This window comes from Mesorhizobium sp. M1423, assembly GCF_040317575.1.
Classification (GTDB): Bacteria; Pseudomonadota; Alphaproteobacteria; order Rhizobiales; family Rhizobiaceae; genus Mesorhizobium.
Map to the genome: position 1 here is coordinate 114765 of NZ_JAMYKU010000014.1, position 57079 is coordinate 171843.

Sequence of the window (57079 nt, forward strand, 5' to 3'; positions counted from 1 at the left end):
TTTATTCAGCAAACGGTAACCATCGAACCTATTGTTTTTCCTCCTCGTTTTTTGAATCGGCGACATCTTGATGCCCTCGGCCGCAAATCCAGGCGAGGGCGGTCCGGATAACGCTCCGTTTACTATGGCGGCAATTGCGCCGGTTTTTCGCCGCCGGTATCCCGATATTTGCAGCCGGCCGGGGGACGATCGGCCCAGCCTTATCCATTCCTTAAACGCTGGATGCGAGTTTCGGATCGACAAAAGCCACCTGCAAAGCAGGGCCGTTCACGACCGGGTGCGTTGAGTTGAGTGCGATCAAGGCCAGATACGCCGAGTTGCCGGGCGCGATAGCCGCCGGTTGCGAACGGATGGTTCATCCGTCCGTCCTCGGCCAGGATGACCGCCGCCGCCACAGCCGGTTCATTGGCGTCATGCTGGCGGCTCCTTTCTTCAGCGCAGGTGCAGCCGTGACGCTGGTCACGTCGGGCATGGGCGCGGCCGTGACTGTGGCTGCGATCTTTGCCGCGTTCGGCCTTTGCTGGTTCGCCGCCCTGCTGATGGCTGCATCGGGTAAGATCACCCTGGCCGGCCAACTAGCCTTGGTCGTGGGCAGTGTTGCCCTGGGTGCCCTTATCGCTGCCGCCGGCGGTGTGGCCTCGCCGGTTGCCGTGCTTGCGGTGGCGCTGCCGTTTGAAGCCTGGTGGATCGGCCAGTCGCGCCGTGCCGTGATCTGGGGCGCCATATCGGCCCTTGTCGCAGTCTTGCTGCAGCCTTTCGCCGGTTCCGTCTTGCCGCTCGGCCAGACCGAAATCGCCGCATGGCACTGGCTGGTACCACTGGCCTGGGCGCTCACGCTCTTTCCGCGTGTCGCTCCACTTCGTGGCGCCGCCAACGCACAGCTTGATCCTGCCGACAGCGACCGGCTCGAAGACCTGATCGACGCCGTCGTGCTGCGAATAGCGGCGCATGGCGAGGTTCTGGACGCCTCGACCAAGGCGCGCACGATCCTGAGGCTGCCGCCGGAGCTGCTTTTCGGTACCGGGCTTTTCGATCGCATCCATCTGTCCGACCGCGTCCCGTATCTCAGCGCGCTGGCCGATATGCGCGATGGCGCCCTGTCGCGCCGGCTCGACCTTCGCGTCCGGCTGCCGCAGAACAGCGGCGTGACGGCCGACAATTACCGGCCGTTCTCGCTCGAGATGATGCGCGCGCCGGGGCAAGACACTGTCTTCACGCTCGTTCTGCGCGAGAATGATGAACTGGCCGGACTGCGCCAGGAGCTTGCCGCCGCCAATGAAGCGGCTGCCTCGGCCGAGGTGGCGAAGGGACGCTTCCTTGCCGTCGTCAGCCACGAGCTGCGCACTCCGCTCAATGCCATCATCGGCTTTTCCGATATGCTGCTGCACGAGATGTTCGGCAGCTTCAAGGATCCGCGCCAGAAGGAATATGTCGGCTTGGTAAGGGATTCGGGCCAGCACCTGCTCGCCGTCGTCACCTCGATACTCGACGTGTCGCGGATCGAATCGGGCGCCTATGCGACCGAACCGGAACCGTTCCGCTTCCACGAAGCGGTCGAGATGTGCCAGTCGATGATGCGCCTGCAAGCCGAGGCAAAAGCCATTGATCTGCAGGCCCAGATCGCGCCGGACGCAGGCGAAATAAATGCCGACCGGCGCGCCGTGCAGCAGATCCTGATCAATCTCGTCTCCAACGCGATCAAGTTCACACCCGAAGGCGGCAACGTCGTGATCGGCGCCAAGCGGATCGGCTCGCGGCTGCATTTCTGGGTCCGGGACACCGGCATTGGCATCGCCGAGGAAGATTTTGCCAATCTCGGCAAGCCGTTCATGCAGATACAGAACGACTATACCCGCCGGTTCGAAGGCACCGGGCTCGGGCTTTCGCTGGTGAAGGGGCTGGTGGCGCTGCACGACGGCACCATGTCGATCGAAAGCATGCCGGGCGAGGGCACCACGGTAACGATCAGCCTTCCCGTGAACGGCCCGACGGGCCACTCGGCGGAGAAGACCGGCGTGGTGCCGATGTCCGCGGCCAAAGCCAGAGCGGACGGTGGCAAAGGGGAGAGCAATGGGTCGCTCCGCAAAACAGCCTAAGGCGGTCAAACGCCGCGGCAATGCCTTCGAGCACGGAGCGATGGCTCTGGGCAGCCTGATCTCGCGCAATCCAGTTGTGGTCGGCGGCTCCACCGCATTCCTGGTGACGCTGTTCTACGTCTCGGCGAACGCTCTTTGGTACCAGCCCTTTCCGCACGCCGGCGCGTTTTTCCTCACCAGGAGCATCGAGCGCTTTCCCCGGGCGGACAGCGACGAGCCCGAAACCACCATCAACATCGTGCGTCCGGCGGCTGCGCCGATCAAGAGCGACCCGGTCGTCGAGCAGGTCCAGGGCATATTGAAGGATCTCGATTTCTATTCCGGCACCGTCGACGGCATTCCCGGACCGAATACGCGCAAGGCCATCCAGGCCTATCAGCAGAAGGTCGGATTGAATGCCTCCGGCGAGATCGACAGCACTCTGCTGGATCAACTGGGTGCCACGCCGACGACCGCGGCCGTTGTGCCGCATCCCGTGCCGCGGCCGGTCGAAACGGCCGCTGTTCCAGCCGCCATTCCAGCGTCCGCACCGGCAAATGCGGCGGCACCTGATCCCCGCATCGTCAAGATCCAGGCCGGACTGAAAGCTTTCGGCAATGACGACATGCAATTGGACGGCGTCGTCGGCGCACGCACCAAGGCCGCGATCAAGGAATTCCAGGCGCTTTTCGGCCTGCCCGAGACCGGCGAGCCCGACGAGATCGTCTACGTCAAGATGCGCGAGATCGGCCTGACCAACTGAGGGTCGTGACGGCCGCACGCCGGTCGCTCGGCAAAGACCGGTTACAGTCTTCCGGCCAATGCTGTAAGGACCGCCGCATGGCCAGGAATTCTCCATGCGGGTAACCACCGATCTGTGGGTATCGGCGCTGTTGCGTCGGGTTTTCAGCGCCGGCGGCTTTGCCGCCGTGGTCAAGCGCGGCGCCACGGAAGCCGGCGCGGTTTTCGTGCTGGCGCGTGGCAGGCTGGGGGAGATGGCGCTATTCGGGCCGGCGCCGCAGACGAGCTACGATTCGGCCAGGCCGGACGACCGTTTTTTCACCCGTCTCGGCGAAGGCGGCGATGCTGCCATCTTCGACGCGCGGCTGGAGCGCGAGAAGAAATTCGATCCTGATATCTGGGTGGTCGAGGTCGAGGCGGGCGCCATTCCCGTCGAGGAGCTTATCTCGGTCAAGTCGCCGTAACTTTTCAGACGCGACGCGCCTTTGAGACAGCGGCAACATCGGCGCTGTTCGGCTTGCGCAGGTCCGCGTTTGCGGCGACGCGCCCGGGCTTGCGAACGATTTTCGACACGGTGTCGGCCTTCCAGCCGCGGAGCCTGTCCAACGCCGCGTCGCGGTGTAGCAGGCGGTAGCGGTCGAGGAAGATGCGGATCGCCTGCGGGTGCGGGAACTCGGTCGGATAGATGGCGGCCGTGATCAGGAACGCCTTGTCTTCGCTAAGGTCGAGCGCGCGCAAGGCGGCCAGCAGCGGTGTGTAATTTTGGCTCGTGGTGAGCGTCCGCGCCGTTGAAAAATCGACTTCGAGCGCATCGGCGAGCGCTGTCTGGAAGAATGCCGCATTGCCGGTCAGCGCGGTCTCGCGCAGCTTGACATAGGTTTGCGGCTCGACGAACGGACCGATAGCGGTGCCGCTCTCGGCGCGCATCATGGATCGCAACCGGCGGCGTACTGTTTCGGCGGCATCGGAAGCCTCTTGCCTGTTGGCATCGCTCGCAACCACTTCGGCGTTTTCGGACGCGGCTTTGGCGGTTGTTTCCGGCTGCTGTTGCGACCGCACCAGCGTCGGCCTTTCGAGCACTTTGATGAGATCCGCGATCGTTTGATTGAGATCCTTGCGGCGGGCAATGGCACGGGCATGCGGCAGCCCGTGGCGCCCGATCAGCGCGATCAGGTCGACGTCGCTGAGGGCACGCGAGCGGATGAGCAGCGGAGCGGCGATATCGACCCGCTCCTGGCAAAGCCGCCGCACCAGCGCGGCGGGTGCATATTCGCATTCGGAAAGGGCTGCCGCGACGTAGCGGCGCGATTCGACCGAGACATTGTCGAAAAGCGGCAGCGTCAGGTCTTCGAGCTGCGCGATCTCGCGGCGTGAAGGTCGGGTGAGCGAACAGAACGCCGACACCGCGGCGCGGAACAGCCTCTCGGCCTTTCCCGATTCAGCTCCTGCTGCGATTTGCCTGAAATCCGAAGCTGACACGAAGGATACGCCCGACACTCGACACGATCTGGACTGCGCTCTGCCGGGCTGTACCGGTTTCGCGTTTCCCAAGAACAAAGATCAATTTAGCGGCGATCCGTTAGCGCTCCGTTAACCTACTGTCTCCTTAATCGACTATGGAGGCGTTGCGTTGTGCTCCGGGGCAACCGAGAGGAATACGCGAACCATGGGCATGGTACTGTCTTTCGTGCCGCGACCGGCGGCAACCAATCGAGCACAACAAACCGCGGGAACGCCGGCGGCGGTGATCATCTTTCCCGGGGTCCGCTACGAGCAGCGGCCGCTGACCGGCGAGACGCGGCCGGTCGGCCCCGATAAGCCGGGACCTTCGGGGACATTGCCGGTACCGCATCACTGAGCATCGGAAGCGGTTTAAAAATCCTGCAGTTCGCAGGAACTCTGTTCGAGAAACCGCGAGACGATCGGCTTCCAGCTGTCGTCGGGCACGAACGAGCGGATGACGAACATGCCTTCCGCTATCGGCGCTTCGACGAAGATCGCCCCTTGCAGTTCCGCGGGAAGATTCTTGCGGACCTCGATCATCTGCGCCGGCGTCAGCACCACGGTGTCGAGCACGCCTGCGGTCGCGCTGCGGTCGTTGAACGAGTAGATGTTGTGGCCGCCGCGGTCATAGACCGATATCGACCAGAACGGCACCTTTCCCGGCGCCTTGACCCGCACCATCCCCTCGGCAAGGTCGAAGCGGCAAGCCGCCGCATAAAACAGCGGATCGACCGATTTCACCACCGGCGCGCCGCCGGCTTCCGCGTCGAGCCTGGTCATCTTGTAGAGATCCGAAGCCATGGCCAATCGCGACCAGGCGTCGCGTTCGGAAAACTCGGGGACGAGCAGCAGCACGATGATGTGCACGATGCCGCCGCCAAGCAGGCCGAGCAGCACGGCATGCAGCAGGCTACGCATTGCAGCCGACCTTCTGGATCTGCGGCAGCGTGACGTCCGAGAGGCCGGTGCTGCTGGCGATCGGCGTGTCATAGAACGTGAGCACGAAGTACATCCCGCCGGCGCCGCTGGTCAGCAGCCAGTTGTCGGGCGCCGGGCGGCTGCCGACGGAAATGATCACCGAATTGTCGGCCTCGCGCAGCACTTGATAGGACTGCAGCGCAGCCAGCCTCGGCTTGCCGGTCTCGATCACGCCAAGCGACCGATCTGCGGCATAGAGGGTCCAGAACCGGGCCGTGGGAAAGCCGCCCGTAATCTTGTAGGCACATTGCCGCTTGAGTTGCTCGCCGCCGGAATCGCGCTCGGCGATGAAGGACAGTCCTTCCGCCTGTCCGAGCGCCAGCACGCCTTCGCGCGCCACGCGGGCCTTCGAATAAGGATCCGCCGTCGGCGTGCCGATATCGGGGAAGGCGGTCCATTGGCCGATCCTGATGGCGCCGACGCCGTCCTGCAGCTTCAGTGCATACCAGACGCTGCCGCCACCGCCGACGACGGCGATGGCAAGCGAAAGCAGTGTCAGGAAGGCATTCTTGAGCATGAGGAGCCGGGGAACCGAAGGCCGGGGACTGAAAGACTGTCGCTCGGGATATCGCGGTGCGGGGGCTTGTGGCAAGCGGCCCTGTGGAATTGACCGCTCAGAGCGCCGAGAGGGTCTCCGGTGCAGCGGGCGCGTCGAGCACGGGTGCCGCCTGGAACAGCTTGGTGAGTTCCTTCAGGGTCTGGGTGGTCCGGCTGGACAGCACCGGCGGACGCTCGGCGGCGGCATCGGCTGCTGCCTGTTCGGCGCTCTTCTTTTCCGCTTCCTCGGCCTTGGCAGCGATTTCGGCATCGACGAAGGGGTGATCGAGGCCAGGGATCGGTCTGAGGTCGATATTCTGGTGCGCATAGAGCATCAGGCGCTGCCACACCATGGCCGGCAGCGTGCCGCCGGTCATCTTGTTGGTCGCGGTGAAGTCGTCATTGCCAAGCCAGACGGCGGCCGTGTAGTTGCCGGTAAAGCCGACAAACCACGCATCACGATAGGACTGGGTCGTGCCGGTCTTGCCGGCGATAACGATGTTTGGAAGGGCCGCGCGCCGCGCCGTGCCGATCATCGGAACCGCTGCCAGCATGGTGTTCATGTATTTGAGCGCCTGCTCCGACAGCACCCGATGCGGCGGCGGCGCATCCTTGGCGAAGTCGTAGACCACCTCGCCGGTGCGGGTGAAGAGTTGGCTGACGCCATGCCGGGTTCCGGCAAAGCCGTTCTGGGCGAACACGCTGTAGCCCGTCGCTTGGTCCATCACGGTCATGCCCGATGTGCCGAGCACCATGGTCTTGTGTGATTCCAGCGGCGACTCGACGCCCATTGCCTTGGCCATCGCCTTGATCGGCTTGATGCCGAGATAATCCTTGGCCAGCCGCACGGGCACGGTGTTGATCGATTTGGCCATCGCCGTGATCAGCGTGACGTTGCCGGCCGACCCGCCATTGTAATTGTGGGGCGACCAACTGCCCCAGGAGATCGGTCCGCCGGAAACCACCGAATCCGGCGTGAAGCCATGCTCCATCGCCGTTGCATAGACATAGGGTTTGAAAGAGGAGCCGGTTTGGCGAAGCGCCTTGGTGGCGCGGTTGAACTGGCTGGCGCCGTAGTCGCGGCCGCCGACGATCGCCCTGACCGCGCCGTTGGTCTCGATGACGACGATCGCGCCCTCGGTGACGTTGTATTCCTTGCCGAACTGGCGGAGGTGGAATTCCATCGATTCTTCGGCCGCCTTCTGGATGTTGGCGTCGAAGGTGGTGTGGGCGACGAGCGAGTGCTGGCCGCTTTTGGCGGCGATTTTCTTGACCTCTTCGAAGGCCCAATCGAGATAATAGTCGGGGCTTTTCTGCTCGCCGCGATCAACGATTTCGGCCGGGTGTAATCTTGCCTGCAGCACCTGGCCTTCGGTCATGAAGCCGGAATCGACCAGGTTGGACAGCACGACATTGGCGCGCGCCCGGGCGGCGGGCAGGTTTATGTGCGGCGCATATTTGGTCGGTGCCTTGAACAGGCCGGCCAGCATCGCCGCCTCGGCAAGGTTCAGGTCCTTGACGCTCTTGCCGAAATAGAAATCTGCCGCCGCCTCGATGCCGAAGGTGCCGCCGCCCATATAGGCGCGGTCGAGGTAAAGCTGCAGGATTTCCTTCTTCGACAGATTGGCTTCGAGCCATAGCGACAGGAAGGCTTCCTTGATCTTGCGCTCGAATGTCCGCTCATTGGTCAAGAACAGGTTCTTGGCCAGCTGCTGGGTGATGCTCGAGCCGCCCTGGACGACGGAATTCGCCCGCACGTTCTCGAATATGGCCCGCGACAGGCCAAGCACGTCGATGCCGTAATGGTCGAAGAAGCGCCGGTCCTCGGTGGCCAGCACCGCCTTGATGACATGGTCGGGCATCTCGTCGACCGGCACCGAATCGCGCTGGATGATGCCGCGCTGGCCGATCTCGTTGCCGTAGCGGTCGAGGAAGGTGACGGCGAAATCGCCCTGCGTGCGCCAGTCGCCGGCGGTTATCTGAAAGGCCGGCAAGGCCAGCGCCAAAAGCACAACGATGCCGCCCGCACCGAGCGTAAATCCTTCACTCAACAGTTCAATCATGCCGCGGCGCCAGCCGCCGACGCGGAAACGCCGCGAGAAGATGGTCGCCGCTTCCCAGAACTGACGCGCCCTGAAGCCGATTTCGTAGACCGAGGAATCGATCCACGCATCCACCGCCAGCAGCCTTGCGGCGATCGGACCTCTTCTCTTGCGTGGTTCCAAAGGACTAGCCATTCCAGGATCCGGCTGCGGCGATGCCGCCGACTGAGAAACCGCATGCCGGCAATTTCACGGCGGCGCACCTTTCAAGACTATTCGTCCATTTTGGTGCTGCCTACAAGGGCGATGAAGGTAAGGACGATGAAGATATAGCGGACGGTTCGTCGAGGGGAAGACGGCTCCTGCGAGGCGTCAGCGCAGGATGTTGGCTACCCTGCGCGAGTAGGTGGTGCCGTCGAGTTGGGCGAGCATGAAGGCCGCCACGTCGGCACGCGCCAGCGTCGGCAGCAGCGACGCCGACCGGATGCCGTTGCCGTGGCGGAATTCGCCCGTTGCCGCTCCATTGCTCAACTTGGGCGGCCGCACGATGGTCCAGTCGAGCCTGGATTGAACGATCAGGCTTTCCTTCACTTCGTGGTCCGCCACCTCATGGCGCAGAACCAACGGTACGATGACGCCGCCAAGTAGCGGCCCCAGTTGCCGCCGCTCGGAGATAAGCTTGACCGCACCATGCAGGCACTGACGGCGCTTGTGCGTTCGGGCAAGAATCGCATTCAGCTGGCGCTGATCAGCGACGAGACGCGATAAGGGTCTGGTGCCGCGCTTGCGCGGGGTGCCGAGGATTGGCAATCGTCACATGGGACGCTTGTCCGCGATCTTTTTCGGGTCGCGGCCTATCGTGCCGGCGTCGGCTTTCCTGTGCTTGTCGGCAAGCCTGCGAATGCGATCGAAGCGGCTTTCCTCTGCCACTTTGGTCTTCGTGGCTGCATTTGGCTTCGGGACGAATGCGATCATGGATCGATCTCCTTGCCGATGGCGCGCGCCGGGGAATATCCCCCGGCGGCTGTCTTTCAGGCTTGTTTCCGGCAGCGGCTGGTCAATAGCCCATGCCGCCGGGCGAAGCAGCGGCTTCCTTGGCTGAAACGTCTGTGATCATGGCCTCAGCAGTGATCAGTAGCGCCGCAATCGAGCCCGCGTCCTGCAGCGCCGTCCGCACCACCTTCGCGGGGTCGACGATGCCGGCCTTGATCATGTCGACATAGACCTCGTTCTGGGCATCGAAGCCCTGATTGTGGTCCTTGCTGTCGGCGAGTTTGCCGACGACAATCGAACCTTCGACGCCGGAATTCTCGGCGATCTGCCGGATCGGCGCTTCGAGCGCTCTCGACACGATCGAAATGCCCGCCGTTACATCGGCATTGGCTCCGGTCAGCCCGTTCAGCACAGCCTTGGCGCGCAGCAACGCGACGCCGCCGCCGGGAACGATGCCTTCCTCGACGGCCGCGCGGGTGGCGTTCAGCGCATCGTCGATGCGGTCCTTCTTTTCCTTGACCTCGGATTCGGTGGCGCCGCCGACGCGGATGACGGCAACGCCGCCCGCCAGCTTGGCGAGACGTTCCTGCAGCTTCTCCTTGTCGTAGTCGGAAGTGGTTTCCTCGATCTGCCCCTTGATCTGCTGGACGCGCGCCTGGATGGTGGCCTTCTCGCCGGCGCCGTCGATGATCGTGGTGGTGTCCTTCTCGATCAGCACGCGCTTGGCGCGGCCGAGCATGTCTATGGTGATGTTCTCCAGCTTGATGCCGAGATCCTCGGAAATCATCTGTCCGGCAGTGAGCACGGCGATGTCTTCCAGCATCGCCTTGCGGCGGTCACCGAAGCCAGGCGCCTTGACGGCCGCGACCTTGAGGCCGCCGCGCAGCTTGTTGACGACCAGCGTCGCCAGCGCTTCGCCCTCGACGTCCTCGGAGATGATCAACAGCGGCCTGCCGCTTTGCACCACGGCTTCGAGGATGGGCAGCAGCGCCTGCAGATTGCCGAGCTTCTTTTCGTGGATGAGCACGTAAGGGTCCTCCAGCTCGGCGCGCATCTTCTCGGCATTGGTGACGAAATAGGGCGAGAGATAGCCGCGATCGAACTGCATGCCTTCGACGACGTCGAGTTCGGTTTCGGCGGTCTTGGCCTCCTCAACGGTGATGACGCCGTCATTGCCGACCTTGTCCATCGCCTTGGCGATCATGGCACCGACGCTGGTGTCGCCATTGGCGGCAATGGTGCCGACCTGCGCGATCTCGCCTGAGGACTTGACCTTCTTGGCTCGAGCCTGGATTTCCTTGACGACGGCGGTGACGGCAAGGTCGATGCCGCGCTTGAGGTCCATCGGGTTCATGCCGGCGGCAACGAATTTGGCGCCCTCGCGCAGGATGGAAGCGGCAAGCACCGTGGCGGTGGTGGTGCCGTCGCCGGCGAGGTCGTTGGTCTTCGAAGCCACTTCGCGCACCATCTGTGCGCCCATGTTCTCGAACTTGTCGGAAAGTTCGATTTCCTTGGCCACCGTCACCCCGTCCTTGGTGATGCGCGGCGCGCCATAGGCCTTGTCGATGATGACGTTGCGGCCCTTAGGGCCGAGCGTCACCTTGACGGCGTTGTTGAGGATTTCGACACCGCGCAGCATGCGGTCACGCGCGTCGGTGGAAAATTTGATTTCTTTGGCAGACATGATTTTTTCCAGTTCGGTTGGTTGTGGCAAGACGCTTGCAGCGCGCCTGAATCAAAGCTTGGAGCATCCTTTGCGCGCCCGGCAGGGCGCGCGGCATTCCAATCAGGCGGCCTTCTTGGTAGCCACGCTCTTGTCGATGATACCCATCTCGCTCTTGTCGATGATGCCCATGATGTCGGCCTCCTTCATGATCACAAGGTCCTCGCCGTCTATCTTGACCTCGGTGCCGGACCATTTGCCGAACAGGATGAGGTCGCCGGCCTTGACGTCGAGCGCCATCAGCACGCCGCTTTCGTCCCGCGCGCCCGGCCCGACGGCGATCACTTCGCCTTCCTGCGGTTTTTCCTTGGCATTGTCGGGGATGATGATGCCGCCCTTGGATTTGGTGTCGCTTTCGGCGCGCCGAATGACGACGCGATCGTGGAGTGGCCGGAATTTCATGGGGACTCTTTCTGGGGCCGGCTTAGGCGGCCGCCCCTCTCTATAGGCGCCTTGGCACTCGATTGATAGGAGTGCCAAAAAATATTCATGGGGTATGTCAAATATTGAATGAATTATTTTGCCTGGCTATCCCTTGGTGTTCGGGCATTGCCGAATATTAATGAAATTGAATTTCTGTCTTTGAACACCTATTTTATGGTGAAGTTCACACTCACGACTTTCGCTGCAAGGGAGATTTTACCGATGGCCGAAGGCAATCAGAACATCATGGAAAAAGCTCAGGCTCGCTTCATGGAAAATCAAAAGAAAACGGCGGAGCGGAACAAAGCAACTGCCGAATATCTCTCGGAGGCCAAGGCCAGGGCTATCAAAACGGCAAGATTGAGGGAATTGCGACTGGCCAAGGAAGAGGCGGATCGCGCGGCGGCAGCTCTGAATCCGGTCGCCCCAAAGAGGAAGCGGGCGCCGCGGACAGTCAAGCAGGCCGTATCCGTATCGAGGGAGGCCAAATCATGAGCCTGACATTTCCCAATCCCAGCCGCAGCTACGACGAGGCAAGCAAACGCATCCGCTTCGTCGGCCATGACGGCATGTTCCAGATTTCCTTCTCTGTCGCAACCGATGCCATCTCCAAAGTGCAGCCGGGAACGGCGGCCTCGGAAGCTACCTATCTGGCGGCCTTCGACACGGCTTCCACCTCGATCCACGATGTCGCCAGGAATGCCTATGCCCGCACCCGCAGGAGCATATATGTGCTGACTGCGGCCGATTTTCGCTAGATCCGTCGCGATCCGTCCACAAGACGCTTTCTCGGGGCTTCCGATCCGCCTTCGCCCGCCGCGATGTCACGACTGTTCAGCCGATCGACCATCGCGTGCGCATCGCACGTGTTCATGCCGACCATGGATTGCTGCTTGAGCTCGACAGGCTGGCCGGTGAAGACGTAGAAGACGGTCCAGCTGTGAGGACGTCCCATACGCAGCGCGTAGCGGTTTGCCATCTTGGCATCCTTTAGTTTCCGCCCGATCGATGAATGTCGCTCGGTCAGGCTTGGGCGACGAAGAATATTGCCGCCAGGACAAGCACCGTCCACAAAACGACGAACAGCTTCAGGGCCAGGCTACCGTGCGCCGAGAGCAGCTCCCGAGTGCGGTTGACCAAATTCTTGATGGTCATCGACATGGTCGGCGCCGCAATCGCGACCGGCCGCGCCCTGACCCCAAGCTTTCCGAAAACAGGCAGCAGCGATGGCTCGCGCACGAAAACGACCTCGAATGTTTGGAAACCAGACATCTTCATAGCATCGTTCTTCGAACGCCCTGCACGCCAAATGAATTCGCGTCACCCTCAAGGGCGTCCGTGACGCGAAAGGCCGCGGCGTCGCGGGTTCCAGTAGCAGGGCTTATTCCCGAGATCATGAAGGTTCATAATCCGTATGAGACGCGCTGATTCGCGCTTTGCCGGGATGCCGCCATGCAACGCAGCTACGCAGCAGGGAGGTCGACGCGACGGGCGAGGGGAAAGACAATGACCGCGCCACCCGTCGAATTGCAGAAGGCCATATTCGAGGCAGTGAATGGCGATCCCGATTTATCGGCGGCACTGGGCGACGCAAGATTGTTCGACCGTGCGCCGGAAAATGTTGCGTTTCCCCACATGACCTTCGGCCGCACCAGCGTTTACGACTGGGCTACGGGCACGGAGAACAACGCCGAGCAGTTGCTGACGCTGCATGTCTGGTCGAAGTCCGAGGCCAGCAAGGAAACGCTCGACATCATGGACCTGGTCAGCGCCCGCTTGCGAGATGCGGCACTCTCGCTTGGCGAACATCGCCGCGCCTATCTCAAGCTCGAATTCGCCGAAGCCCGCTACGACGAGGACCTTTCGGCCCATCACGGGCTGCTGCGTTTCCGCGCCATGATCGAGGATGAGGGCTGACCGCCGGGCACTTTCCGTAAGAATCGGGCAATTTTGTTCTTGCTTTGTGCCGGCAGCTATGCTACTAATTTCACTATGGTGCTGATTGGCGCCAACGACCCGCCGCCGAGCGGGTTTTTTTGTTTCAGGTCGGTTCGCCTGAACCTGCCTTCGGTTGCCGGATCGATTGTCCCGGATCGATTGTCGAAGTCGGCGCACACCTGAAGCGATTGCCTTCTCCGCCAAATGATGCCGGTTGTCGGCGAAGGATCGGAGGGCTAGGTTAAACTTTGGCGATTTCGCGAGACGGGCGGCGAGATGGCAATCCGGTAATCTCGCGCTTCAGGGGTGTGGCGGGCATGCATTCGAGCGTTCACCGTTCATATCACGTTCAGCACCAGCGCGTTAGAACGCTGACCATGAACATCCTTTGCTCCCACTTCCGGACCGCGGCACTGGCGCTCTCAGCCGCCGGTCTGCTTGCGTCGCAGGCGATGGCGATCCCCGTTGTCGTGCCCGAGCAGCCCCAACCGGTCGTCCTCGCCGCCTCGGACTGCTATGCGATCGGCCAGCAGGTGGCCGAGCAGAATGGCGGCACCCTGGCCAAGGCCTCGCAGTCGACACGCGGCGGCCAGCCGGTCTGCGTCATCGTCGTGCTGGTTCCGGGCAAAGAAGGGCAGCGTCCGCGTCGCTCGGAGATCGTCGTTCCGCTGAACTGAACCGTGCCGTTTCCCAGTCTGCCGGAATCGGCCTATATCTGAACAGCTTCAACAGGCCTCCCGCATGCGCGTACTCGTCGTCGAAGATGACAAGGATCTCAACCGGCAGATCGGCGACGCGCTGGTCGATGCCGGCTATGTCGTCGATCGCGCTTTCGACGGCGAGGAAGGGCACTTTCTCGGCGACACCGAGCCCTACGATGCCGTCGTGCTCGACATCGGCCTGCCGCAGATAGACGGCATCAGCGTGGTCGAGCGCTGGCGCCGTGGCGGCCGCAAGATGCCGGTGCTGATCCTGACGGCACGCGACCGCTGGAGCGACAAGGTTGCCGGTATCGACGCAGGCGCCGACGACTACGTCACCAAACCTTTCCACATCGAGGAAATCCTGGCCAGGGTGCGGGCCTTGATCCGGCGTGCCGCCGGGCATGCCTCGTCGGAGCTGACCTGCGGACCGCTGCGCCTCGACACCAAGGCCTCCAAGGCCGACGTCGATGGTGTTCCGCTGAAGCTGACCTCGCATGAATTCCGCCTGCTTGCCTATTTGATGCACCATATGGGCGAGGTGGTGTCCCGGACCGAGCTGGTCGAGCATCTCTACGACCAGGATTTCGACCGCGATTCAAACACGATCGAGGTCTTTGTCGGACGGCTTCGCAAGAAGATGGGCATCGACATGATCGAAACCGTTCGCGGCATGGGCTACCGCATGCGTAAGCCGGAGGCGTAACGCGGAACCGCTGCCTACAAAACCCGCCGTCTCGAACACGCCGTCGCTGCGGTCATGGCCGCGTTCGCTGGCGTTTCGCGTCATCGCCTTTTCCACGGTCTGGGCGATCCTCACTCTGGTCGTCATCTTCACCTTGATCACCACGCTCTATCGCCAGGCCAGCGAGCGCGGTTTCGACAGCCTGCTCTCGGCGCATCTGTTCAACCTGATCGGCTCGGTCGGCGTTTCCGAAAGCGGCCAGTTGACCGGCGCTCCCGACCTTGGCGATCTGAGGTTCTCGGAGCCGAATTCCGGCTGGTACTGGTCGGTCGAGCCTGCCTCGGAAGGCGTGCACGGTGATCTCCATTCGTCGTCGATGACCAAGGCGATCCCGTCGCCAAGCGTTGCCGAGGTGCCCTTCAATGCCAGCTTCCAGCGCAGCTATTCGGCGGACGGCATCGACGGCGAGGAACTGGAGGTGTTCGAGAGCGAGTTCGTCCTCGATGCGAAAAACCGCGCCGCGCGCTTCCGTGTCATGGGCAACCAGACCGAGCTCGAGCAAGAAATCGCCACCTTCCAGCAGCGCCTTTTGACCTATCTGTCGCTGTTCGGCATCGGCATGATCGCCATCAATGCGATTGCCATCCTGCTCGGCCTGCAGCCGTTGCGCCGGGTCAGGAATGCGCTTGCCATGGTGCGCGAAGGAACCGCGCAACGCCTCGACGGCCGTTTCCCGGCTGAGATCGAGCCGCTTGCAAACGAGACCAATGCGCTGATCGAGAACAACAGGCGTATCGTCGAGCGGTCGCGTACGCAGGTCGGCAACCTCGCGCACTCGCTGAAGACGCCGCTGGCCGTGCTGCTCAACGAGGGGCGGGCGCTGGGTGGTCCCAAGGGCCAGCTGATCGCGGAGCAGGCCGCTTCCATGCAAAAGCAAGTGGATCACTATCTGCAACGTGCCCGCGTCGCCGCGCAGCGCGACAGCGTCGTCTACCGGACGCCGGTGGCGCCGCTGGTCCAGCGCATGGTGCGGGTGCTGCAGAAGCTCAACCCGCAGACGGCGCTGTCGCTCTCGCTGCCGGCCACCGACATCGTCTTTGCCGGCGAACGCGAGGACCTGGAGGAGCTGCTCGGCAATCTGCTCGACAATGCGATGAAGTGGGCAAGAAGCGCGGTCGCCGTTTCCGTCAAGCCCGTCGCCGGCGAGGAAGGCGCAGCCAATCTGTTCGAGATTAGCATCGAGGATGACGGCCCCGGCATTCCCGACGACAAGGCGCGCGAGGTATTGCAGCGCGGACGGCGTCTCGACGAGACAAAACCGGGCAGCGGACTCGGACTTGCCATTGTCGCCGACCTTGTCAACGAGTATGGAGGCGTTCTGGCGCTGGAACGATCCGTCATGAGTGGATTGAAGGCGATGGTTCGTTTGCGGAGCCTTCAGTAATGCTTTTCCAGGCGGCCGGCTGCGGCCAAATTTCCGACAAACATCGACATTATGGCCGCGCCAGCCTGCTGACAGCGCGGCGGTCCAGCTCAAGAAAGCCGGTATTGGCATGAAGATTCGCATCGCGCTCGTTTCCGCTCTGCTCGCCGTCTCCGGCTGCACGACGCTCGGCAAGGGCCCAGCCGTTACGGTGACCCCGGCCGCTACGCCTCCCAGCGGCGCCAAGGTCGGAACGACGATCATCTCCGCCATGGGCGGCGGCCTCGTCGGCGGCTCGATCGGCGCCGGCTTGAGCGAGACCGAGAAGCGCAGCGCGCTCGAGGCGGAATACAAGGCGCTTGAATACACGGCGAGCGGCCAGAAAGTGGCCTGGAAGAGCGACGGTTCGGCCCATCGCGGCGAAGTGGTCGCCGCCCAGCCCTATCGCGTCGGCTCGCAGGACTGCCGCCAATACACCCATACGGTGTTTACCGGCACCGCTGGGGCCACAGCGCGTGGAACCGCTTGTCGCAATGCTGACGGCAGCTGGACGCCGCTGACGTAGCTCGCCCGGGCCGTTGGTACGCCGATCCCGGTCCGGCACTATCGATCGGAGCGGTCCCGCCAAAGCGTCGCAGCACGCTTGTGTTGGCAGGGCAAGGGTCTCGTTCTATTGGAAGAGCCATGCTGTTCTGGGTCATAGCCGCAATCCTGACGCTGGGTGCAAGCCTGGCGGTGCTGCTGCCGCTGGCGGGCGGTTCGAAGAACGCGTCCGCTGCCGGCAATCACGACCTTGAAGTCTATCGCGACCAGCTGGCTGAGCTTGACCGCGATATGGCGCGTGGCCTGATCCAGCCAATGGAGGCCGAAGAGGCACGCACCGAAATCGCCCGCCGCATCCTTCGCCTGAGCAATGCCGGCCAGGCCGACGCGACGGCGACGCAGCCGTCGCGGTCGACAAGACTGGTGGCAACGGCTGCCGTGCTGGTGGTTCCGCTGGTCAGTTGGGGCCTCTATGGCCAGCTCGGCTCACCCGACCTGCCGTCGCAGCCGCTCAGCGAACGCCTGGCCAAGAACCCCGCCGACAGCTCGGTCGACGAACTGATAGCCCGCGCCGAGGCGCACCTGGCGGCCAACCCATCCGATGGCCGCGGCTGGGACGTGCTGGCGCCGATCTATCTGCGCATGCAGCGATACGCCGATGCGGTGACCGCCTATCGCAACGCCATTCGCCTCGACGGCGACAGCGCCGCCCGTCAGGCCGGTCTTGGCGAGGCGATCGCCAATGCGGCCGGCGGCATTGTCTCAGCCGATGCGCAGGCAGCGTTCGAGGCGGCGTTGAAGCTCGATCCGGCCAACCCGAAGGCCACGTTCTATCTCGCCATGGCCATGGCACAGGAAGGCCGCATAGCTGAAGCCACGGCGGCCTGGCAAAAGATGCTCGCCGCCTTACCGCAAGGCTCGCCGTGGCGCGGCGCCGTCGAGCAGGCGCTCGCTGAATCCGCCGCCCGCAACGTCGCTTCGGAGGCGCCCGCGAAAGGGCCGAGCGCCGACGATATCGATGCTGCCTCCTCGATGTCGCCGCAGGACCGGCAAGCCTTGATCAGCACCATGGTTGCCGGCCTCGACGAAAAGCTTCGGCAAAATCCGCGCGACGAGGAAGGGTGGATGCAGCTCGTTCGTTCCTATGCCGTGCTGGGCAAGACAGATCAGGCGCGTGACGCACTCAATCGCGGTATCGCCGTCTTTGGCGCGGACAGCGACCAGGCCAGGAAATTCACCGCCTTTGCCGCCTCGCTCGGCGTGACGGCGGCGGAGTAGACGATGACGCGCAAGCAGAAACGACTGTCGGTGATCGCTGCGGGGCTGGCCTTCCTCGGGGTTGCCACCGGGCTGACCTTCTATGCGCTCGGCCAGAAGGCCTCCTACTTCTACATGCCGGCCGATCTGGCCACCGCCAGCCTTCAGCCGGGCCAGCGTATCAGGCTCGGCGGCCTCGTCGAAAAAGGCACAGTAGAGCGTAGCCAGGGCGCCACCGTCGCCTTTTCGGTGACCGACAACCAGAAGGACGTCAAGGTTACCTATACCGGCATTCTTCCCGACCTTTTCCGGGAAGGGCAGGGCGTGATCACCGAAGGCTCGTTCGGCCCTGACGGAATCTTTGTCGCCGACAGCGTGCTCGCCAAGCATGATGAGACCTATATGCCCAAGGAAGTGGCCGACGGCCTCAAGGCCAAGGGCGTCTGGCAGGAGAGCAAGAGTGACTAGAGAGGTTCCGCAAAAGTGTTCCACGGTTTTGCGGCAAGAACCTGCGGCAAAACCTGGCGAGCGCGGCGACAATGGTTGAAACCGGACATTTCGCCCTGGTCCTGGCGTTTGCGCTGGCCCTGGTGCAGACGGTGGTGCCGCTGTTCGGTGCGCGCACCGGCAACCACAAGATGATGGCCGTCGGCGCACCCGCCGCGCTGACCGGCTTTGCCTTGACAGCGCTGTCCTTCGTGGCGCTGGCGACCGCGTATGCAGGCTCCGACTTTTCGGTGGAGAGCGTCTGGGAGAACTCGCATTCGCTGCAGCCGCTGATCTACAAGATCACCGGCACTTGGGGCAATCACGAAGGTTCGATGCTGCTCTGGGTGCTGATCCTGACCTTCTTCGGCGCGCTTGTCGCCGTCTTCGGCGGCAATCTTCCGGCGACGCTCCGGGCCAATGTGCTTGCGGTGCAGGGAGCGATCGGCGCTACTTTCTTGCTGTTCATCCTGACGACGTCGAACCCGTTCGTCAGGCTCAATCCGGCGCCCATCGAGGGCCGCGATCTCAATCCGATCCTGCAGGATCTCGGCCTCGCCATCCATCCGCCGCTGCTCTATCTCGGCTATGTCGGCTTTTCGATATGCTTTTCCTTCTCGGTCGCCGCCCTCATCGAGGGCCGCATCGACGCATCGTGGGCGCGCTGGGTGCGGCCGTGGACGCTGGTCGCCTGGATGTTCCTCACCGGCGGCATCGCCATGGGCTCCTACTGGGCCTACTACGAGCTCGGCTGGGGCGGCTTCTGGTTCTGGGATCCGGTCGAGAACGCATCCTTCATGCCGTGGCTGGCGGGCACGGCGCTGCTGCATTCGGCGATTGTCATGGAAAAGCGCTCGGCGCTGAAGATCTGGACGCTGCTGCTGGCGATCCTGACCTTCTCGCTGTCGCTGCTCGGCACCTTCCTGGTGCGCTCCGGCGTGCTGACCTCAGTCCACGCCTTCGCCACCGATCCGACGCGCGGCGTTTTCATCCTCTGCATCCTGACGCTGTTCATTGGCGGCTCGCTGGCGCTGTTTGCCTTGCGCGCCTCCCGGCTGACGGCCGGCGGCCTGTTTCACCCGATCTCGCGCGAAGGCGCGCTGGTCCTCAACAATCTTTTCCTGACCACTGCCACCGCCACCGTGCTGGTCGGCACGCTCTACCCGCTCGTCGTCGAATCCCTCTCTGCCGACAAGATTTCGGTCGGCGCGCCGTTCTTCAATCTGACATTCGGCCCGCTGATGGTGCCGCTCTTGGTCGTCGTGCCGTTCGGGCCACTGCTCGCCTGGAAGCGCGGCGACATTTTCGCGGTCGCCCAGCGCCTGATGGCGGCTTTCGCCGCGGCGCTGCTCGCCGTGCTGGTGACCGCCCTGTTCATCGATGGCGCTTCGGTGTTGGCGGCACTCGGTGTCGGCCTTGCCTTCTGGCTGATCTGCGGCGCGCTCACCGATCTCGCCGTCAAATCCGGCTTCGGCACCGTCGCGCCCGCCACCGTGCTCAGGCGCTTCGCCGGCCTGCCGCGCTCGGTCTTCGGCACAGCGCTTGCGCATCTCGGCCTCGGCCTGACGACGCTCGGCATTGTCGGCACGCTCTGCTTCGGCACCGAAAAAATCCTGTCGATGCATGCCGGCGAGACCGTCGAACTGTCCGGCCACACCCTGCGCTTCGAGGGGCTCTACCCGGCCCAGGGGCCCAACTACAGCGAGGATCGCGGCCGCTTCGCCTTGCTTGGCGCCAACGGCAGCATCGCTGGCGAGATCACCTCGGCCAAGCGCTCATACCCGGTGCGCCAAATGACAACGACCGAATCCGGCATCAGCACGATCGGCTTCAGCCAGCTCTATCTTTCGCTTGGCGACGAGGGCAGCGATGGCGCCGTGGTCGTTCGTCTGTGGTGGAAGCCGCTGGTGACGCTGATCTGGGGTGGCGGCCTGGTGATGATGGCAGGTGCGGCGATGTCGCTGCTCGACCGCCGCCTGCGCGTCGGCGCGCCGTCGTCCCGCAAGCCGGCGGGCGCCGTGCCATCGGCGAGCCCGCCATGAGCCAAAGGGTCACGCTGGCCTCGCTGGTCCTCTTGCTGGCGCTGTTGTTCGCCGGCGCCGCGCAGGCGGTCAAGCCCGACGAGGTGCTCGCCGACCCGGCACTCGAGGCGAGGGCGCGCGCTTTGTCGGAAGGCTTGCGCTGCATGGTCTGCCAGAATCAGTCGATCGATGAGTCCGATGCCGACCTTGCCCGTGACCTGCGCATCCTTGTGCGCCAGCGCCTGGTCGCCGGCGATACCGACCGGCAGGTGATGGACTATGTCGTTTCGCGCTACGGCGAATTTGTGCTGCTGAAGCCGCGCTTCAATCTGCGCAATGCCTTGCTCTGGGGCACGCCAGTTCTTCTGCTGCTCGTTGGCGGGACGTTCATCCTGCTGGCCGCTCGCTCGCGCCGCTCGACAGCGACCGCTGCCCTGACCGCGGACGAGAAGGCGGCGTTGGACGCGATACTCCGCCGCGATTGATCGATACATTACGAAAGTTTCATGTACCGGAAATGGCGCCGTAATGTGCGGCTCTCTATTTCCTTTGTCGAGGATGCCAATCAAGGGGCGTCCCTTGAAAAGAGGATACGAGAACCATGAATGTTGCCCCCAATTCATATCTTCGCACCCGCAAACGCCTGCTGGCCGCAGCCGCATCCCTGGCCATTGCCGGCGCGATCGGCTTTGGTGCTATTGCCACCGGGACAGCCCCGGTTCTGGCCGACGCCGTGCGTGTCGAGGCACCGCAGGTCCCGAGCTTCGCCGATGTGGTCGAGCGCGTTTCGCCGGCGGTCGTCAGCGTGCGCGTCAAGGCCAAGATCCAGTCGACGGCCGATGACGGTTCCGGCCAGATGGACGACGAGGACGGCCTAGGCAATCTTCCCGACAATCCGCAGCTGCGCCGGTTCTTCCGCGAATTCCGCGGCTTTGGCGACCAAGGCGGCGACCAGGGTCCGAACGGAATGCGCCGTTTTGGGCACCGTGACCGCAACAACGACCAGCCGCGGCCGGTGGCGCAAGGGTCGGGCTTCTTCATCTCCGATGACGGCTATCTCGTCACCAACAACCATGTCGTCGAGGAAGGCACCGCCTTCACCGTGGTGACCAATGACGGCAAGGAACTCGACGCCAAGCTGATCGGCACCGATCCGCGCACCGACCTTGCCGTGCTCAAGGTCAATGATGGCAGCAAGTTCACCTATGTCGACTTCGCCGATGATTCCAAGGTTCGCGTCGGCGACTGGGTGGTGGCGGTAGGCAATCCGTTCGGCCTCGGCGGCACGGTTACCGCAGGCATAGTTTCGGCCCGCGGCCGCGATATCGGCGCCGGTCCCTATGACGACTTCATCCAGATCGACGCCTCGGTGAACCGCGGCAATTCGGGCGGCCCGACCTTCAATCTCAACGGCCAGGTCGTCGGCATCAACACCGCGATTTTCTCGCCGTCAGGCGGCAGCGTCGGCATTGCCTTCGATATTCCCGCTTCGACCGCCAAGCAGGTCGTGCAGGATCTGATGAAGAACGGCACAGTCCAGCGCGGCTGGCTCGGCGTCGAAATCCAGCCGGTCACGCCCGAAATCGCCGAGTCGCTTGGCCTTGGGTCCGGCAAGGGCGCGCTCGTTGCCAGCGCGCAGGACAACAGTCCCGGCAAGAAGGCCGGCATCACTGCCGGTGACGTGATCACTCAGGTGGACGGCAAGGACGTTGCTTCGCCGAAGGAACTCGCCCGTCTGATCGGCGCTTACCCGCCCGGCAAATCGGTCGATGTCACGGTGTGGCGCAACGGCAAGAGCGAGGCGGTCAAGGTCGATCTCGGCAAGCTGCCGTCGAGCGACAAGCAGGCCTCGGCCGACCAGCAGCCTGCACCCGCGCCGAAGACCGATACGCTGGCCGATCTCGGCCTGACCGTCACCAAGTCCGACAACGGCAAGGGTCTTGTGGTGACCGATGTCGACCCCGACAGCGATGCCGCCGATCGCGGCATCCAGCCCGGTGACGTCATCACCTCCGTCAATTCGACGGAAGTGACCGGCACCGGCGACATCGACAAGGCGATGGCCGACGCGGTGAAGTCCGGACGCAAGGCGGTGCTGATGCAGATCACCCGCGACGACAGCAACCGCTTCGTCGCGCTGCCTGTCGCCAAGGGCTGACGACCGGTTCGACTTTTCCGGTGCGGCGGTTTTCACACCCCCGAGCCGCCGCACGGGAAAGCACGGGGCCTGAATACGTTAGTCAGTCATCGTGTTCCGCCCCAGCGGCAGCGGGCTTCCGAAAGCCCGCTGCCGCTCGAACGTGTCGGTCAAAGCGTGAAGCGGTTTTAGGCTACGACATGCTAAAACAAAGACTTACCGCGTATCCCTGAATCACTTTGTTCGCGATACGCCATGGAGACGGCCACGATGCATATGCCGGCCACTCAATCTTCCAGCGAAATCGCGTATAACGGTTCTATGAAGATTCTCGTCATAGAAGACGATCGCGAGGCGGCCGACTACCTGCAGAAGGCGTTCGCCGAGGCCGGCCATACCGCCCATGTCGCCGGAGACGGCGAAACCGGCTTCGCACTCGCTGATTCCGGCGACTATGACGTCATGGTCGTCGACCGCATGATGCCGCGCCGCGACGGCCTGTCCGTCATTGCCGGGCTCAGGTCCAGAGGCAATACGACGCCCGTGCTGATCCTGTCGGCGCTCGGCGAAGTCGACGACCGGGTCACCGGTCTGCGTGCCGGCGGCGACGACTATCTGACCAAGCCCTACGCCTTTTCCGAACTGCTCGCCCGCGTCGAGGTGCTGAACCGCCGCGCCAGCGCCAGGGAGGCAGAAACCGTCTACCGGGTCGGTGATCTCGAACTCGACCGGCTGTCGCATTCGGTGCGGCGCGCCGGGCGCGAGATAACGCTGCAGCCGCGCGAGTTCCGCCTGCTCGAATATTTGATGCGCCATGCCGGCCAGGTGGTGACGCGCACCATGCTGCTCGAGAACGTCTGGGACTACCATTTCGATCCGCAGACCAACGTCATCGACGTTCATATCTCGCGGCTGCGCGGCAAGATTGAGAAGGGCTTCGACAAGCCGATCCTGCACACGGTTCGCGGCGCCGGCTATATGCTGAAAAGCGGCTAGAACCCCATGGCCCTTTCCGTGCCGGCCATCATGAGGACGACGGCAGCGCGGCTTTCAGCGCTTTATCTTCTGCTTTTTGCGCTGTGCGCTGTGCTGCTGGTCTTGTACATGACCTCGCTCTCGGCGCGCATGCTGACTGCCCAGACGCAGGAGACGATCAACGACGAGGTACTCGGCCTTGCCCGCGCCTATCAGCGCGGCGGCCTGCCGGTGCTGGTCCGCGTCGTCGAGCAGCGCTCCCGCCAGCCCGGCGCCAATCTCTATCTGATCGCCGATGCCAACGGCCAGATCCTGACCGGCAACGTGCAGAGCCTGGAGCCGGGCGTGATTGAGGCCGAGGGCTGGACCACCGAACCGTTCTCCTACCGCCGCTTCGGCGAGGGCGAGCTCGAGCGGCAGCGCAACCCGGTCTCCGACCCGAACGAGCCCGCGCAGAACGAGGTCCAGGCCGAAGGCGAGAAAGGCCACAACGCCATCGCCCTGGTGCTGCGCCTGCCCAACCAGATGATCATGCTGGTTGGCCGCGACCTCGGCGAGCCGGAGCGCTTTCGCGCCGTCATTCGCCGCGCCTTGATGCTGGCGCTCGGCATGATGGGCGTCGGCGGGCTGCTGATCTGGTTCTTCGTCGGGCGCGCTGCGCTGAAGCGCATCGACAGTGTGTCGGAGGCGAGCCGCCGCATCATGGGCGGCGATCTTTCCGGCCGGCTGCCGGTCACCGGCGCCGGCGACGAGTTCGACCGGCTGTCGGAAAACCTCAATTCCATGCTGGCCAGGATCGCCACGCTGAACGAGGGACTGAAGCAGGTCTCCGACAACATCGCCCACGACCTGAAAACGCCGCTGACCAGGCTGCGCAATCGCGCCGAAGCGACGCTTTCCGGCAAGCACAACACCAGCGACTACCGACAGGCGCTGGAAGGAACGATCGCCGAATCCGATCAGCTGATAAAGACCTTCAACGCCATCCTGATGATCTCACGGCTGGAGGCCGGCTATTCCTCCGAAAGCACCACCAGGGTCGACCTGGCCGCTGCCGTGCACGACGTCGTCGAACTCTACGAGCCTGTGGCGGAAGAGGCGGGTGTGACGCTCGAAACCTCGGTACAGGGTGCCTTCGCCGTCAACGGCAATCGCGAGCTGATCGGCCAGGCGCTGTCCAATATCGTCGACAACGCGATCAAATATTCGACCGACTCGACCTCCAGGCCTACGGTTCGCGTGACGCTGGAGCGTATCGATGGCGAGATCAGGCTTGCTGTTTCCGACAACGGCCAGGGCATTCCCGACGATGTCGACCGCGCCAGGGTGACCGAGCGTTTCGTGCGGCTGGAAAAGAGCCGCTCGCAGCCGGGTTCCGGCCTTGGCTTGAGCCTCGCCAAGGCGATCATGACGTTCCACAATGGACGGCTTGCGCTTCTGCCCGGCAATCCCGGATTGTCCGTCGTCATGAGTTTTCCCGGGCGGGAGGATCGCTGATGGTGGCGAGGATGGCAGCGCGACGCCGCGAGACGGACTGGCTTTTGAAGCCGGCGGTAAAGCTCGTTCCGCTGGATGCAAGCCGCGCCAGGCAGGAATTGGCGGAGATCGCCGACGCCGCGCGGCAGGAAGAACTGCCGCGACTGGCGAAATTTCTCGCCGGCAAGGGGGTCGTCCAGGATTTCCTCGCCGCCGTTTTCGACCTGTCGCCGTTCCTGCGCGATACCGCGCGCCGCCGGCCGCGGATAGTCGATGCGCTTTTCGACGAGACCATCGAGGCGCGGCTGTCATCGATCTGCGCCGCGGTCGACAAGGCAGCGCGCGCAGAGGCCGTCTCCGAAGGCAGCCTGATGATGGAGCTGCGCCGATGCAAGGCGGAGGCGCATTTCCTGATCGCCTTGGCCGATCTCGCCGGCGAGGCCGAGACCTCGCTGACGGTGCGGCGACTGAGCGATCTTGCCGACGCCTGCACGCGTGCAGCCGTCGATTTCCTGCTCCGCGACGCGCATGAGCAAGGCAAGCTCAGTTTGCCGGATCCGAAAAATCCGGCGCAACGCTCGGGCTGGATCCTGCTCGGCATGGGCAAGCTCGGTGCGCATGAGCTGAACTTCTCCTCCGACATCGACCTCGTCGTCTTCTTCGACCCCGATGCGCCTGCCGTCGTCGATCCGCTCGATGCCACCGAGCTGTTTTCGCGCCTGACCCGCCGGCTGGTCCGCATTCTCCAGGACCGCACCGAGCACGGTTACGTCTTCCGCACCGATCTCAGGCTTCGTCCCGACCCCGGCTCGACGCCGCTGGCGATCCCGGTCGAGGCGGCGCTGCGCTACTATGAGGCGCGCGGCCAGAACTGGGAGCGCGCCGCCATGATCAAGGCGCGCCCGGTGGCTGGCGATCTTGCCGCCGGCGCCGCGTTCCTGAAGGAACTGCAGCCCTATATCTGGCGCAAATACATGGACTATGCGGCGATCGCCGACGTCCATTCGATCAAGCGCCAGATCCACGCCCACAAGGGCCATGGCGAGGTCGCGGTCAAAGGTCACAACGTCAAGCTCGGCCGCGGCGGCATCCGCGAGATCGAGTTCTTCGTCCAGACCCAGCAACTCATCGCCGGCGGTCGCTTTCCCGAACTGCGCGGCCGCGAGACCGTGCCGATGCTTGGCGAACTCTCCGCGCGTGGCTGGATCACTGCCGATGCGCGCGATGCCCTCACCAGGCAATACTGGTTCCTGCGCCGCGTCGAGCACGCCATCCAGATGGTTGCCGACCAGCAGACGCACATCCTGCCGGAGGACGAAGAGGGGCTGGAGCGCGTCGCCCGCATGCTGGGCTTTGCCGATGCGGCAGGCTTTGCCGAAGCGTTTCGCGCGGCGCTGCACCAGGTCGAGCGCCACTATGCAGCGCTGTTTGAAACCGCGCCGGAGCTTTCGGCAGGCATCGGCAATCTGGTCTTTACCGGCGACGTCGACGATCCCGACACCTTGCAGACCCTGAAGCGGCTCGGCTTCCAGCGGCCGAGCGACATCTGCCGGGTTATCCGCGGCTGGCACTTCGGCCGGTATCGCGTCACCCGGTCGGCGGAAGCGCGCGAGCGGCTGACCGAACTGACGCCGGCGCTGCTGCAAGCCTTCGGCCAGACGCGGCGGGCGGACGAGGCAGTGATCCGCTTCGACGAATTCCTTGCCGGCCTGCCTGCCGGCATCCAGCTGTTTTCGCTGCTGCATTCGAACCCGGCTTTGCTGAAGCTGATGGCGACGATCATGGGCGCGGCACCGCGGCTGGCCGCCATCATCACGCGCCGGCCACATGTCTTCGACGGCCTGCTCGATCCGGCGCTGCTGAGTGAACTGCCCAACCGCGCCTATCTGTCGGCGCGTCTTGCCGCCTTCCTCGAAGGCGACAGGGCCTATGAGGACGTGCTCGACCGACTGCGCATCTTTGCTTCGGAGCAAAAGTTCCTGATCGGCGTCAGACTGCTTGCCGGGTCGATCGATCCACCGCGCGCCGGCCGCGCTTTTTCCGACCTCGCCGATCTGACCATCGAGGCGGCATTGCAGACGGTGACGGCGGAATTTGTGCTGCGTCATGGCCGTATTGCCGGCGGCAGGGTCGCACTGCTCGGCATGGGGAAGCTCGGCAGCCGCGAACTGACGGCAGGTTCCGACGTCGACCTCATCCTGCTCTACGATCACGACGCCGATGCCGAGGAGTCCGACGGCGACAAGCCGCTTGCCCCGTCGCATTACTACAGCCGACTGACGCAGCGGCTGATCGCCGCCGTTTCCGCGCCGACGGCCGAGGGCGTGCTCTATGAGCTCGACCTTCGCCTGCGGCCGTCCGGCAACAAGGGGCCGGTGGCCACCCATGTCGACGCCTTCAAGAAGTATCAGCGCCAGGACGCCTGGACATGGGAGCACATGGCGCTGGCGCGAGCCCGCGCGATCGGCGGCGATGCCGAGCTCTGCCGCGAGGTCGAAGGGGAAGTTGCCGCAGTGCTCGCTCTGCCGCGCGATCCAGTCAAGGTGATGGCCGAGGCATCCGAGATGCGCGCCATGGTCGACAAGGAGAAGCCGCCGCGCGATACCTGGGACATCAAGCTGATCCCGGGCGGCCTCATCGATCTCGAATTCATCGCCCAGGTTGCGGTGATTACCGGAAAGATCGAGGCAGGCCGCAGGGCCACCGGCACGGCTGACATCCTGTCGCGCCTGGCGCCGGATTTCGCCAGCGCCCAGGTCAGGCAGGAACTGGTGGATGCCTATTCGCTCTGTCTGGCGCTGACCCAGATAATACGGCTTTGCCTTACCGGCGCGTTCGAACGCGACGACGTTCCGCCAGGGCTTTCGGATCTGCTTCTGGCGGTCACCGACCTGCCGGATTTCGGTGTGCTTGAAGCGCACCTCAAGGAGACGTCGCAGAAGGTCAGAAAGGATTTTGACCTTTTGCTTCGTGCGAAACAACCGTGACGGCAATCGGCCGAACGGGCGAGAGCATCGGAGCCAAAAGTGGCGACCTGCTTTGGGAGCTTCCGATGCTCAAACAAGGAGATAGAGCGGGGATTGAAGATCTGCCGCTCTAGCATCGGGGGTGACGATGCAACAGGAGAAGACCATGAGAAAGACGACCAGACTTGCACTCGTTTTCGCAGCCCTGGCCGGCGCCGTCGGCACCGCTGCCTATGCAGACGAGCACTCCGGCGCCGGGCCGCGCGAGGGCATGATGATGCGCCTCGGTAAGGTCATGAAGGACAATGACGGCACCATCACCTTCGACCAGTTCTCCGACGCCATGAACGCGCGGCTGAAGAAGATGGTCGCCGACAATGGCGGCAAGCTGACCGTGGCACAGCTCGCCGACGCGCTGGAGAAGGCACGCTTCGAGCAGATGGCCAGGCGCATCATCGCCCGCTACGACACCAAGGGCGACGGCACGCTGACCGCCGACGACGTCACCAGCCGCCAGAAGAAGGTGTTCGCCATGCTCGACCGCGACAATGACGGCAAGATCGAGAAGAACGAACTGCCGAAGGGTCCCGGCCGTCACCACCAATGGGGCGGCGACGGCAATGACGGCATGCAGTGAGAATTAATAACCTCTCCGGCGGCGCGAGCCGCCGGAGACTTATTTTGTCGTTTCAGGCAGCGGCCTTGACCGCCTGCGCGGCTTTCTTGATCGGGATGCGTACCGAGACGATCGTGCCGACGCTTTCGGTCGAGCGGATCTTCAAGGCGCCACCCTGAAGCTCGGCCAGCGAGCGCGAGATGGCGAGGCCGAGGCCGGAGCCGGCATGGCTCTTGGAGAACTGGTTTTGCACCTGTTCGAACGGCCGCCCGAGCTTGCTCAGCGCCGCCTTCGGGATGCCGCAGCCATTGTCCTCGATCGTCAGGATCAGCGCGCTGGAAATGCTGCGCGCCCTGACCGAGATGTGGCCGCCTTGCCCGGTGAACTTCACGGCATTCGATAACAAATTGATGAGGATCTGCTTGATCGCCCTGCGGTCGGCGAACAGCGTCAGCGAATCGGCGATGCGGGTTTCGACGGTGATCGATTTTTCCGCCGCCTGCAGCGAAACGACGCGAACCGTTTCCCTGATCAGCGGGCAGAGATCGATTTGTTCCTGATCCAGCGCGAACTGGCCGGCCTCGATCTTCGACATGTCGAGGATATCGTTGATGACGCCGAGAAGATATTTGCCGCTGCCGTTGATGTCGGTGGCATACTCTTCGTAGCGCGGCGAACCCAGCGGCCCGAACAGGCCCCGTTCCATCAGTTCCGAAAAGCCGATGATCGCGTTGAGCGGCGTGCGCAACTCGTGCGACATATTGGCCAGGAATTCAGATTTGGCCCGGTTCGCCGCTTCCGCCCGCTCGGTTTCCTTCATGTATTTGCGATTGAGCTCGACGAGTTCGCGGGCCCGTTCTTCTTCCGCCCGACGGGCAAGGCTGAGGTCGTGGATCGTTGCCATCAAACGGCGCTCGCTGTCGACCAGCTTCTCCTGGTGCAGCTTGATCTGGGTGATGTCGGAGCCGACCGAGACGGTGCCGCCGTCCCTTGTCCGCAATTCGTTCACCTGAAGCCAGCGGCCGTCGGCAAGCTGGCGCTCGAAGGTCACGCCCCCCTGCGGTCCGTTGGTATTGGCAAGCCGCCGCTCCGAGGCGAACGCCAACATGCGTTCATCCAGCACGGCGCGCGGGGCGCCCGGCATCACGTCGCGATCCGACAGGCCGTTATCCTGCTGGTATTTGGAATTGCACATGATCAGGCGCTCGGACGAATCCCACAGAACGAAGGATTCGTTGATGTTTTCGATGGCTGTCCTCAGGCGCAGGTCCGCGGCTTCGGAGCGCAGCGCCAGGTGCCGCTGCTCGGTGACGTCGACGGCGATGCCGATCAGCTGGATCTCCGGGGCTTCCGGGTCGATAACCTGTGCTCTTGCCCGCATCCAGACCCATTGCCCGTCGGCATGACGCATCCGGAACACCTGGTCGATGTGGTCGATCTCGCGCCCGACGATCCTGTTGGCGAGTTCAAACAAATCGCCGTCCTCGGGATGGATGATTTCGTCGACTTCGCCGAACGACAGCATCGTGTCGCAAGGCTCGTAGCCCAGCATGTCGTACATCGAGCGCGACCAGTACATCTTGCCGCGCACCATGTCCCAGTCCCACAGGCCGCAGCGGCCGCGCACCAGCGCCATGTCGATGCGCTGGTGGGCTTCGAGATAGATGCGGTCGGCGGCCTGGGCGCGCGCCGCCTGGCCGAAATAGGCGTAGAGGATGATGATCAGCACGCCGGCCGTCAGCACAAACAGCGTGACGTTGAGCGAGACCGTCTTGCGCCAGGTGTCAAAAACTGCCTCCTGCGGCACAAAGGCTGCCGCGGCACCCCTTCGGCCATTCGCCAGGCTCACCGCCGCGTACCAGTCCTGTCCGCCGATGCTGACCTCCATCACCCCGGCGCGGTCGCCGAACATGAACAGCGGCTGCCCGCCCTGCACGACGCCATCGAGCGATCGCCCCTCCCAGTGCGTCGACTGCGGCGATACGGCAATGATCTTGAAGGCGCTGTCGGTGATCGCCAGTACGTGGCTTCGGCCCATCGCGCCCTGACGGCCGGTTCCCTCCAGCAGGTCCTGGATCGCGCCGGGCGTCGAAACCATGGTCGCGTCGGCAGCGATCGAACTGGCCAGTTGGCCCGCGGCCAGCGCAAGGATCGCCTTGGCGTCGCGCTCGATCTCGTCGCGCTCGTTCATCAGCGACAGAAAGCGCAATACTGCAATGATCAACAGAAAGATGATGATGAGGGCCGGTATCGATCGCCGCAACAGCGGCTCGGCTGCCAGCAGCCGTCGGTAGGCAGGTTCGGCGATGAGCCGCGTATTGCCGGCGAGACCGTCGCTTCGCGCCTCGCGTCGCTCAAAAGCCGTCCCACCGGGCGCGCCCCACGCGTCCGCCTTCGCCATAAATGGCACTCCCCGATTTTCAATCTGCTTGACGATCCGGCAACGCCGCACTTCCGAATCGTCTGTAAAGAATCAAAGGTGATTCGCCTTGTCCAGAGGCGCGGCGAAAAAAGATTAAAAATCGACTAAAATAATGCGGTTTTCGGGCGAGACGCCATTGTGGTGGTGAGCCGGCGCGTTGTCAGGCCAGCGTGCGCTCGACGATGTCTCGCAAATCGGCCGACAGGTTCTCTGCATTGGCGATCGAAAGCAGCGCCTCCCTTGCCTTGGCCTGCCGCACCGGTTCGAGCGACCGCCAAGACCTGAGCGCCGTCGCCAGCCTGGCGGCCACCTGCGGGTTGCGCTTTTCCACCTGCAGCACCGTTTCGACGAAAAGCCGGTAGCCCTCGCCGTCGGCGCTATGGAAGCCGGTCTGGTTGGCGCTGGAAAACGTACCGATGAGTGAGCGCACCCGGTTCGGGTTGGCCATCGAGAACGTCGGGTGGCCGGTCAAAGCGCGCACCGCATCGACGGTTTGCGGGCCGGGCACACTGGCCTGGATCTGGAACCATTTGTCCATGACCAGCGCATCGGTTGCATATCTCGCCTCGAAATCGGCCAGCGCCTTGGTCGCCTCCGGTGAGCCGTGGTGACGGTGCGCAAGCACGGTCAACGCCGCGGCCCGGTCGGTCATGTTGGTCGCCGACTGGAAGTGCCGGGCAGCGAGTTCCGCGCCTCCCGGCAGCAAGCAGAGATAATCCAGCAGGACATTGCGCAGTGCACGCCGCCCGGCACTGGTCGCATCCGGGCTGAACGGACCATTGTCGGCGAGCCGATCGTAAAGTTTGGAGAATATCTCGCTGTTGGTCTCGGCGATCGCAACCACTAGCGCCTCGCGCGCCGCGAAAATGGCGTCGGGGTCGATGTTCTTGCCAATGTCGCGGGCGATATCGGCCTCGCCGGGCAGCGCCAGCGCCAATGCCCGATAGGCGGGTTCGAGTGCTTCGTCGCCGGCTATCTTGCCCGCAAGCTCGGTCAGCCGGGCGCTGAACTCGGGTTGCCTGTGGTCCAGGATCTGACGGAAGGCTGCAATCAGGGCATCGGTCAAAAGCGTGTTGAACGCCTGCCAGCGCGAGAAGGCGTCGCTGTCATGGCCAGCCAGAAAAAACTGGTCGTCGGGCCGTTGCTCGACCGAAAGCGTCACCGGCGCCGAAAAGCCACGGTTGAGCGACATGGCCGGACGCTCGGCAATCCCGGAAAACCTGACGACATGGCGACGTTTGCGGATATGGATGACACTGTCCTCGACGTTCGCCCCTTCGACGCCGCTATGCGCTATCGCCTCGCCACCGGCGCCAACCAGGCCGAAGGCAAGCGGAATGTGCATCAGCCGCTTGCGGCTTTCCGCCGGTGTTGGCGGCACCGACTGCTCGATTTCGAGCGTGAATTCTCGCGCCGCCGGATTATATGCCGAACTGACGGTCAGGTTCGGCGTACCGGCCTGATGGTACCACAGCGAAAACTGCGACAGGTCGCGACCGGAGACGTCTTCGAACACCTTGATGAAGTCTTCGATCGTCGCCGCCTGGCCGTCGTGACGTTCGAAGTACAGGTCCATGCCGGCGCGGAACGTCTCGGCGCCGAGGATGGTATGGATCATGCGCACGACTTCCGAGCCCTTTTCGTAGACCGTCGCCGTGTAGAAATTGTTGATCTCGCGGTAGCGGCGCGGCCGCACGGGATGCGCCAGCGGCCCCTGGTCCTCGGGAAACTGATGGGCGCGCAGCGTACGCACCTCGGCGATGCGCTTGACGGCGCGCGAGCGCTGATCGGCGGAGAATTCGTGGTCGCGGAAAACGGTCAGGCCTTCCTTCAGGCAAAGCTGGAACCAGTCGCGGCAAGTGATTCTGTTACCTGTCCAATTGTGGAAATACTCATGGGCAATGATGGCTTCGATATTGGCGAAATCGGCGTCCGTCGCGGTTTCCTGGTCGGCCAGCACATACTTGTCGTTGAAGATGTTGAGACCCTTGTTCTCCATCGCGCCCATATTGAAGTCGGACACGGCGACGATGTTGAAGACATCGAGGTCGTATTCGCGGCCGAACGCCTCCTCGTCCCATTTCATCGAGCGTTTCAAGGCATCCATGGCGTAGCCGGCGAGCCTCTCCTTGCCCGGTTCGACATAGATTCCGAGCTCGACGTTGCGGCCAGACAGGGTAACGAAACTGTCCGAGATCTTGCCGAGGTCGCCCGCCACCAGCGCAAACAAATAGGACGGCTTGGGGAACGGGTCGTGCCAGACCGCATAGTGCCTGCCGCCGGCAAGTTCGCCGCTGCCGGCCGGGTTGCCGTTGGACAAAAGCAGCGGCGCCTCACGGCGCTGAGCTTCGATGCGCACCGTATAGACCGACAGGATGTCGGGGCGGTCGAGGAAATAAGTGATGCGGCGAAAGCCTTCGGCCTCGCACTGCGTGCAATAGACGTCGCTGGAGCGATAGAGGCCCATAAGCGCTTCGTTCCGCGCCGGCGCCAGCACGGTTTCGATTCTCAGTTGGAAGCGCCTTGCCGCAGGGGGGCTGACGATTGTCAGTTGATCGGGCGTGGCGAGAAAATCCGCAGGGCTCGTTTCCTGGCCGTCGATGGCGATGCTGCTGAGCGTCAGCCCGTCGCCATCGAGCACCAGCGGCACTGATGCCGCAATCCCGTCGCGGCGTTCGACCGCCAGCACGGCGGTGACATGCGTTGCTTCAGGTGAAAGGCGGAAAGTCAGGCTGGTTTCCGGAATGAGATAATCGCTGGGGCGATAGTCTTCGAGCTTGAAGACCTGGCCGGTATCGGTGCGCATTCCTTGATTTTTCCTGTCGATCCGGGAGTGGCGGGCGGGTCCGCTGGTCCAAATAAATTGAAGTCTGCGCTCTTTACACGAAACACTCCCTCGACAAAACTGCAGCGACGTCTATTTCAGGCGATCATTTCCCAAGCATCATCGCGAGGCTTCCATGACCGTCGTCACGCCGAAATTCGGGATGGGCGCCTCGGTGCTGCGTCGCGAGGCCTTCAAGGGCGCCGGGGAGGCGAGTACGATCGGGTCGACGCGTGCCGCGCTCAATGAGGTGACCGACGCTCTCTATAGCGCCTACGGCATCAGACATATCGACATGCCCGCAACGCCGGCGCGCATCTTGGCGGCGATCCAGGAAGCAAAAGGGGCGTGACAGCCGAACGGGACTTGCCAGTGCTTGCTGCCGGCGACCACGCCGGCGAACACAGCACGCTAACCGGGATCGTGCTCAAGATCGTATCGGTGGCGGTCTTCGTCGGCATGTCGTCCTGCATCAAGGCGGCAGGCACGGTGCCGGCGGGCCAGATCGTCTTTTTCCGCTCCTTCTTTGCCATCTTTCCGATCATCGCCTTCCTCGCCTTCCAGGGGAAACTCGGCACCGCCTTTTCGACAAAGCGCCCGCTCAACCACATTGCGCGCGGTGTTGTCGGGGTTTGCGCCATGGGGCTCGGCTTCTTCGCGCTGACGCGGCTGCCGCTGCCCGAGGCGATTACGCTGAACTACGCGCAGCCGCTGCTGGTCGTGGTGTTCAGTTCGATCTTCCTCGGCGAAGCCATCCGCATCTATCGCTGGAGCGCGGTTGCCGTCGGCCTGGTCGGGGTGCTGATCATCTCGTGGCCGGAACTGACGCTGCTGGGCTCGGGCGCTGCCCTTGGCGACCAGGAGGTGCTCGGCGTCATCGCCGCCCTCATGGCCGCGGCGATCTCGGCCATCGCCATGCTCCTGGTGCGCAACCTCGTCCAGAGCGAGCGGACGGCGACCATCGTGCTGTGGTTCTCTGTGACGGCGAGCGTCATGGCGCTGCTTTCGCTGCCATTCGGCTGGCAGGCGCTGACGCCAGTGCAGGCGGGGCTTCTGATTGCCGCGGGTTTTTGCGGCGGGCTCGGCCAGATCCTGATGACCTCGGCCTATCGCCATGCCGAAGCTTCGGTCGTCGCACCGTTCGAATACACCTCGATGATCCTCGGCGTCGTGGTCGGCTATCTGGTCTTTGGCGACGTCGCCACGATCAACATGCTGGTCGGCGGCATTATCGTCGTCGCAGCGGGCATTTTCATCATCTGGCGTGAGCGCCAGCTCGGCCTCGAACGCACCCGCACGCGCAAGGCGATCGCGCCACAGGGGTGATCAGCCTTTCGCCGCGTCGGCCCGCCCTTTCGCCAGCCGCACCAGCACCGCCCGCGTCTGCTCGTCGGCCGGGAAAAAGGATTCGATCGCCAGCTCCGACAACGTCACGTCGAGCGGCGTGCCGAATACGGTGATGGTGCTGATGAACGACAGCATCGCGTCGCCATGGGCAAGCTTGAGCGGATGGACAATCGCATTCGGTTCGGCCGGCGCCGGCCGGCTGCCTTTGAGGCCGGACGGATAGGCCCGAAGCTCGCGCTCGAGCTCGACCAGCACCGGATCGGCGGTAGCATCGTTCTGCTGCTTCAGCCGCTCCAGAAGATGCGTCCGCCATTCCGCAAGGTTGACGATGCGCGGCGCGATGCCGCCGGGATGCAGGCTGAGGCGCAGCACGTTGACCGGCGGCGTCAGCAATGAGGCATCGGCGACATTGGCGAGGAACGGGCCTATGGCGGCGTTCGCCGACACCAGGTTCCAGTGCCGGTCGACGGCAAGCGCCGGGAACGGCTCGTGCGCCTTGAGCACGGTCTCGACCGCCGCCATCGCCGGCGCCATCGAGGCATCGTCAAGCGGCCGCTCACTGAAGCTCGGGGCAAAGCCGGCGGCCAGCAGCAGCTGGTTGCGCTGCCTGAGCGGGATCGAAAGCTGCTCGGCCAGATGCAGCACCATATCGCGCGAGGGTGCGGCGCGGCCGCTTTCGACGAAGCTCAGATGCCGCTGCGAGATCTCGGCCTCCATGGCGAGGTCGAGCTGGCTCATGCGCCGGCGTGTACGCCATTCGCGAATGAGACTGCCGGCGGAAATCTGGACTGCTGTCATGACGAGATGACTAGGCGGGTGGGAGAGGGATTTCAATTACCTGGGAAGTCATCGGCACTGTCTTTCCCTTCTCCACCACAGAGAGAAGGAAGAGGCGCGCGAACCTCAACTCAGCGCCCGCAACTTCGCCTTCACTTCGAGGAAATCCCGCCACGCCAGCTTCTTGTGCGCCGGCGTCCTCAGGAGATAGGCCGGATGCAGGGTCGGCATGGCGGGAATTGCGACGCCGGATGGGGTCGTGTGGACGCGCCAGTTGCCGCGCAGCCGCAATATGCCTTCGGAGGTGTTGAGCAGGGTCTTTGCCGACGGGCCGCCGAGATTGACCAGCACTTTCGGAGCAACCAACTCGATCTGCCGTTCGATGAACGGCCGGCATATCTCGGTCTCGTGCGGCGTCGGCGTGCGATTGCCCGGTGGCCGCCAGGGAATGACATTGGCGATGTAGACTGAATTTCGATCAAGACCGATCGCGGCCAGGATGTGGTCGAGCAGCCGGCCAGAGCGGCCGACGAACGGCAGGCCCTCTATGTCCTCGTCGCGGCCCGGCGCTTCGCCGACCAGCATCACCTCGGCAGTCGGATTGCCGTCGGCGAACACCAGGTTCTTGGCCGTGAATTTGAGATTGCAGCCGTCGAATGCCGCCATGTGCTGGCGAAGCTCGTCGAGGTTTGCCGCCGACCTCGCCAGTTGGCGCGCCAACGCCGCCTGCGCCTCGTCGGGCACCGTTGCGGTGGCCGGAGGCGTTCGCACTGCCGGTGCCGTGTTCGGTCTCTCGCCCATTTCGGCGCGCGACACGCTCGTCGAGCGTTGCGGCGCCGCATTTTCACCGGCCGGCAGAGCGGCCGCCGCGGGTACCCGCTCCGGCGGCCTGGCTTCTGCAAACCTGTTTACCGGCTGTTCTTCAAGTGCCTCATCGACGCCAGCGCTGGCGTAGAAGGCCAGCAGCTCGGCGAGATCGGCTCGGTTATTGTGGGGGGCGGCAGTCATGGTTTCACATTCGGCCGCGGAGCTTGAATTTGCAAGTTCAGCTCGACGGTATGCGCGGATCCTGCACCAGATAGAACGTCCAGCGCGGCGTGTAGTCGGTGATCAGGAAATAGAAGCTGGCGGTCTTCAGCGGGTCGATCTTGCCGTTCTTGAACAGCAGGCGGTCATACGGTTCGAAATTGCGGTCGAAATCGGCGTAGCTGCTCGACCAGATATTTTCGGGCGTTTTGTTGCGCTGGTCGAACGACAGGCCGTCGCCGAACACGCTCGGCTGGTCGAGGATCTCCTGGAGTTCGAACTGGAACTCGACCCAGGCCTGGCCGCTATTGTTGAGCACGTCGATGCGCATGTACATCAGCCCATTGGCGAAGTCTCCAGCCTTGCCGAACGGCTGGATCGGCTTGGTCGTGCGAATGGCTAGCGTTACCGGCGTCGCTGAATTCAGCTCTTCGGTGATGACGAGCGGATCCTCCTTCGTGCCGACGCCCGAAGCCCCGGTGATGCGGAAGCCGCCGCGCTCGTCGGAAAAGGAGTAGGCGCCGGTCGCCCAGACCAGTCGTGGGTCGGCGCGGGCATCAACGGCCGCCAGCGGCAGAAGCGCCAAGAACGCCGCACGGCAAATCCGGCCGGGCGTGAAAAAAAAGCGCGTCGATGAAAAGCCAGCCGGCCCGAATATGCGCATGGCGGGAAGTATGGCCGATAAGCAAGCCGTCGAACAATTAAAAACATCAGTGCGACATATCTCTACAAACGGAATAGGATTGAAGATTGGTGCTCGCCACCGCGAATCTGTGCGGCAGGACGCGACTTTTTGACGAAATTGGTATTGTCACGTCCGCGCCGGTTTCCCGTCGCTATTTGATGCGCTATGCAGCGCGTGAGCCAGCAAGATGCCGGGAATAGCGAGCCAGTGAGGGGTCGATGAGCGATATCGAACGCGAAAGCATGGAATTCGACGTGGTCATCGTCGGCGCCGGCCCGGCCGGCCTCGCCGCCGCGATCCGTCTCAAGCAGGTCAATCCCGAGCTTTCCGTCGTCGTGCTGGAAAAGGGCGGCGAAGTCGGCGCGCACATCCTGTCCGGCGCCGTCGTCGATCCGATCGGCATCGACCGGCTGTTGCCGGGTTGGCGCGAAGAGGAGGGTCATCCCTTCAGGACACCGGTCACCGACGACCATTTCTTGGTTCTCGGCCCCGCCGGTTCGTTCCGTCTGCCCAATATCCTGATGCCGCCGCTGATGAACAATCACGGCAACTATGTCGTCTCGCTCGGCAATGTCTGCCGCTGGCTGGCGACAAAGGCCGAGGCGCTGGGCGTCGAGATCTATCCGGGCTTTGCCGCGGTCGGCCTGCTCTACAACGAGGCCGGTGCGGTCACCGGCGTCGTCACCGGCGACATGGGCGTCGAGAAGGACGGCACGCACGGCCCGGGCTTTGCGCCGGGCATGGCGCTGATGGGCAAATATGTCTTGATCGGCGAGGGCGCGCGCGGCTCGCTAGCCAAGCAGCTGATCGCCAAATACCATCTTTCCAATGGCCGCGAGCCCGGAAAATACGGCATCGGCCTCAAGGAACTCTGGCAGGTCAAACCGGAAAACCACCGGCCGGGCCTTGTCCAGCATTCCTTCGGCTGGCCGCTCGACATGAAGACCGGCGGCGGCTCCTTTCTCTACCATCTCGAGGACAACCAGGTGGCAGTCGGCTTCGTCGTTCACCTGAACTACAAGAACCCCTATCTGTCGCCCTTTGACGAGTTCCAGCGCTTCAAGACCCATCCGGCGATCCGCGGCACCTTCGAGGGCGCCAAGCGGCTGGGCTATGGTGCCCGCGCCATCACCGAAGGTGGCTGGCAGTCGGTGCCGAAACTGTCCTTCCCCGGCGGTGCGCTGATCGGCTGCGCGGCCGGCTTCGTCAACGTGCCGCGCATCAAGGGCTCGCACAATGCCGTGCTCTCCGGAATGCTGGCCGCCGAGCATGTCTGTGATGCGATAGCCGCCGGCCGGGCCAATGACGAGCTGGCCTCCTACGAGGCCGCCTGGCGCGCCACCGACATCGGCAAGGATCTGAAGAAAGTGCGCAACGTCAAGCCGCTATGGTCGCGCTTCGGCACCATTGTCGGCGTCGGTCTTGGCGGGCTCGACATGTGGCTGAACACGCTGTTCGGCTTCTCGCCCTTCGGCACGATGAAGCACGGCAAGGCCGACTACGCGACGCTGGAACCGGCCGCCGCGCACCAGAAGATCGCCTATCCGAAGCCGGACGGGGTGCTGACCTTCGACCGGCTGTCGTCGGTGTTCCTGTCCAACACCAACCACGAGGAAAACGAGCCGGTGCATCTGCTCGTCGCCGACATGGACCTGCAGAAGCGCTCCGAACATGACGTCTATGCCGGGCCCTCGACGCGTTACTGCCCGGCCAGCGTCTACGAATGGGTCGACAAGGACGGCAATGCCGCCGCCGATCCTGCGGCCAAGGATGTGCGCTTCGTCATCAACGCGCAGAACTGTGTGCACTGCAAGACTTGCGATATCAAGGACCCGAACCAGAACATAAATTGGGTGCCGCCACAGGGCGGCGAGGGCCCGGTCTACCAGAACATGTAAGTCACAAGGTTTGCTCCGGACCAAACAAGATGAGGAGCAGCGCAACCATAGGATTGTTGAATAGACCGCCTGCCTGTGTTTCCTTTCTGTGACGACAGGGAGGAAGGAAAATGCGTCTGGCAGTTCTGACGAGCGCTGTGGCGATCGGGGCGTTGTGCACCCCTTTAGCCTTGGCCGACACTAAAGTATTGGTCAAGACACGAACTTATAACATTGCCGGAACCACCGGCGCGGCCCTGATCGAGGCCATGGATCGCAGTGGGCCGAAGCACGGCTTCATGACCCACGCCATCGCGCAGACCGGCTACAGCGTCGATGATTGGACCTTCGACGCCTATACGGAAAACGGCGTCTGCCGCCTGCGCCAGGCCAACGGGACGCTCAATCTCTTCTATACCTATCCCAAACTGGCCTCAGCCACGTCGCCGGCACTGCAGAAGCGGTGGAAGCGGTTCTTCGCTGGCGTCCGCGCCCATGAAGAGACCCATGGCCGCATCGCCAGACAGATGATGCGGGCCACCGAAAAGTCGGTTCGAGGGTTGACAGTCGATGATGACCCGCACTGTTTCGAGGCACGTCGCGAGGCAAAGCGCCGGATCAATGCCATCTATGCCGAATATGAAGCAAAGCAGAAGGCCTTCGATGCGCGCGAGCATCGCGACGGCGGCCCCGTCGAGCACCTCATCCGCGCTTTTGTGGGCCAATAATAAGCCAAGGGTAGAGATTGGACTGCGGATTTTCAGCTTCGGGCCCCGCCAGGCAGCGCCGCAAATGCGGTCGCCGTCTGGTGCTCGTCGAGCGGCTCTTGTCCACCCGAGCGCAGCGAAAATTCCACCAGCACCGGCAGATGGTCTGAGCCGGTGTCCCCAAGGGTCGACGCCGAACGGATGGCGATAGCGCCCTTGCTGAAAACCTGGTCGATCGGCAGTCCGGCGAAGCGCAGGAAATCCGGCAGCTTTCTGTAGAGCCAGGTCGGCCCGACCGATGGCATTACAGTCAGCTTGCCAAGCGATGCGACGCGCCGGACAGCGGCGCTCCATGGCGCTGCGTTGCAGTCGCCCGCCAGGATCGACGTCTCGCCAAGCGAGACGATTTCGTTCGACAGTCCGTCAATCTGCCGTGATTGGTTGTGCGGCCATGGCCAGGTGAGGTGGATGGCGGCGACATCGACGTCGGTTCCGCCGAAATCGACCGTAGCGATTGCCATCGCGCCGCGGCTGTCGCAGTGCGGCTCTGTGCCCGCGGCAAACGGTCGTCTGGACAGCAGCGCAACGCCGAACACGCCATTGGGATACGGGCAGAGGATCCGGTAGGGATAAGCGCCGGACAGCAGCCCAAGCTTTGCCTTCCACATTTCGGACACCTCATCGAGGGTGATCACATCAGGCTGGGTCCGGCCGATCAGCGACAGCACCTTCTCAGGCGTTGGATTGTTGAACCTGAGGTTCATCTGCAGCAGGCGGTAGACCGCCTCGCCGCCGGGCCTGGCGTCGTAGGCGGCCTGCACCTGCCATAGCCGCGAAAGCGGCAAGGCATTCGACGTGGTGGCAAAGGCGGCCACCGCAAACAGCAATCCGGCGGCGGCCTGCAGGCGAAACGAGGTGGCGAGCAGCGGCAGCGCGCAAAGCGCCATCAAGAAGGCAAAATGAACGCGGAAATGAGCAAAAGAATCGAAGGCCGGATGCAGCGATCCGAAGAACCCGGCCACCAGCGCGACCGAGAGTGCAAGCATTGCGACGAACGCCAGCGCAACCGTCATGTCTCGAACACGTGCCATCGCTTTGTCTATCGGCAGAAATGCGGCTCAATCAAGATGACGAAACGTCCTGCCGTGGACCGACACATGCGATCGGCAGCTACTGGAAGGCAGTTTCCGAAAAGCTCCTGAGCTTGCGCGAATGCAGCCGCTCCATCGGCATTTCGGCCAGCTTCTCCATCGCCCTGATGCCGATGGTCAAATGCTGCGCCACTTGCCGCTTGTAGAATTCGGTCGCCATGCCAGGCAGCTTCAATTCGCCATGCAGGGGCTTGTCGGAGACGCAAAGCAGCGTGCCATAGGGCACCCGGAAGCGAAAGCCGTTGGCGGCGATCGTCGCCGATTCCATATCGAGCGCGATCGCCCGCGACTGCGACAGCCGCTGCACCGGCCCGCGCTGGTCGCGCAACTCCCAATTGCGGTTGTCGATGGTGGCGACGGTGCCGGTGCGCATGATGCGCTTGAGGTCGTAGCCGGAAAGCCCGGTGACCTCGGCGACCGCTTCCTGCAGCGCCACCTGGATTTCAGCCAACGGCGGAATCGGCACCCAGACCGGAAGGTCGTCGTCGAGGACATGGTCTTCCCGTACATACGCATGCGCCAGCACATAATCCCCCAGCGCCTGCGTGTTGCGCAGACCGGCGCAATGGCCGAGCATCACCCAGGCATGCGGCCGGAGCACCGCGATATGGTCGGTGATCGTCTTGGCGTTGGAAGGGCCAACGCCAATATTGACCATGGTGATGCCGCCATGGTTCGGCTTCTTCAGATGATAGGCCGGCATCTGCGGCAGGCGAGGCGGCGCGGCACCCTCACCGGGCGCGCTGTCCCCGACTTTGGTCACAATATTGCCCGGCTCGACGAACTCGACGTATCCGTCACCGCCATTGGCCATCAAATCGCGTGCACGGGCGACGAATTCGTCGATATAGAACTGGTAGTTGGTGAACAGCACGAAGTTCTGGAAATGCTGGGGACTGGTCGCGGTGTAATGCGACATCCGATGCAGCGAATAGTCGATCCGTTGCGCGGTGAACGGTGCCAGCGGCCGTGCCTCGCCCAATGCCACTTCGAACGTGCCGTTGGCGATCTGGTCGTCGGTGCCGTCGAGATCCGGCACGTCGAACAGGTCACGGATCGGCCGTTTAATGCGCTCGGCAGCAGTGCCGTCGACATGCGTGCCTTCGAGAAAGGCGAAATGCAGCGGGATGGGAGTGGTCGATTCCGAAACCGTGACCGGAACGCCGTGGTTGCGCATGATCAGCCGAAGCTGTTCGGTGAGATAGCTTTCGAAAAGGGCAGGCTGGGTGACGGTGGTCGAGAAATGCCCCGGCGTCGGCATGTGGCCATAGGCCTGCCGCGAGTCGATCTGGGTGAACGAACTCGTGGTGACGCCGATCTCCGGATAGAAGGCCCGGTAGCGTTTGTTGTTGTCGCCGCCCGCGGCGAGCGCGGCAAATGAATCGCGCAGGAACTTGGTATTGCGGTCGTAAAGCACCTGCAGGGCGGCGACCGCCTTCTTGGCGTCGTTGAAGCTCTGTCGGCCAAACGGCTCCGGCGTGACGACCGATTCAATGGCTTGGGGATAGATTCGCTTTTCCATGACCCAATATAGAGAGTTGGGCGCGCGGTTGGGAGGGGGTAAGGCGGTCTCAGAACGCTGTTGGGCGTTTTCTTTCCTGCGATTCAACCGCGCCGCAGGCTGACCAGCAGCACAAAGCCGAGACCGGACTTCCTCAGCGCAGGCGCCTCGATGGTCGAACCGGCATCGGCGCGCATCGTCGGCACGGCCAGAACCGGGGCCGCCAGAAGCATTAGGATGAGCGCCGTCCGCGGCAGAAGCCGAAGGGTCTTGAGGACGTTGGCGGTGAGGTGGGTCATGGCGTTGTTTTCTAGATTCTCGCGGTCGGGTTCAGTGGCGAAGCTGGTTCGGGCAACCGAGCCGGCAGGAAATGGCGACATCCCAGGAGCGGGCGGGACGGCCGGCTTCGGCGACAAGGACGGCGAACAACATGCCGAACAGGCTCATCAGCAGGCAGACGATGGTGAAGCGGCGGGCAAGCATTGCGTGGTGTCTCCCTCAACACGCACGACAATGCCTTGCCCCGGCTGAACCGGCTCTGATGCCGGCGTTCATCTGCGGTTCAAATTGATTGATGATGTTTGAGCGTAAGTCTTCGACGCTGTGGCGACGCCACCGCTGCAAGACTGTCGATGTGGCACGAGCACGAGGCCGACTGGCCCCGCCACACCTCTCGATGGGCAGGCGTTTGCCTGGGCCAGGAACGCGGCACCAATCGAGATATGCATCGTAAACGCGGTGTTCCACGCCACCGGAAAGCGGTGCGGAATCGGACACGGGAGGGTGCTGTCCTCCAGCCTGTGCTCTTTGATTCCTGGAAGTATGTTCGATTTTTTCCAATCGGTGTACCCGGTTGACATGCATCGAGGCTACCTACTACAAGTCGTAGACTTCGGCAGATTCGGAGTCGCATGAATTGGCTGCAGCGGGGGGCGGCTCCATGATGTGTACCCAGAATCCGGCTGATCTTTCGTCTTCGATTCCTGGACAGGCTACCAGGAGTGCCGGGAGGGTATTGCGCTCTCAGGTGAGCCGGCTTGCGCTGAGGTCCGCCATAGGCATCGCCGCCGCTGCGGGCGCGAGCCTGCTGACGCCGGGACAGGCCTGGGCGGATTGCCTTGTCGGCTTCAACACCGTTCAGTGCGATAATACTGTCACCACCGACACAATTTTTCCCACCAACCCGCCCGTTGACCGCCATTATGAGGGCGTGTTGCCCGTGCCGATCGTCGCCACCGTCGATCCGGGAACCACGGTCAGCGGGAATGGCCTTGCGCTTGTCAACACCGGCGCCGGCGGCGTTACCGTCACCAACAATGGCGGGATCAGCGTCGATGCCGGCAACACGCCGACGTCGGGCGGCACGGCTGCCCTGTCGATCCGCGCAGCCGGTGGCCCGATCACCTATACAGGTGGGAGCATCACCAACAACGGCAACGGCAACGCGTTCGATGCGGTGCAGACTGGCGGCGTCGGTTCAGTCAACATCAACGTCACCGGCGATGTCACCGCGGCGGCGGGCGAAGGCATTACCGTCCGCGATGTGACGACCAGCACCGGCATTTCGGTGGCCACGGCCAATGTCACCGCGCTAACCGCGGGTAAGGACGGCATCGACGCGCAGAGTCAGTCGCTGACCGGCAACCTCACAGAGGTTGCGAACGGCAACATCCAGGCGGGCAATGCCGGCATGGTGGCGGCGCTCCTTCAGGGTGCGGCGACCGGCAATATCAATGTCACCGCCAACGGGTCGATCGATGCGCGGTTCGGCATCGATGCCGAGAACTTCGGTAGTGGTTCGACCTCGGTCACCACGATCGGTCCGGTCAATGTGACGACCGGCAACGGCATCTTCGCGCTGTCGACCGGCGGTAACGTCATCGTGACCGCAGGCGATGTCACCGCGGTCAGCAACACCGCGATCATCGCGCAGCAGACCAAGGTCGCCGGTGCTGGCGTGGTGGACGTGACCGCGGGCAACGTGTCGGGCACGACGGGCATCGATGCGCATAACTTCGGCACGGGTGCGGTCGCTGTCGTCGCCAACGGCACGGTCACCGGCACTGCTGCCGAGGGCATCAAGGCGATCGGCAACGGTGCGGTGAGCGTGTCGGTCGCCGACACGGTCACCGGTGCGACGCGCGGCCTGAGCCTGATTGGCGGGACCGGCGGTTCGGGCAACATCTCGGTGACGGGCGCCGGCGGCTTTGTCGGCGGCACCGGCGACGCGGCCAATATCCTCAACAACGGTTCGGGCACGGTCACGGTCGACATCTCGGGCGCGAGCAGCTCGGCTGGCGGCGAGGGCATCTTCGTTCGCGATACGACGATCGGCGGCAATATCAGCATCACGACCGGCGCGGTGACGGCACTGACGGCGGGCAAGGACGGGATCGACGTCCAGGCGCAGTCGCTGACCGGCAACCTCACCGAGGTCGCCAACGGCAACATCCAGGCGGGCAATGCCGGCATGGTGGCGGCGCTCATCCAGGGTGCGGCGACCGGCAATATCAATGTCACCGCCAACGGGTCGATCGATGCGCGGTTCGGCATCGATGCCGAGAACTTCGGTAGTGGTTCGACCTCGGTCACCACGGTCGGTCCGGTCAATGTGACGACCGGCAACGGCATCTTCGCGCTGACGGCCGGCGGCAATGTCATCGTGAACGCGGGCGATGTCACGTCAACCGGCAATACGGCCATCATCGCCCAGCAGACCAAGGTCGCAGGTGCTGGCCTGCTTGGCGTAACCGCGGGCAATGTGTCGGGCACGACGGGCATCGATGCGCATAACTTCGGCACGGGCGACACCGGCATCGTTGCCAACGGCACGGTGACCGGCACTGCCGCCGAGGGCGTCAAGGTTATCGGCAACGCCGGTGTGTTCGTGTCGGTCGCCAACACGGTCACCGGTGCGACGCGCGGCCTGAGCCTGATTGGCGGGACCGGCGGTTCGGGCAACATCTCGGTGACGGGCGCCGGCGGCTTTGTCGGCGGCACCGGCGATGCGGCGAACATTCTCAACAACGGCAATGGCAACACCACCGTCAACATCTCGGGCGCGAGCAGCTCGGCTGGTGGCGAGGGCATCTTCGTTCGCGATACGGCGATCGGCGGCAATATCAGCATCACCACCGGCGCGGTGACGGCGCTGACGGCGGGCAAGGACGGGATCGACGTCCAGGCGCAGACGCTCACCGGCAACCTCACCGAGGTCGCCAACGGCAATATCCAGGCGGGCAATGCCGGCATGGTGGCGGCGATTATCCCGGGCGCGGCGACCGGCAACGTCGACGTGACCGCCAACGGCTCGATCAATGCCCGCTTCGGCATCGACGCCGAGAACTTCGGGTCGGGCTCGACCACGGTGACTGCTGTCGGCCCGGTCACCGTCACCAGCGGCAACGGCATCTTCGCGAGCTCGACCGGCGGCGCCGTCACGGTGACGGCGGGCGACGTGACCTCCACCGGCAACACGGCCATCGTCGCCCGGCAGAACAAGGCAGCTGGCGCGGGTGCGATCGATGTGACGGCGGGCAACGTCTCGGGCACGACCGGCATCTTCACGTCCAACGCCGGTACAGGTGTGACCACCATCACCGCGACCGGTACGGTCGAAGGCGACGTAGCCGCGATCGTCGCGCAATCGAACGCCGGCCATGCGATCGGCATCACTCTTTCCGGCGCGACGCATAACAGCGCCCTGACCGCGACAGCGCTGGCCATCACCACCTCCGGCGGCGCCACGACGCTCACCAATGGCGCCGCGCTGACCGGCCGGGTGGAGTTTGGCGACTTCGCCGACCTGGTGACCAACAATGCAACCTGGAGAACCGGCGGCACCAGCCTGTTCGGCGCCGGCATCGACAGCGTGGTGAACGCGGCCGGAGCATCGCTGGTCACCGCCGGCAATGGCGGGCTGCTCGAGACAACCACTTTCAGCGGCCTCGAATCCCTGTCGAATAACGGTCTGCTCACCATGCAGGACGGCGGCGCGGGCGACCGTACCTTGCTTTCCGGGGATGCGACGCTGGCGGCCGGCTCGACCTACGCCATCGACATCGACGCGGCGCTGCAGTCGGATCTGCTTCATGCCGCCGGTGCCGTGACGATCACCGGCTCGACGCTGTCGGTCAACGGGCTCGGCGGCCTGGTATTCGGTGCTCATTACACCGTGCTGACCGCCGATGGCGGGCTGACCGGCGAGTTCGGCTCGGTGACAGGCCTGCCCGGCAACACGGCCTTCCTGGGGATGGTGGACACCTACGATGCCAACAACGCCTATCTCGATGTGTTGAAAGTACGCGATTTCGCCGATGCCGGGCTGACGCGCAACCAGATCGCCACGGGTCAAGGGCTGGACAGCATTCCGGAATCGGGATCGCTGTTTAACGCCGTCGTCGCTTTGGCCACCGATGCCGAGGCGCGCAGCGCCTTCGACCAGCTGTCGGGCGAGGTCCATGCGTCGGCCAAGGGCATGCTGCTCAACGACAGCCAGTTCGTGCGCGACGCCGCCACCAACCGCATCCGCGCCGCCTTCGGCGATGCCGGCGCCGCCGCATTGCCGGTCATGGCCTATGGCGAGGGCGGGCCGGAGATGGTCGCCGCCGACACCGATCGCTTCGCGGTCTGGGGCCAGGCCTTCGGCTCGTGGGGCAAAAGCGATTCGGACGGCAACGCCGCCGCCTTCGACCGCTCGATCGGCGGCCTGCTGGCCGGCGCCGATACTCTGCTCGGCGGCTGGCGTGTCGGCCTGCTCGGCGGCTACAGCCGCTCGTCCTTCGACGCCGACGACCGCCAGTCCTCGGGCGATGCCGACAGCTATCATCTGGGCCTCTATGGCGGCACCAACTGGGGCGCCATCGCCTTCCGCAGCGGTGCCGCCTATAGCTGGAACAGCCTCTCGACAAAACGCTCCGTCGCCTTCGCCGGCTTCGCCGACCAGCTGACCGGCGACTACGACGCGTCCACCGCACAGGTGTTCGGCGAGCTGGCTTACAAGATCGATGCGGGCGGGGCTGATGCCGGGCGCTTCAAATTCGAGCCCTTCGCCAATCTCGCCTATGTCAGCGTGCATACAGACGGCTTCACCGAAAAGGGTGGTGGCGCGGCGCTGACCAGCGCCAGTTCGACCACGGACGCGACCTTCACCACGCTGGGGCTGCGCGCCTCGACCGATTTCGCGCTTGGCGGCATCAACACGACCGCGCGCGGCATGGTCGGCTGGCGCCACGCCTTTGGCGACGTCACGCCGGTTTCGAGCTTCGCCTTCGCCGGAGGCGACGCCTTCACCATCGCCGGAGTGCCGATTGCGCAGGACAGCGCGGTGATCGAGGCCGGCCTCGATCTGCAAATGTCGGCCAATGCCACGCTCGGCCTGTCCTATTCCGGGCAATTCGGCAGCGGCGTCGTCGACAATGGCGCCAAGGCAGATCTCCGCGTCAAATTCTGACAACGATAGACAAGAGGGTCGCCGGCAGTGCTCGTGACGTGGCGAAAAATATGCCCGACGCTAATAGCGGCTTTGATCGTCTCGGCGCCTGTGTCTGCGCCGGCCGAAGAGCCTGCGTCAACCCTGCCGGGAGGCGCGTCCTCTCTCCAGGAGACATATCAAGATTGGCGCCTCTCCTGCCAAAGTGCCGCGCCCCGGGCAATTTGCACCGTGTCCCAGCAACAGGCGCAGAAGAATGGCCAGCGCGTGCTTGCGATCGAATTGCACCGAAACGGCAAAGATACTCTCTCCGGCGATCTGGTTTTACCCTTCGGTTTGCTGCTGGATGCCGGTGCCACGCTTCAGATCGACGATGGGCAGCCACGCAAGCCCTTGCGTTTTTCCACCTGTTTGCCTGGCGGATGCATCGTGCCGCTCAGCTTCGATACCGCGATGATTGCGGCGCTGCGGGCCGGCACCGCTCTGCGGGTGAAGGCACAATCCACGGATGGCAAAGAATTCGCCTTGCCGATTTCGCTGAAAGGCTTGGCTGCCGCGCTCGACAGGCTGCAGGTTCTCGGCGGCGTTTGATCCCGAGCTCTTTTCGATACCCCTCTTATCTTCTTCGATAGGCGGTAAAGCCGACCGCGCGGTGAGCTGAACAGCGCACGGTCGTTACCGCACCGTGCGCGAGGCCCCGTCAGGACGATCAGAGTTTTCGCCAGGTCTGGCTCTTGCAGATCAGCCCGCCGAGCACGCAGCCGCTCATCTTGAGCGAACTGCCGGAAAGCGACGCCTTGCCCGAATAGGTCTTGTCGGTTTCCGGGTCGGTTATCGTGCCGGCATATTTGTTGTCGCCGGCCACCCTCAGTGAACCGATGTTCTTGCCGGCAAATTTGCCGGATTTGAGCGTAATCGAAAATGCCCCGCCGCCACCCGAAATGGCGGCAGTCGATCCGGCTTGCGTTTTCCAATTGCCTTCGATCGGATCGGCCCATGCCGCGCCGGTCATCATTATTGCGGCCGCGAGGGCCAGGCTCACTTGTCGAAACATGTCTCTCCTCCCTCAGGCAAGTCCAATCGGGCTCCGTCCCGGCTGTCTGCCCCTTACGCAAACGTAAGCTAGTCCAGCTCCCGGAAAAACAAAAGCGGTGCCGCGAGGGAAGGGTTGCGGGTTTTTGCCCGCTCCCGAACGGCCGCGCCGGTGAAAAATGAAACGGGCCGCACACGTCTTTATCTTCCGTGGTTAGCGGAGTCTTGATCCGTGCCTCGCAAGTTTTCTTCAAATTTTGTGCGAACCGGCGCGATTGCTGGCTTTGTATCCTTAACGAATTTTCGCGTTTACCTCTTGTTTTAGCTTTGTTTTCCTCAAATTAAGCACGCCATTTAACGACGGATTCAAGCCTCCGCGGCATTCTCGAAAGCATCGAAAGAGCGGCCGCCCCCGAAGGTAGTCAAGGACACCGAGGGACAGACGGAGACAGCTCTCGGGAGCCAGAACAGGGGATTGAAATGGCACGTTTTGAAATGCTTGAAGCCGGCTTCGGCGCCATGGGGGCAACTGCCCAGGCCGATATTCTTTTCGAGTTGGGCATGATGTATGCGACCGGCCGCGATTGCGAGACCGATGTCGTCGCCGCCCACAAATGGTTCAATATCGCCGCGATCAAGGGTTCGGCGCGCGCCGCGGAACTGCGCTCTGAATTGTCGGCCGCCATGTCGAAGGTCGAGATCGCCAAGGCGCTCCGCGAAGCCCGCGAATGGATGACGATGCACTGAATTCGTCAATGTCGACTTCACGGGGGTACTGAGTTCACGACAGGGACGCTTCGGGTCAAAGCCGCGCAGATGGCGGGGCCCGAAAAATCAAGGCCGCGCAAGACGGCTGGGCCAAGAAGATCAAGAACACGGCAGCGGCTGAGCAATAGACAGGGAAGGCGAGCGGGTCCTGGCGCGGCTGCGTTGGGAAGCTCATGACAAAAGCCGCGACCGGCCGGAACAAGGCTGGCGCGGCTTTGTCTTTGGGACCGCGTGTTGCAGGCCCAATCGAGTGCCGACGATGCGCCTAGACAGCTCCGGTGAAGGATGAAATTCTCCCGCCACTCTGGAAGAGGCGCGGCCGGGACGGTCGCGCGAGAGTGGAGGAGTTGTGTCACCATGAAGAAATTCAGTATTTTGAGCGCCGCCATATTTGGCCTGATGATGACCGCGCCGGTCGCCTTCGCCGACGACATCACCTTTTCGGTGGTCGGACCGATGACCGGTCAGCTTGCCACCATCGGCGACCAGTTCAAGCAGGGCGCGCAAGCCGCCACCGACGCGATCAACGCGGCGGGCGGCGTCGACGGCCGCCAGATCAAGCTCGACATCGAGGACGACCAGTGCGATCCGAAGCAGGCAGTTTCGGTCGCGAACCGCATCATCGCCAATGGTGTCAAGTTCATCGATGGCCATGCCTGCTCGGGCTCCAGCATCCCGGCCTCCGCTGTCTACGCCGAAGCCGGTGCGCTGATGATGAGTCCGGCTTCCTCGAACCCGGTGCTGACCGACGCAGCGGCGAAGGCCGGCTGGCCGACGATCATGCGCCTCTATACGCGCGACGATGCGCAGGGCGCTTTCATCGGTCCATGGATCGCCAAGAAATATGCCGGCAAGAACGTCGTCATCATGCACGACAAGAGCGCCTATGGGCAGGGTGTGGCCGATGCCGTCAAGGCAACGATGAACCAGAACGGTCTCAAGGAGATCCTCTACGAGGGCATCAACGCTGGCGAGAAGGACTACTCCGCGCTTGTTACCAAGCTCAAGGAGCTGAAAGCTGATGTCGTCTATTTCGGCGGCTATCATCCCGAAGCGGGCCTCATCCTGCGCCAGTCGGCGGAGCAGAACCTCAAGTTCCAGCTGATCATGCCGGACTCGATCGCTTCGCCGGAATTCTGGCAGGTTGCCGGTCCGGCCGGTGAAGGCACCATGTTCGTCTTCCCATCGGATCCGCAGGCGAAGCCCGAAGCCAGGGAAGCCATCGCCAAAATCAAGGCCGGCGGCTTCGTGCCGGAGGGCTTCACGCTGTTTTCCTATGCGGTGATCCAGGCCTTCGCCGAAGGCATCAAGCGCGCCGGCAGCGACGACCCGGCCAAGGTCGCTGAAGCGTTGAAGAACGGCCAGCCGATCAGCACGGTTGTCGGTCCGGTCACCTTCGACGAGAAAGGCGACCTCAAGAACGCCAGCTACGACATCAACCAGTGGCACGACGGCAAATACGCCCCGATCCAGCCGTAATGGCCGCGGCGCCGCAAGCTGCGCTGGTGTAATCGAACATGGCCGGGGTCAAACCCGGCCATGTTGTTCTTGGCGATGCCTTTGTGACGCGTTCGAAATCACTTCGTGGATAGGGAAACAGCAGTCAGCTGTGGTTCCTCGGCAAAGCGAACCAGCACGGTTCCGTCGGTGACCTGCGCGCCTTCGGCAGCGATCTCGGCGATTACCCCGTCATGGGGGGCGGCAATGGTGTGCTCCATCTTCATCGCCTCCAGGATCAGCAGCGGCTGCCCCTTGATTACGGCCTCGCCTTTGCCAGCACGAACCAATTTGACCAGTCCCGGCATTGGCGCGCGCAGGCTGCCGGAAGCGGCTGCGGCTTCGTCGGCCCGCGCCAGCGGATCCGGCACGGCAAAACCGTAGCCGATGGCGCCTTCGAAGACCGTGACGTGGCCCGGCCAGCGGGCGAGGCGAGGCGCGGCGCGGAGATCATGCGAATTGGCGCTGTCATAGGGGGCATCCAGCGCCACCTCGAACCGCCCGTCCGGCCGCACCGATACGCGCGCGACGATCCCCTGCTCGCCAAATCTCAGCAGCGTGCGCCGCGCCGCCGCGTGGAAATGCGCATAGCCGGCCAGTGACGACCAGGGATCGTCGGAGGACGGCAAGTCGCCCGCACCAGACGCGGCAAGTGCCGCAGCGGCAATCGTCTCACCGCTCGGCGGCGGAACCGCCGTCAGCGCCTGCTGATGCCTGGCGATCAGGTCGGTATCGACATCGCCCGCCGCAAAATCCGCATCAGCGGCCAGCGCGGCAAGAAAGGCGGTGTTGACCGTCGAGCCGGCGATTTCGGTCTGCGACAGCGCCGCGCCGAGTGCCGTGAGCGCCGTCCGCCTGTCCTTGCCATGGATGACCAGCTTGGCGATCATCGGATCGTAAAACGGCGAGATCGCATCGCCGGCGCGCACACCGGTTTCGATGCGCATGCTCGCACCTTCGGGCGCCGGTTGCGGAAATTTTAAATGGTGCAAGGTGCCGGTCGCCGGCAAAAACCCTCTTGCTGCGTCCTCGGCATAGATGCGCGCCTCGAAGGCGTGGCCGGAGAGCGCGACCTCGCTCTGCGTCTTCGGCAGTTTTTCGCCGGAGGCCACCCGCAACTGCCACTCGACCAGGTCGATGCCGGTGACCATTTCGGTGACCGGGTGCTCGACCTGCAGGCGGGTGTTCATTTCCATGAACCAGAAACGGTCGGCCTTCAGACCTTGCGAGGCATCGACGATGAACTCGATGGTGCCGGCGCCGGAATAGTGGATTGCCTTGGCGGCCTTCACCGCCGCCTCGGTCATCGCCTTGCGCAACGCCGGCGTCATGCCGGGGGCAGGCGCCTCCTCGATCACCTTCTGGTGGCGGCGTTGCGCCGAGCAGTCGCGCTCGTAGAGGTGCACGACATTGCCGAAACTGTCGCCGAATATCTGCACTTCGATGTGGCGCGGCTTGTCGACATATTTTTCCACCAAAACGCGGTCGTCACCGAAGGCGGCCTTCGCCTCGCGCCGCGCGCCAGACAGTGCTTCCGAAAAATCATCAGGATGCTCGACGCGCCGCATGCCCTTGCCGCCGCCACCGGCGCGCGCCTTGATCAATACGGGGTAGCCGATCTCGCGCGCCTTGGAGGCGAGCAACACGATCTCCTGCGCCTCGCCATGATAGCCCGGCACCACCGGCACGCCGGCCTTTTCCATCAGACGCTTGGCCGCGTCCTTCAATCCCATGGCGCGGATCGAGGCCGCCGACGGCCCGATGAAGATCAGCCCCGCCGCGACCACCTGGTCGACGAAGTCGGGATTTTCCGAGAGAAAGCCGTAGCCCGGATGAATGGCCTCGGCACCCGTGGCCAAGGCCGCCGCGATGATCTTGTTACCCCGCAGATAGCTTTCGCCGGCAGGCGAGGGACCGATATGCACCGCCTCGTCCGCCGTCTCGACATGCAAGGCGCGAGCGTCGGCGTCAGAATAGACGGCGACGCTGCGCACACCCATCCTGCGTGCCGTGCGGATCACCCGGCAGGCGATCTCGCCACGGTTGGCGATCAGGATCTTGGCGAACATCGGGCCTCCACAGGCAGAGCTCGCCGCCAACGGCGCGAATTCTCTTCACGCGAGCTGCGGCAATACCCCGCTTTGTAATCTGGCCGTCAAAGGATAGGCAAGCGAGGCCTGCCTACTTGGAGGCCGCGATTTCGCAAGCTCCACCGGTCGTGACCTTGTAATGGCTGCGGGTGGCCTGGCAGGATTTCATAGCCATATCCTCGGCAGCCTTTTGCGAGGGCGCATTCAAGCGCGAGCCGCACATGATGTACAACGAACGCACTCTGGAATACGGAGTGGTCGCATACGCTGAATGGCGCTGGCCGCCACATACGCCTTATATGCCTTGGTACACGGCCGATCCGCGGTTGCCGGCAAATACGGGTAGAAACGGACGTCGCCCTTGCTTCCAACTAGCGATTCGGCGGCGCCAACATTCGGTGCAGAGGCCACGAGCAGTGCAAGTACCAATATGGTTGCTCGCCTGATGGATAAAGATTTCATTGCCCAACCCATTTGAAAAAACCAAGACTGGCAGATATTCAGCTATTTGGAGGCGGCTATTTCGCAGCCTCCGCCTGTCGTAACCTTGTAACTGTTGCGGGTGGCCTGACAGGATTTTAACGCCAACTCTTCGGCAGCTTGCTGTGACGGTGCATTCAAACGCGAGCCGCAGATGATGTACAGCGAACGCACCCGGGAATACGGAGTGCTTGCGTAGGCCGAATGGCCGCCGGCCGCTACATAGGCCTTGTAAGCCATGGTGCATGGATCCTTCGGATTCTGCGGCAAATAGGGGTAGAAACGGGTCTCGCCCTTGCTTCCCGCCAGCGATTCCGCCGTTCCTATGCCAGGTCCCGTGAATACAAGAAAGCCTGCAAGTATCGACGTGATTGTACTTTTGACGTGTCTCGGTGTCATTTTTCCCCCTGGAAGAGCGAACGCCAACAGCATCTCCTACTTGGAGGCAGCGATGCTGCAAGCTCCCGCGGTTGTGACCTTGTAGCTCTTCTTGGCTGACTGGCAGGATTTCAGCGCCTGTGCCTCTGCAGCCTTTTGCGACGTTGCATTCGCACGCGCGCAAATCATGAACTCGGTCGCCCAATTGAATGGAGTCGACGCATAAGCGGAATGGCTGCCGGTCGCCACATAGGCCCTGTATGCCTTCTGACAGCCTCCCGTCGAGCCAGGTGCGAAATAGACGGGATAGCGGCTGTCGCCCTTGCTTCCCGCCAGCGACTCCGCTGCTCCGATGCCGGGTGCCCCCAACACGAGCAACCCTGCAAATATGGATACAGTTGTTTTCTGAAAAAGCTGAAGTCTCATCTTCGCCCTATCCCCATTTGCTATCTGGCCCTTTGATGCCGAAAGCTACTTGGAAGCGACTACGCCGCAGCCGCCGACCATGTCCACTTTGAACTTCTTGCGACCGGCTTCGCATGACTTAAGCGCGAGCGCTTCGGCAGCCTTCTGGGATGGTGCGTTAATGTGCACGCCGCAGACGAAATACAGGACCCTTGCTCCGGTGATGGTCGATGCGTAGGCGGAATGACCGGCCGCAGCCACATAGGCGTTGTAGGCCTGCCTGCAATTGCCTTCCGAGCCTTGCTGAGGGAGATACACGAAGGAACGCTTGTCGCCGACTTTCCCAGCCAGCGACGCCGCTGCACTGATGCCAGGCGTCGCTAATATAAGCAACCCCGCAAGTATAGACGCAGTTGTTTCCTTGAAAAGCCGCCGTTTCATCTTCGCCCAATCCCCATTGGTATTTGCGATGACCAATAGCCGTGATTCTTTCGGCTGGCCAGATGAAGAAGCAAAAAAATGGTCTGGAGGTGTGGACGGGTTCGTCGCCCGCGCAGGGTCACACCCTGCCGAGTGCAGCAACGACCCGCTGATACAGTTCGGCCGTCGGCTCGTCGAAGCAGCAGAAAATGACGGTTTCCGGAACGATGTTCTGGCCGATGAAGGCACTCACGGCACCGACAGCAATTTGCGTCGCCTGATCCTTAGGATAGCGGTAGACACCGGTCGAGATCGCTGGAAACGCCACCGTCCGGCAGTCCTTTGCGGCGGCGATTTCGAGTGACCGGCGATAGCAGGAGGCGAGCAGCTCGGCCTCTCCTTTGCTGCCGCCTTGCCAGACCGGTCCGACCGTGTGGATGATGTAGTGTGCCGGCAGCCTGTAGCCCTTGGTGAGTTTTGCCTCGCCAACCTTGCAGCCATTCAGCATCCGGCATTCGAACTCAAGCTCGGGGCCGGCCGCCCGGTGGATGGCGCCGTCCACGCCGCCGCCGCCGAGAAGCGAGGTGTTGGCGGCGTTGACGATTGCATCGACCGCCAGCTTCGTGATGTCGCCGGTGTGAACGCGAATCCTCTGGCCGATTGCGCTCATCTCACATCCTGAACACGCCGAACCGGGTCTCCTCGATCCCGGCGTTCAGCGCGGCCGACAGGCTTAGCGCCAGCACCTCGCGGGTCTTCGCCGGATCGATGATGCCGTCGTCCCAGAGCCTTGCCGACGAATAGAGCGGGTGACCTTCATGCTCGTACTTCATCAGGATCGGCTTCTTGAATTTGGCTTCCTCTTCGGCGCTCCACTCGCCACCCTTGCGCTCGATGCCTTCGCGCTTGACGACGGCCAGCACCGTTGCTGCCTGTTCGCCGCCCATCACCGAGATGCGGGCATTCGGCCACATCCACAGGAAGCGTGGCGAATAGGCGCGTCCGCACATACCGTAATTGCCGGCGCCGAACGAGCCGCCGATGATCACGGTCACCTTCGGCACCTTGGCCGTTGCGACCGCCATGACCAGCTTGGCGCCATCCTTGGCGATGCCGCCGGCCTCGTATTTTCGCCCGACCATGAAACCGGTGATGTTTTGCAGGAAGACCAGCGGGATCTTGCGCTGGCAGCACAGCTCGATGAAGTGCGCGCCCTTCAGCGCGCTTTCCGAAAACAGCACGCCATTGTTGGCGACGATGCCGACCGGCATGCCGCTGAGGTGGGCGAAGCCGGTGATCAGCGTGGTGCCGTAATTCTGCTTGAACTCATCGAACTCGGAGCCGTCGACGATGCGGGCGATCACCTCGCGCACGTCGTAAGGCTGGCGCAGATCCGTCGGTACGATGCCGTAGAGTTCATGTGGATCGTGAAGCGGCGGAATCGATTTCTTCAGGGCCAGGCTTACAGTCTTGTTCCGATTCAGGTTTTTGACGATACGCCGGCATATTGCCAGCGCATGTTCGTCGTCGAGCGCATAGTGATCGGCAACGCCGGAAAGCCTTGTGTGCACGTCGGCGCCACCGAGGTCCTCGGCGGTGACGTCCTCGCCGGTGGCCGCCTTCACCAGCGGCGGCCCGCCGAGAAAGATGGTCGCCTGGTTGCGCACCATGATTGTCTCGTCCGACATCGCAGGCACATAGGCGCCGCCGGCCGTGCATGAACCCATGACGCAGGCGATCTGCGGAATGCCGGCGGCCGACATGTTGGCCTGGTTGTAGAAGATGCGGCCGAAATGATCGCGGTCGGGAAACACCTCGTCCTGATTGGGCAGATTGGCGCCGCCGCTGTCGACCAGATAGACGCAAGGCAGATTGTTCTGCAATGCGATCTCCTGTGCACGCAGATGCTTCTTCACCGTCAGTGGATAATAGGTGCCGCCCTTCACCGTGGCGTCATTGACGACGACCATGACTTCGGTGCCTTCGACGCGGCCGACGCCGGCGATGAGGCCGGCCGAGGAG

Annotated in this window: 54 protein-coding genes (1 of these 54 running past the window's edge); 28 read left to right on the plus strand and 26 right to left on the minus strand. The window is 63.4% G+C overall.

Features of this window, described 5'->3' with window-relative positions; translation table 11 throughout:
* Window positions 1-350: 350 nt before the first annotated feature.
* From NKG95_RS18805 to NKG95_RS18815, 3 genes are all read left to right on the plus strand, one after another.
* Window positions 351-2096, plus strand: coding sequence for an ATP-binding protein (locus NKG95_RS18805; RefSeq protein ID WP_353041940.1), 1746 nt, complete (start codon window positions 351-353; stop codon window positions 2094-2096).
* Window positions 2071-2838, plus strand: coding sequence for a peptidoglycan-binding domain-containing protein (locus NKG95_RS18810; protein ID WP_353041876.1), 768 nt, complete (start codon window positions 2071-2073; stop codon window positions 2836-2838). Before NKG95_RS18805 ends, NKG95_RS18810 begins: the two co-directional genes overlap by 26 nt.
* Window positions 2839-2932: 94 nt before the next feature.
* Window positions 2933-3280, plus strand: a complete 348-nt coding sequence (locus tag NKG95_RS18815; RefSeq protein ID WP_353041878.1) for a DUF1491 family protein — start codon at window positions 2933-2935, stop codon at window positions 3278-3280.
* Between the two features lie 4 nt (window positions 3281-3284).
* Here the strand turns inward: NKG95_RS18815 and NKG95_RS18820 are convergent, their stop codons facing one another.
* Window positions 3285-4295, minus strand: coding sequence for a DUF2336 domain-containing protein (locus NKG95_RS18820; RefSeq protein ID WP_353041880.1), 1011 nt, complete (start codon window positions 4293-4295; stop codon window positions 3285-3287).
* A gap of 187 nt (window positions 4296-4482) precedes the next feature.
* On the opposite strand from NKG95_RS18820, the gene NKG95_RS18825 reads away from it, so the two are divergent.
* On the plus strand, window positions 4483-4674 hold the full coding sequence (locus NKG95_RS18825; RefSeq protein ID WP_353041882.1) for a hypothetical protein: 192 nt from the start codon (window positions 4483-4485) through the stop codon (window positions 4672-4674).
* 14 nt (window positions 4675-4688) lie between these two features.
* Here the strand turns inward: NKG95_RS18825 and NKG95_RS18830 are convergent, their stop codons facing one another.
* The 7 genes from NKG95_RS18830 to NKG95_RS18860 all read right to left on the minus strand — a co-directional run bounded on the left by NKG95_RS18830 (window position 4689) and on the right by NKG95_RS18860 (window position 10994).
* Window positions 4689-5237, minus strand: a complete 549-nt coding sequence (locus tag NKG95_RS18830; protein WP_023718401.1) for a DUF1254 domain-containing protein — start codon at window positions 5235-5237, stop codon at window positions 4689-4691.
* Complete coding sequence (locus NKG95_RS18835; RefSeq protein WP_353041883.1) at window positions 5230-5814, minus strand: DUF1214 domain-containing protein; 585 nt, start codon at window positions 5812-5814, stop codon at window positions 5230-5232. Before NKG95_RS18835 ends, NKG95_RS18830 begins: the two co-directional genes overlap by 8 nt.
* A 97-nt stretch (window positions 5815-5911) precedes the next feature.
* Entirely contained in the window at window positions 5912-8071 is a 2160-nt protein-coding gene (locus tag NKG95_RS18840) for a transglycosylase domain-containing protein (protein ID WP_353041885.1), read from the minus strand.
* Between the two features lie 177 nt (window positions 8072-8248).
* Window positions 8249-8686, minus strand: coding sequence for an NAD(P)H-binding protein (locus tag NKG95_RS18845; RefSeq protein WP_353041887.1), 438 nt, complete (start codon window positions 8684-8686; stop codon window positions 8249-8251).
* Window positions 8687-8689: 3 nt separating this feature from the next.
* Window positions 8690-8851, minus strand: a complete 162-nt coding sequence (locus NKG95_RS18850) for a hypothetical protein (RefSeq protein WP_023718397.1) — start codon at window positions 8849-8851, stop codon at window positions 8690-8692.
* A gap of 82 nt (window positions 8852-8933) precedes the next feature.
* The gene (gene groL, locus NKG95_RS18855; RefSeq protein ID WP_352788997.1) at window positions 8934-10553 is read right to left on the minus strand and encodes a chaperonin GroEL; all 1620 of its coding nucleotides are present in this window, start codon (window positions 10551-10553) and stop codon (window positions 8934-8936) included.
* A 102-nt stretch (window positions 10554-10655) separates the two neighbouring features.
* Window positions 10656-10994 (minus strand): co-chaperone GroES, encoded by a 339-nt coding sequence (locus NKG95_RS18860; protein WP_023718396.1) that lies wholly within the window; start codon window positions 10992-10994, stop codon window positions 10656-10658.
* Between the two features lie 243 nt (window positions 10995-11237).
* On the opposite strand from NKG95_RS18860, the gene NKG95_RS18865 reads away from it, so the two are divergent.
* Together NKG95_RS18865 and NKG95_RS18870 are read left to right on the plus strand one after the other, a co-directional pair.
* Window positions 11238-11510: a hypothetical protein gene (locus tag NKG95_RS18865; protein WP_353022354.1), complete on the plus strand. Its 273-nt coding sequence runs from the start codon at window positions 11238-11240 to the stop codon at window positions 11508-11510.
* Window positions 11507-11773, plus strand: coding sequence for a DUF1488 family protein (locus tag NKG95_RS18870; RefSeq protein ID WP_353041889.1), 267 nt, complete (start codon window positions 11507-11509; stop codon window positions 11771-11773). The genes NKG95_RS18865 and NKG95_RS18870 overlap by 4 nt, the downstream gene beginning before the upstream one ends.
* On the opposite strand, the gene NKG95_RS18875 is transcribed toward NKG95_RS18870, so the two are convergent.
* Together NKG95_RS18875 and NKG95_RS18880 are read right to left on the minus strand one after the other, a co-directional pair.
* The gene (locus NKG95_RS18875; RefSeq protein ID WP_353041891.1) at window positions 11770-11994 is read right to left on the minus strand and encodes a hypothetical protein; all 225 of its coding nucleotides are present in this window, start codon (window positions 11992-11994) and stop codon (window positions 11770-11772) included. The genes NKG95_RS18870 and NKG95_RS18875 overlap by 4 nt on opposite strands.
* Before the next feature lie 44 nt (window positions 11995-12038).
* Complete coding sequence (locus NKG95_RS18880) at window positions 12039-12287, minus strand: hypothetical protein (protein WP_353005169.1); 249 nt, start codon at window positions 12285-12287, stop codon at window positions 12039-12041.
* 234 nt (window positions 12288-12521) lie between these two features.
* Here NKG95_RS18880 and NKG95_RS18885 point away from each other — a divergent pair, with 234 nt between their 5' ends.
* The 14 genes from NKG95_RS18885 (at window position 12522) to NKG95_RS18950 (ending at window position 28260) form a co-directional block, all read left to right on the plus strand.
* A complete protein-coding gene (locus NKG95_RS18885; RefSeq protein ID WP_023718393.1) occupies window positions 12522-12932 on the plus strand; it encodes a DUF3168 domain-containing protein in 411 nt (136 codons plus the stop codon).
* A gap of 398 nt (window positions 12933-13330) precedes the next feature.
* Complete coding sequence (locus NKG95_RS18890; RefSeq protein WP_023718391.1) at window positions 13331-13630, plus strand: hypothetical protein; 300 nt, start codon at window positions 13331-13333, stop codon at window positions 13628-13630.
* A gap of 64 nt (window positions 13631-13694) precedes the next feature.
* Window positions 13695-14360, plus strand: coding sequence for a response regulator transcription factor (locus NKG95_RS18895; RefSeq protein ID WP_352814768.1), 666 nt, complete (start codon window positions 13695-13697; stop codon window positions 14358-14360).
* Window positions 14361-14370: 10 nt separating this feature from the next.
* Complete coding sequence (locus NKG95_RS18900) at window positions 14371-15783, plus strand: ATP-binding protein (RefSeq protein ID WP_353022356.1); 1413 nt, start codon at window positions 14371-14373, stop codon at window positions 15781-15783.
* A 109-nt stretch (window positions 15784-15892) separates the two neighbouring features.
* Window positions 15893-16327 (plus strand): RT0821/Lpp0805 family surface protein, encoded by a 435-nt coding sequence (locus tag NKG95_RS18905; RefSeq protein ID WP_353022251.1) that lies wholly within the window; start codon window positions 15893-15895, stop codon window positions 16325-16327.
* A 119-nt stretch (window positions 16328-16446) separates the two neighbouring features.
* Entirely contained in the window at window positions 16447-17583 is a 1137-nt protein-coding gene (gene ccmI / locus NKG95_RS18910) for a c-type cytochrome biogenesis protein CcmI (protein ID WP_353041893.1), read from the plus strand.
* A 3-nt stretch (window positions 17584-17586) separates the two neighbouring features.
* Window positions 17587-18030, plus strand: coding sequence for a cytochrome c maturation protein CcmE (gene ccmE / locus NKG95_RS18915; protein ID WP_023718386.1), 444 nt, complete (start codon window positions 17587-17589; stop codon window positions 18028-18030).
* Window positions 18031-18101: 71 nt separating this feature from the next.
* On the plus strand, window positions 18102-20090 hold the full coding sequence (locus tag NKG95_RS18920; protein ID WP_353041895.1) for a heme lyase CcmF/NrfE family subunit: 1989 nt from the start codon (window positions 18102-18104) through the stop codon (window positions 20088-20090).
* Window positions 20087-20554 (plus strand): cytochrome c-type biogenesis protein, encoded by a 468-nt coding sequence (locus NKG95_RS18925; protein WP_353041896.1) that lies wholly within the window; start codon window positions 20087-20089, stop codon window positions 20552-20554. Before NKG95_RS18920 ends, NKG95_RS18925 begins: the two co-directional genes overlap by 4 nt.
* A 116-nt stretch (window positions 20555-20670) precedes the next feature.
* Complete coding sequence (locus NKG95_RS18930) at window positions 20671-22227, plus strand: Do family serine endopeptidase (RefSeq protein ID WP_353041898.1); 1557 nt, start codon at window positions 20671-20673, stop codon at window positions 22225-22227.
* Window positions 22228-22527: 300 nt separating this feature from the next.
* Entirely contained in the window at window positions 22528-23202 is a 675-nt protein-coding gene (locus tag NKG95_RS18935) for a response regulator transcription factor (RefSeq protein WP_254819962.1), read from the plus strand.
* 6 nt (window positions 23203-23208) lie between these two features.
* On the plus strand, window positions 23209-24678 hold the full coding sequence (locus tag NKG95_RS18940; protein WP_023718381.1) for a sensor histidine kinase: 1470 nt from the start codon (window positions 23209-23211) through the stop codon (window positions 24676-24678).
* Window positions 24678-27644 (plus strand): bifunctional [glutamine synthetase] adenylyltransferase/[glutamine synthetase]-adenylyl-L-tyrosine phosphorylase, encoded by a 2967-nt coding sequence (locus NKG95_RS18945; protein ID WP_353041900.1) that lies wholly within the window; start codon window positions 24678-24680, stop codon window positions 27642-27644. The genes NKG95_RS18940 and NKG95_RS18945 overlap by 1 nt, the downstream gene beginning before the upstream one ends.
* A 145-nt stretch (window positions 27645-27789) precedes the next feature.
* Window positions 27790-28260, plus strand: coding sequence for an EF-hand domain-containing protein (locus NKG95_RS18950; RefSeq protein WP_353041902.1), 471 nt, complete (start codon window positions 27790-27792; stop codon window positions 28258-28260).
* Window positions 28261-28312: 52 nt separating this feature from the next.
* Here NKG95_RS18950 and NKG95_RS18955 read toward each other — a convergent pair whose 3' ends face one another.
* Window positions 28313-30640: a PAS domain-containing sensor histidine kinase gene (locus tag NKG95_RS18955; protein ID WP_353041904.1), complete on the minus strand. Its 2328-nt coding sequence runs from the start codon at window positions 30638-30640 to the stop codon at window positions 28313-28315.
* A 181-nt stretch (window positions 30641-30821) separates the two neighbouring features.
* Window positions 30822-33467, minus strand: a complete 2646-nt coding sequence (pepN, locus tag NKG95_RS18960) for an aminopeptidase N (protein ID WP_353041906.1) — start codon at window positions 33465-33467, stop codon at window positions 30822-30824.
* Window positions 33468-33621: 154 nt separating this feature from the next.
* On the opposite strand from pepN, the gene NKG95_RS18965 reads away from it, so the two are divergent.
* On the plus strand, window positions 33622-33837 hold the full coding sequence (locus tag NKG95_RS18965; RefSeq protein ID WP_023718376.1) for a hypothetical protein: 216 nt from the start codon (window positions 33622-33624) through the stop codon (window positions 33835-33837).
* Window positions 33834-34811, plus strand: a complete 978-nt coding sequence (locus NKG95_RS18970; RefSeq protein WP_502899437.1) for a DMT family transporter — start codon at window positions 33834-33836, stop codon at window positions 34809-34811. The genes NKG95_RS18965 and NKG95_RS18970 overlap by 4 nt, the downstream gene beginning before the upstream one ends.
* Here NKG95_RS18970 and NKG95_RS18975 read toward each other — a convergent pair whose 3' ends face one another.
* The 3 genes from NKG95_RS18975 to NKG95_RS18985 form a co-directional block, all read right to left on the minus strand.
* Window positions 34812-35630: a helix-turn-helix domain-containing protein gene (locus NKG95_RS18975; protein WP_353041908.1), complete on the minus strand. Its 819-nt coding sequence runs from the start codon at window positions 35628-35630 to the stop codon at window positions 34812-34814.
* Window positions 35631-35735: 105 nt separating this feature from the next.
* On the minus strand, window positions 35736-36617 hold the full coding sequence (locus NKG95_RS18980) for a uracil-DNA glycosylase (RefSeq protein WP_353041910.1): 882 nt from the start codon (window positions 36615-36617) through the stop codon (window positions 35736-35738).
* Between the two features lie 37 nt (window positions 36618-36654).
* Complete coding sequence (locus NKG95_RS18985; RefSeq protein WP_023718372.1) at window positions 36655-37299, minus strand: hypothetical protein; 645 nt, start codon at window positions 37297-37299, stop codon at window positions 36655-36657.
* Between the two features lie 239 nt (window positions 37300-37538).
* On the opposite strand from NKG95_RS18985, the gene NKG95_RS18990 reads away from it, so the two are divergent.
* Both NKG95_RS18990 and NKG95_RS18995 read left to right on the plus strand, forming a co-directional pair.
* On the plus strand, window positions 37539-39218 hold the full coding sequence (locus tag NKG95_RS18990) for an electron transfer flavoprotein-ubiquinone oxidoreductase (RefSeq protein WP_353041912.1): 1680 nt from the start codon (window positions 37539-37541) through the stop codon (window positions 39216-39218).
* Between the two features lie 110 nt (window positions 39219-39328).
* Entirely contained in the window at window positions 39329-39925 is a 597-nt protein-coding gene (locus NKG95_RS18995; RefSeq protein WP_352856751.1) for a DUF922 domain-containing protein, read from the plus strand.
* A 32-nt stretch (window positions 39926-39957) separates the two neighbouring features.
* On the opposite strand, the gene NKG95_RS19000 is transcribed toward NKG95_RS18995, so the two are convergent.
* From NKG95_RS19000 to NKG95_RS19015, 4 genes are all read right to left on the minus strand, one after another.
* Window positions 39958-40995 (minus strand): endonuclease/exonuclease/phosphatase family protein, encoded by a 1038-nt coding sequence (locus NKG95_RS19000; protein ID WP_352494831.1) that lies wholly within the window; start codon window positions 40993-40995, stop codon window positions 39958-39960.
* Window positions 40996-41074: 79 nt separating this feature from the next.
* On the minus strand, window positions 41075-42577 hold the full coding sequence (locus tag NKG95_RS19005; protein WP_352494832.1) for an AMP nucleosidase: 1503 nt from the start codon (window positions 42575-42577) through the stop codon (window positions 41075-41077).
* Window positions 42578-42660: 83 nt separating this feature from the next.
* Window positions 42661-42855: a hypothetical protein gene (locus NKG95_RS19010; RefSeq protein WP_352494833.1), complete on the minus strand. Its 195-nt coding sequence runs from the start codon at window positions 42853-42855 to the stop codon at window positions 42661-42663.
* Window positions 42856-42886: 31 nt separating this feature from the next.
* Window positions 42887-43039 (minus strand): hypothetical protein, encoded by a 153-nt coding sequence (locus NKG95_RS19015; RefSeq protein WP_353041914.1) that lies wholly within the window; start codon window positions 43037-43039, stop codon window positions 42887-42889.
* A gap of 532 nt (window positions 43040-43571) precedes the next feature.
* Here NKG95_RS19015 and NKG95_RS19020 point away from each other — a divergent pair.
* Complete coding sequence (locus NKG95_RS19020) at window positions 43572-48008, plus strand: autotransporter domain-containing protein (RefSeq protein ID WP_353041916.1); 4437 nt, start codon at window positions 43572-43574, stop codon at window positions 48006-48008.
* A 90-nt stretch (window positions 48009-48098) separates the two neighbouring features.
* Entirely contained in the window at window positions 48099-48578 is a 480-nt protein-coding gene (locus NKG95_RS19025; RefSeq protein ID WP_353041942.1) for an invasion associated locus B family protein, read from the plus strand.
* A 118-nt stretch (window positions 48579-48696) separates the two neighbouring features.
* Here the strand turns inward: NKG95_RS19025 and NKG95_RS19030 are convergent, their stop codons facing one another.
* A complete protein-coding gene (locus NKG95_RS19030; RefSeq protein ID WP_353041918.1) occupies window positions 48697-49041 on the minus strand; it encodes a DUF2147 domain-containing protein in 345 nt (114 codons plus the stop codon).
* A 458-nt stretch (window positions 49042-49499) separates the two neighbouring features.
* On the opposite strand from NKG95_RS19030, the gene NKG95_RS19035 reads away from it, so the two are divergent.
* Window positions 49500-49766: an SEL1-like repeat protein gene (locus tag NKG95_RS19035; protein ID WP_010915070.1), complete on the plus strand. Its 267-nt coding sequence runs from the start codon at window positions 49500-49502 to the stop codon at window positions 49764-49766.
* A gap of 378 nt (window positions 49767-50144) precedes the next feature.
* The gene (locus tag NKG95_RS19040; protein WP_023718365.1) at window positions 50145-51266 is read left to right on the plus strand and encodes a branched-chain amino acid ABC transporter substrate-binding protein; all 1122 of its coding nucleotides are present in this window, start codon (window positions 50145-50147) and stop codon (window positions 51264-51266) included.
* 98 nt (window positions 51267-51364) lie between these two features.
* Here NKG95_RS19040 and NKG95_RS19045 read toward each other — a convergent pair whose 3' ends face one another.
* From NKG95_RS19045 to NKG95_RS19070, 6 genes are all read right to left on the minus strand, one after another.
* Window positions 51365-53353, minus strand: a complete 1989-nt coding sequence (locus NKG95_RS19045; protein ID WP_352814780.1) for an acetyl/propionyl/methylcrotonyl-CoA carboxylase subunit alpha — start codon at window positions 53351-53353, stop codon at window positions 51365-51367.
* Between the two features lie 525 nt (window positions 53354-53878).
* Window positions 53879-54253 carry a hypothetical protein gene (locus NKG95_RS19050; protein ID WP_502913968.1) on the minus strand — a complete coding sequence of 125 codons (375 nt, stop codon included), beginning with the start codon at window positions 54251-54253 and terminating at the stop codon, window positions 53879-53881.
* Window positions 54254-54289: 36 nt separating this feature from the next.
* Window positions 54290-54658, minus strand: a complete 369-nt coding sequence (locus NKG95_RS19055) for a hypothetical protein (RefSeq protein ID WP_353041923.1) — start codon at window positions 54656-54658, stop codon at window positions 54290-54292.
* 45 nt (window positions 54659-54703) lie between these two features.
* Complete coding sequence (locus NKG95_RS19060) at window positions 54704-55114, minus strand: hypothetical protein (RefSeq protein ID WP_353041925.1); 411 nt, start codon at window positions 55112-55114, stop codon at window positions 54704-54706.
* Between the two features lie 82 nt (window positions 55115-55196).
* Entirely contained in the window at window positions 55197-55727 is a 531-nt protein-coding gene (locus tag NKG95_RS19065) for an O-acetyl-ADP-ribose deacetylase (RefSeq protein WP_353041927.1), read from the minus strand.
* Window position 55728: 1 nt separating this feature from the next.
* Window positions 55729-57079, minus strand: the 3' portion of a protein-coding gene (locus tag NKG95_RS19070; RefSeq protein ID WP_353041929.1) for a carboxyl transferase domain-containing protein. The gene runs 257 nt beyond the window's last position; 1351 of the gene's 1608 nt are visible here — the last part of the coding sequence; its start codon lies beyond the right edge, outside the window; it ends in the stop codon at window positions 55729-55731.

Coding starts and splice junctions, on each gene's coding strand:
- NKG95_RS18805 (WP_353041940.1), top strand. CDS start 351: ATGGTTCATCCGTCCGTCCTCGGCCAGGATGACCGCCGCCGCCACAGC.
- NKG95_RS18810 (WP_353041876.1), top strand. CDS start 2,071: ATGGGTCGCTCCGCAAAACAGCCTAAGGCGGTCAAACGCCGCGGCAAT.
- NKG95_RS18815 (WP_353041878.1), top strand. CDS start 2,933: ATGCGGGTAACCACCGATCTGTGGGTATCGGCGCTGTTGCGTCGGGTT.
- NKG95_RS18825 (WP_353041882.1), top strand. CDS start 4,483: ATGGGCATGGTACTGTCTTTCGTGCCGCGACCGGCGGCAACCAATCGA.
- NKG95_RS18830 (WP_023718401.1), bottom strand. CDS start 5,237: ATGCGTAGCCTGCTGCATGCCGTGCTGCTCGGCCTGCTTGGCGGCGGC.
- NKG95_RS18835 (WP_353041883.1), bottom strand. CDS start 5,814: ATGCTCAAGAATGCCTTCCTGACACTGCTTTCGCTTGCCATCGCCGTC.
- NKG95_RS18840 (WP_353041885.1), bottom strand. CDS start 8,071: ATGGCTAGTCCTTTGGAACCACGCAAGAGAAGAGGTCCGATCGCCGCA.
- NKG95_RS18850 (WP_023718397.1), bottom strand. CDS start 8,851: ATGATCGCATTCGTCCCGAAGCCAAATGCAGCCACGAAGACCAAAGTG.
- groL (WP_352788997.1), bottom strand. CDS start 10,553: ATGTCTGCCAAAGAAATCAAATTTTCCACCGACGCGCGTGACCGCATG.
- NKG95_RS18860 (WP_023718396.1), bottom strand. CDS start 10,994: ATGAAATTCCGGCCACTCCACGATCGCGTCGTCATTCGGCGCGCCGAA.
- NKG95_RS18865 (WP_353022354.1), top strand. CDS start 11,238: ATGGCCGAAGGCAATCAGAACATCATGGAAAAAGCTCAGGCTCGCTTC.
- NKG95_RS18870 (WP_353041889.1), top strand. CDS start 11,507: ATGAGCCTGACATTTCCCAATCCCAGCCGCAGCTACGACGAGGCAAGC.
- NKG95_RS18875 (WP_353041891.1), bottom strand. CDS start 11,994: ATGGCAAACCGCTACGCGCTGCGTATGGGACGTCCTCACAGCTGGACC.
- NKG95_RS18880 (WP_353005169.1), bottom strand. CDS start 12,287: ATGTCTGGTTTCCAAACATTCGAGGTCGTTTTCGTGCGCGAGCCATCG.
- NKG95_RS18885 (WP_023718393.1), top strand. CDS start 12,522: ATGACCGCGCCACCCGTCGAATTGCAGAAGGCCATATTCGAGGCAGTG.
- NKG95_RS18890 (WP_023718391.1), top strand. CDS start 13,331: ATGAACATCCTTTGCTCCCACTTCCGGACCGCGGCACTGGCGCTCTCA.
- NKG95_RS18895 (WP_352814768.1), top strand. CDS start 13,695: ATGCGCGTACTCGTCGTCGAAGATGACAAGGATCTCAACCGGCAGATC.
- NKG95_RS18905 (WP_353022251.1), top strand. CDS start 15,893: ATGAAGATTCGCATCGCGCTCGTTTCCGCTCTGCTCGCCGTCTCCGGC.
- ccmI (WP_353041893.1), top strand. CDS start 16,447: ATGCTGTTCTGGGTCATAGCCGCAATCCTGACGCTGGGTGCAAGCCTG.
- ccmE (WP_023718386.1), top strand. CDS start 17,587: ATGACGCGCAAGCAGAAACGACTGTCGGTGATCGCTGCGGGGCTGGCC.
- NKG95_RS18920 (WP_353041895.1), top strand. CDS start 18,102: ATGGTTGAAACCGGACATTTCGCCCTGGTCCTGGCGTTTGCGCTGGCC.
- NKG95_RS18925 (WP_353041896.1), top strand. CDS start 20,087: ATGAGCCAAAGGGTCACGCTGGCCTCGCTGGTCCTCTTGCTGGCGCTG.
- NKG95_RS18930 (WP_353041898.1), top strand. CDS start 20,671: ATGAATGTTGCCCCCAATTCATATCTTCGCACCCGCAAACGCCTGCTG.
- NKG95_RS18935 (WP_254819962.1), top strand. CDS start 22,528: ATGAAGATTCTCGTCATAGAAGACGATCGCGAGGCGGCCGACTACCTG.
- NKG95_RS18940 (WP_023718381.1), top strand. CDS start 23,209: ATGGCCCTTTCCGTGCCGGCCATCATGAGGACGACGGCAGCGCGGCTT.
- NKG95_RS18945 (WP_353041900.1), top strand. CDS start 24,678: ATGGTGGCGAGGATGGCAGCGCGACGCCGCGAGACGGACTGGCTTTTG.
- NKG95_RS18950 (WP_353041902.1), top strand. CDS start 27,790: ATGAGAAAGACGACCAGACTTGCACTCGTTTTCGCAGCCCTGGCCGGC.
- NKG95_RS18955 (WP_353041904.1), bottom strand. CDS start 30,640: ATGGCGAAGGCGGACGCGTGGGGCGCGCCCGGTGGGACGGCTTTTGAG.
- pepN (WP_353041906.1), bottom strand. CDS start 33,467: ATGCGCACCGATACCGGCCAGGTCTTCAAGCTCGAAGACTATCGCCCC.
- NKG95_RS18965 (WP_023718376.1), top strand. CDS start 33,622: ATGACCGTCGTCACGCCGAAATTCGGGATGGGCGCCTCGGTGCTGCGT.
- NKG95_RS18975 (WP_353041908.1), bottom strand. CDS start 35,630: ATGACAGCAGTCCAGATTTCCGCCGGCAGTCTCATTCGCGAATGGCGT.
- NKG95_RS18980 (WP_353041910.1), bottom strand. CDS start 36,617: ATGACTGCCGCCCCCCACAATAACCGAGCCGATCTCGCCGAGCTGCTG.
- NKG95_RS18985 (WP_023718372.1), bottom strand. CDS start 37,299: ATGCGCATATTCGGGCCGGCTGGCTTTTCATCGACGCGCTTTTTTTTC.
- NKG95_RS18990 (WP_353041912.1), top strand. CDS start 37,539: ATGAGCGATATCGAACGCGAAAGCATGGAATTCGACGTGGTCATCGTC.
- NKG95_RS18995 (WP_352856751.1), top strand. CDS start 39,329: ATGCGTCTGGCAGTTCTGACGAGCGCTGTGGCGATCGGGGCGTTGTGC.
- NKG95_RS19000 (WP_352494831.1), bottom strand. CDS start 40,995: ATGGCACGTGTTCGAGACATGACGGTTGCGCTGGCGTTCGTCGCAATG.
- NKG95_RS19005 (WP_352494832.1), bottom strand. CDS start 42,577: ATGGAAAAGCGAATCTATCCCCAAGCCATTGAATCGGTCGTCACGCCG.
- NKG95_RS19010 (WP_352494833.1), bottom strand. CDS start 42,855: ATGACCCACCTCACCGCCAACGTCCTCAAGACCCTTCGGCTTCTGCCG.
- NKG95_RS19015 (WP_353041914.1), bottom strand. CDS start 43,039: ATGCTTGCCCGCCGCTTCACCATCGTCTGCCTGCTGATGAGCCTGTTC.
- NKG95_RS19030 (WP_353041918.1), bottom strand. CDS start 49,041: ATGTTTCGACAAGTGAGCCTGGCCCTCGCGGCCGCAATAATGATGACC.
- NKG95_RS19035 (WP_010915070.1), top strand. CDS start 49,500: ATGGCACGTTTTGAAATGCTTGAAGCCGGCTTCGGCGCCATGGGGGCA.
- NKG95_RS19040 (WP_023718365.1), top strand. CDS start 50,145: ATGAAGAAATTCAGTATTTTGAGCGCCGCCATATTTGGCCTGATGATG.
- NKG95_RS19045 (WP_352814780.1), bottom strand. CDS start 53,353: ATGTTCGCCAAGATCCTGATCGCCAACCGTGGCGAGATCGCCTGCCGG.
- NKG95_RS19050 (WP_502913968.1), bottom strand. CDS start 54,253: ATGACACCGAGACACGTCAAAAGTACAATCACGTCGATACTTGCAGGC.
- NKG95_RS19055 (WP_353041923.1), bottom strand. CDS start 54,658: ATGAGACTTCAGCTTTTTCAGAAAACAACTGTATCCATATTTGCAGGG.
- NKG95_RS19065 (WP_353041927.1), bottom strand. CDS start 55,727: ATGAGCGCAATCGGCCAGAGGATTCGCGTTCACACCGGCGACATCACG.